54 protein-coding genes (2 of these 54 running past the window's edge) are annotated in these 56,341 nt (G+C 72.4%); 18 read left to right on the plus strand and 36 right to left on the minus strand.

Annotated elements, in window-relative coordinates; translation table 11 throughout:
* The 5 genes from qcrB to ABTZ58_RS14585 form a co-directional block, all read right to left on the minus strand.
* Positions 1-92, minus strand: the 5' end (the start) of a protein-coding gene (gene qcrB / locus ABTZ58_RS14565) for a cytochrome bc1 complex cytochrome b subunit (protein WP_351355301.1). It extends 1,564 nt beyond the left edge of the window; only the first 92 of its 1,656 coding nucleotides appear in the window; it begins with the start codon at positions 90-92; the stop codon falls past the left edge of the window.
* A 101-nt stretch (positions 93-193) separates the two neighbouring features.
* Positions 194-928: a vWA domain-containing protein gene (locus ABTZ58_RS14570; RefSeq protein WP_351355304.1), complete on the minus strand. Its 735-nt coding sequence runs from the start codon at positions 926-928 to the stop codon at positions 194-196.
* Positions 929-1,141: 213 nt separating this feature from the next.
* On the minus strand, positions 1,142-2,605 hold the full coding sequence (locus ABTZ58_RS14575; RefSeq protein ID WP_351355307.1) for a glutamate synthase subunit beta: 1,464 nt from the start codon (positions 2,603-2,605) through the stop codon (positions 1,142-1,144).
* On the minus strand, positions 2,598-7,205 hold the full coding sequence (gltB, locus tag ABTZ58_RS14580) for a glutamate synthase large subunit (RefSeq protein WP_351355310.1): 4,608 nt from the start codon (positions 7,203-7,205) through the stop codon (positions 2,598-2,600). Before gltB ends, ABTZ58_RS14575 begins: the two co-directional genes overlap by 8 nt.
* Positions 7,206-7,586: 381 nt before the next feature.
* Positions 7,587-8,318, minus strand: coding sequence for a VIT1/CCC1 transporter family protein (locus ABTZ58_RS14585; RefSeq protein WP_351355313.1), 732 nt, complete (start codon positions 8,316-8,318; stop codon positions 7,587-7,589).
* A gap of 228 nt (positions 8,319-8,546) precedes the next feature.
* On the opposite strand from ABTZ58_RS14585, the gene ABTZ58_RS14590 reads away from it, so the two are divergent.
* Genes ABTZ58_RS14590 through ABTZ58_RS14615 form a run of 6 tightly spaced genes read left to right on the plus strand, consistent with a single transcriptional unit; the run spans position 8,547 to position 15,431 of the window.
* Positions 8,547-9,608 (plus strand): ADP-ribosylglycohydrolase family protein, encoded by a 1,062-nt coding sequence (locus ABTZ58_RS14590; RefSeq protein WP_351355316.1) that lies wholly within the window; start codon positions 8,547-8,549, stop codon positions 9,606-9,608.
* Positions 9,605-10,897 carry an ADP-ribosylglycohydrolase family protein gene (locus ABTZ58_RS14595; RefSeq protein WP_351355319.1) on the plus strand — a complete coding sequence of 431 codons (1,293 nt, stop codon included), beginning with the start codon at positions 9,605-9,607 and terminating at the stop codon, positions 10,895-10,897. The genes ABTZ58_RS14590 and ABTZ58_RS14595 overlap by 4 nt, the downstream gene beginning before the upstream one ends.
* 7 nt (positions 10,898-10,904) lie before the next feature.
* Positions 10,905-12,074: an ADP-ribosylglycohydrolase family protein gene (locus ABTZ58_RS14600; RefSeq protein WP_351355322.1), complete on the plus strand. Its 1,170-nt coding sequence runs from the start codon at positions 10,905-10,907 to the stop codon at positions 12,072-12,074.
* Positions 12,062-13,423, plus strand: coding sequence for an ADP-ribosylglycohydrolase family protein (locus ABTZ58_RS14605; protein WP_351355325.1), 1,362 nt, complete (start codon positions 12,062-12,064; stop codon positions 13,421-13,423). Before ABTZ58_RS14600 ends, ABTZ58_RS14605 begins: the two co-directional genes overlap by 13 nt.
* Positions 13,420-14,619 carry a CaiB/BaiF CoA transferase family protein gene (locus tag ABTZ58_RS14610; RefSeq protein ID WP_351355327.1) on the plus strand — a complete coding sequence of 400 codons (1,200 nt, stop codon included), beginning with the start codon at positions 13,420-13,422 and terminating at the stop codon, positions 14,617-14,619. Before ABTZ58_RS14605 ends, ABTZ58_RS14610 begins: the two co-directional genes overlap by 4 nt.
* Positions 14,616-15,431: an HpcH/HpaI aldolase/citrate lyase family protein gene (locus tag ABTZ58_RS14615; RefSeq protein ID WP_351355330.1), complete on the plus strand. Its 816-nt coding sequence runs from the start codon at positions 14,616-14,618 to the stop codon at positions 15,429-15,431. Before ABTZ58_RS14610 ends, ABTZ58_RS14615 begins: the two co-directional genes overlap by 4 nt.
* A 61-nt stretch (positions 15,432-15,492) precedes the next feature.
* On the opposite strand, the gene lgt is transcribed toward ABTZ58_RS14615, so the two are convergent.
* From lgt to hisI, 11 genes are all read right to left on the minus strand, one after another.
* Positions 15,493-16,482 carry a prolipoprotein diacylglyceryl transferase gene (gene lgt, locus ABTZ58_RS14620; RefSeq protein WP_351355333.1) on the minus strand — a complete coding sequence of 330 codons (990 nt, stop codon included), beginning with the start codon at positions 16,480-16,482 and terminating at the stop codon, positions 15,493-15,495.
* A gap of 84 nt (positions 16,483-16,566) precedes the next feature.
* Positions 16,567-17,343, minus strand: coding sequence for a DsbA family protein (locus ABTZ58_RS14625; protein ID WP_351355336.1), 777 nt, complete (start codon positions 17,341-17,343; stop codon positions 16,567-16,569).
* A gap of 86 nt (positions 17,344-17,429) precedes the next feature.
* Positions 17,430-18,248: a tryptophan synthase subunit alpha gene (gene trpA / locus ABTZ58_RS14630; RefSeq protein ID WP_351355339.1), complete on the minus strand. Its 819-nt coding sequence runs from the start codon at positions 18,246-18,248 to the stop codon at positions 17,430-17,432.
* On the minus strand, positions 18,245-19,528 hold the full coding sequence (gene trpB / locus ABTZ58_RS14635) for a tryptophan synthase subunit beta (protein WP_351355342.1): 1,284 nt from the start codon (positions 19,526-19,528) through the stop codon (positions 18,245-18,247). The genes trpA and trpB overlap by 4 nt, the downstream gene beginning before the upstream one ends.
* A 135-nt stretch (positions 19,529-19,663) precedes the next feature.
* Positions 19,664-19,831, minus strand: a complete 168-nt coding sequence (trpM, locus tag ABTZ58_RS14640) for a tryptophan biosynthesis modulator TrpM (protein WP_309094002.1) — start codon at positions 19,829-19,831, stop codon at positions 19,664-19,666.
* A 21-nt stretch (positions 19,832-19,852) separates the two neighbouring features.
* Positions 19,853-20,662, minus strand: a complete 810-nt coding sequence (trpC, locus tag ABTZ58_RS14645) for an indole-3-glycerol phosphate synthase TrpC (RefSeq protein ID WP_309094003.1) — start codon at positions 20,660-20,662, stop codon at positions 19,853-19,855.
* A gap of 140 nt (positions 20,663-20,802) precedes the next feature.
* Entirely contained in the window at positions 20,803-21,237 is a 435-nt protein-coding gene (locus ABTZ58_RS14650) for a DUF2752 domain-containing protein (protein WP_351355347.1), read from the minus strand.
* An 84-nt stretch (positions 21,238-21,321) separates the two neighbouring features.
* A complete protein-coding gene (locus ABTZ58_RS14655) occupies positions 21,322-21,573 on the minus strand; it encodes an HGxxPAAW family protein (RefSeq protein ID WP_351355350.1) in 252 nt (83 codons plus the stop codon).
* A gap of 110 nt (positions 21,574-21,683) precedes the next feature.
* On the minus strand, positions 21,684-22,325 hold the full coding sequence (locus ABTZ58_RS14660) for a TIGR02234 family membrane protein (RefSeq protein ID WP_351355353.1): 642 nt from the start codon (positions 22,323-22,325) through the stop codon (positions 21,684-21,686).
* A gap of 41 nt (positions 22,326-22,366) precedes the next feature.
* Complete coding sequence (locus ABTZ58_RS14665) at positions 22,367-23,848, minus strand: anthranilate synthase component I (protein ID WP_351355356.1); 1,482 nt, start codon at positions 23,846-23,848, stop codon at positions 22,367-22,369.
* A gap of 11 nt (positions 23,849-23,859) precedes the next feature.
* The gene (gene hisI, locus ABTZ58_RS14670) at positions 23,860-24,246 is read right to left on the minus strand and encodes a phosphoribosyl-AMP cyclohydrolase (RefSeq protein ID WP_351355359.1); all 387 of its coding nucleotides are present in this window, start codon (positions 24,244-24,246) and stop codon (positions 23,860-23,862) included.
* Positions 24,247-24,329: 83 nt separating this feature from the next.
* Between hisI and ABTZ58_RS14675 the strand changes: the two genes are divergently transcribed.
* Positions 24,330-24,965, plus strand: a complete 636-nt coding sequence (locus tag ABTZ58_RS14675) for a TIGR03085 family metal-binding protein (protein WP_351355362.1) — start codon at positions 24,330-24,332, stop codon at positions 24,963-24,965.
* A gap of 52 nt (positions 24,966-25,017) precedes the next feature.
* Here the strand turns inward: ABTZ58_RS14675 and hisF are convergent, their stop codons facing one another.
* The 8 genes from hisF to hisD are packed head-to-tail and all read right to left on the minus strand — an operon-like array spanning position 25,018 to position 30,748.
* Complete coding sequence (gene hisF / locus ABTZ58_RS14680; RefSeq protein ID WP_351355364.1) at positions 25,018-25,773, minus strand: imidazole glycerol phosphate synthase subunit HisF; 756 nt, start codon at positions 25,771-25,773, stop codon at positions 25,018-25,020.
* Between the two features lie 13 nt (positions 25,774-25,786).
* Positions 25,787-26,194, minus strand: coding sequence for a RidA family protein (locus ABTZ58_RS14685; RefSeq protein ID WP_351355366.1), 408 nt, complete (start codon positions 26,192-26,194; stop codon positions 25,787-25,789).
* Positions 26,191-26,916, minus strand: a complete 726-nt coding sequence (gene priA / locus ABTZ58_RS14690) for a bifunctional 1-(5-phosphoribosyl)-5-((5-phosphoribosylamino)methylideneamino)imidazole-4-carboxamide isomerase/phosphoribosylanthranilate isomerase PriA (protein ID WP_309094012.1) — start codon at positions 26,914-26,916, stop codon at positions 26,191-26,193. The genes ABTZ58_RS14685 and priA overlap by 4 nt, the downstream gene beginning before the upstream one ends.
* Positions 26,913-27,557, minus strand: coding sequence for an imidazole glycerol phosphate synthase subunit HisH (gene hisH, locus ABTZ58_RS14695; protein WP_502996071.1), 645 nt, complete (start codon positions 27,555-27,557; stop codon positions 26,913-26,915). Before hisH ends, priA begins: the two co-directional genes overlap by 4 nt.
* Positions 27,554-27,718 carry a CG2302 family histidine operon protein gene (locus tag ABTZ58_RS14700; RefSeq protein ID WP_351355373.1) on the minus strand — a complete coding sequence of 55 codons (165 nt, stop codon included), beginning with the start codon at positions 27,716-27,718 and terminating at the stop codon, positions 27,554-27,556. The genes hisH and ABTZ58_RS14700 overlap by 4 nt, the downstream gene beginning before the upstream one ends.
* Complete coding sequence (gene hisB / locus ABTZ58_RS14705; protein ID WP_351355376.1) at positions 27,715-28,308, minus strand: imidazoleglycerol-phosphate dehydratase HisB; 594 nt, start codon at positions 28,306-28,308, stop codon at positions 27,715-27,717. Before hisB ends, ABTZ58_RS14700 begins: the two co-directional genes overlap by 4 nt.
* Positions 28,305-29,426, minus strand: a complete 1,122-nt coding sequence (locus ABTZ58_RS14710; RefSeq protein ID WP_351355379.1) for a histidinol-phosphate transaminase — start codon at positions 29,424-29,426, stop codon at positions 28,305-28,307. The genes hisB and ABTZ58_RS14710 overlap by 4 nt, the downstream gene beginning before the upstream one ends.
* Positions 29,423-30,748, minus strand: a complete 1,326-nt coding sequence (hisD, locus tag ABTZ58_RS14715; protein WP_351355382.1) for a histidinol dehydrogenase — start codon at positions 30,746-30,748, stop codon at positions 29,423-29,425. The genes ABTZ58_RS14710 and hisD overlap by 4 nt, the downstream gene beginning before the upstream one ends.
* Before the next feature lie 179 nt (positions 30,749-30,927).
* Between hisD and ABTZ58_RS14720 the strand changes: the two genes are divergently transcribed.
* From ABTZ58_RS14720 to ybaK, 4 genes are all read left to right on the plus strand, one after another.
* Positions 30,928-32,505 (plus strand): oxidoreductase, encoded by a 1,578-nt coding sequence (locus ABTZ58_RS14720; protein WP_351355385.1) that lies wholly within the window; start codon positions 30,928-30,930, stop codon positions 32,503-32,505.
* A gap of 121 nt (positions 32,506-32,626) precedes the next feature.
* Positions 32,627-33,673 (plus strand): hypothetical protein, encoded by a 1,047-nt coding sequence (locus ABTZ58_RS14725; protein WP_351355635.1) that lies wholly within the window; start codon positions 32,627-32,629, stop codon positions 33,671-33,673.
* Between the two features lie 11 nt (positions 33,674-33,684).
* The gene (locus tag ABTZ58_RS14730; protein WP_351355388.1) at positions 33,685-34,425 is read left to right on the plus strand and encodes an LON peptidase substrate-binding domain-containing protein; all 741 of its coding nucleotides are present in this window, start codon (positions 33,685-33,687) and stop codon (positions 34,423-34,425) included.
* 11 nt (positions 34,426-34,436) lie between these two features.
* Positions 34,437-34,937 (plus strand): Cys-tRNA(Pro) deacylase, encoded by a 501-nt coding sequence (gene ybaK, locus ABTZ58_RS14735; RefSeq protein WP_309094018.1) that lies wholly within the window; start codon positions 34,437-34,439, stop codon positions 34,935-34,937.
* An 80-nt stretch (positions 34,938-35,017) separates the two neighbouring features.
* On the opposite strand, the gene ABTZ58_RS14740 is transcribed toward ybaK, so the two are convergent.
* From ABTZ58_RS14740 to ABTZ58_RS14755, 4 genes are all read right to left on the minus strand, one after another.
* Positions 35,018-35,731: an AAA family ATPase gene (locus ABTZ58_RS14740; protein ID WP_351355391.1), complete on the minus strand. Its 714-nt coding sequence runs from the start codon at positions 35,729-35,731 to the stop codon at positions 35,018-35,020.
* 56 nt (positions 35,732-35,787) lie between these two features.
* The gene (locus ABTZ58_RS14745) at positions 35,788-36,609 is read right to left on the minus strand and encodes an ABC transporter permease (RefSeq protein ID WP_351355394.1); all 822 of its coding nucleotides are present in this window, start codon (positions 36,607-36,609) and stop codon (positions 35,788-35,790) included.
* 100 nt (positions 36,610-36,709) lie between these two features.
* The gene (locus ABTZ58_RS14750; RefSeq protein ID WP_351355638.1) at positions 36,710-37,684 is read right to left on the minus strand and encodes an ABC transporter ATP-binding protein; all 975 of its coding nucleotides are present in this window, start codon (positions 37,682-37,684) and stop codon (positions 36,710-36,712) included.
* Between the two features lie 122 nt (positions 37,685-37,806).
* Positions 37,807-39,018, minus strand: coding sequence for an NYN domain-containing protein (locus ABTZ58_RS14755; protein ID WP_351355397.1), 1,212 nt, complete (start codon positions 39,016-39,018; stop codon positions 37,807-37,809).
* Between the two features lie 222 nt (positions 39,019-39,240).
* Here ABTZ58_RS14755 and ABTZ58_RS14760 point away from each other — a divergent pair, with 222 nt between their 5' ends.
* Positions 39,241-39,405: a hypothetical protein gene (locus tag ABTZ58_RS14760; RefSeq protein WP_309094022.1), complete on the plus strand. Its 165-nt coding sequence runs from the start codon at positions 39,241-39,243 to the stop codon at positions 39,403-39,405.
* Between the two features lie 101 nt (positions 39,406-39,506).
* Here ABTZ58_RS14760 and dnaE read toward each other — a convergent pair whose 3' ends face one another.
* The gene (dnaE, locus tag ABTZ58_RS14765) at positions 39,507-43,046 is read right to left on the minus strand and encodes a DNA polymerase III subunit alpha (RefSeq protein ID WP_351355400.1); all 3,540 of its coding nucleotides are present in this window, start codon (positions 43,044-43,046) and stop codon (positions 39,507-39,509) included.
* 217 nt (positions 43,047-43,263) lie between these two features.
* Between dnaE and ABTZ58_RS14770 the strand changes: the two genes are divergently transcribed.
* The 5 genes from ABTZ58_RS14770 to ABTZ58_RS14790 all read left to right on the plus strand — a co-directional run bounded on the left by ABTZ58_RS14770 (position 43,264) and on the right by ABTZ58_RS14790 (position 48,485).
* Positions 43,264-44,592: a DUF2252 domain-containing protein gene (locus ABTZ58_RS14770; RefSeq protein ID WP_351355403.1), complete on the plus strand. Its 1,329-nt coding sequence runs from the start codon at positions 43,264-43,266 to the stop codon at positions 44,590-44,592.
* 69 nt (positions 44,593-44,661) lie between these two features.
* Positions 44,662-45,357 (plus strand): aldehyde dehydrogenase family protein, encoded by a 696-nt coding sequence (locus ABTZ58_RS14775; RefSeq protein WP_351355406.1) that lies wholly within the window; start codon positions 44,662-44,664, stop codon positions 45,355-45,357.
* 95 nt (positions 45,358-45,452) lie between these two features.
* Positions 45,453-46,271, plus strand: a complete 819-nt coding sequence (locus ABTZ58_RS14780; RefSeq protein WP_351355409.1) for a thioredoxin domain-containing protein — start codon at positions 45,453-45,455, stop codon at positions 46,269-46,271.
* Positions 46,272-46,364: 93 nt separating this feature from the next.
* A complete protein-coding gene (locus ABTZ58_RS14785) occupies positions 46,365-48,035 on the plus strand; it encodes an alkaline phosphatase D family protein (protein ID WP_351355412.1) in 1,671 nt (556 codons plus the stop codon).
* Between the two features lie 105 nt (positions 48,036-48,140).
* On the plus strand, positions 48,141-48,485 hold the full coding sequence (locus ABTZ58_RS14790) for a hypothetical protein (RefSeq protein ID WP_351355415.1): 345 nt from the start codon (positions 48,141-48,143) through the stop codon (positions 48,483-48,485).
* A 7-nt stretch (positions 48,486-48,492) separates the two neighbouring features.
* On the opposite strand, the gene ABTZ58_RS14795 is transcribed toward ABTZ58_RS14790, so the two are convergent.
* Positions 48,493-49,062 (minus strand): dienelactone hydrolase family protein, encoded by a 570-nt coding sequence (locus ABTZ58_RS14795; protein WP_351355418.1) that lies wholly within the window; start codon positions 49,060-49,062, stop codon positions 48,493-48,495.
* A gap of 107 nt (positions 49,063-49,169) precedes the next feature.
* Between ABTZ58_RS14795 and ABTZ58_RS14800 the strand changes: the two genes are divergently transcribed.
* A complete protein-coding gene (locus ABTZ58_RS14800) occupies positions 49,170-50,315 on the plus strand; it encodes a mechanosensitive ion channel family protein (RefSeq protein WP_351355421.1) in 1,146 nt (381 codons plus the stop codon).
* 76 nt (positions 50,316-50,391) lie between these two features.
* Here ABTZ58_RS14800 and ABTZ58_RS14805 read toward each other — a convergent pair whose 3' ends face one another.
* The 6 genes from ABTZ58_RS14805 to ABTZ58_RS14830 form a co-directional block, all read right to left on the minus strand.
* The gene (locus ABTZ58_RS14805) at positions 50,392-51,132 is read right to left on the minus strand and encodes an SDR family NAD(P)-dependent oxidoreductase (RefSeq protein ID WP_351355423.1); all 741 of its coding nucleotides are present in this window, start codon (positions 51,130-51,132) and stop codon (positions 50,392-50,394) included.
* A gap of 136 nt (positions 51,133-51,268) precedes the next feature.
* Positions 51,269-52,855 carry a Na+/H+ antiporter gene (locus ABTZ58_RS14810; RefSeq protein WP_351355426.1) on the minus strand — a complete coding sequence of 529 codons (1,587 nt, stop codon included), beginning with the start codon at positions 52,853-52,855 and terminating at the stop codon, positions 51,269-51,271.
* Positions 52,856-52,950: 95 nt separating this feature from the next.
* Positions 52,951-53,421, minus strand: a complete 471-nt coding sequence (locus ABTZ58_RS14815; protein ID WP_351355429.1) for a GNAT family N-acetyltransferase — start codon at positions 53,419-53,421, stop codon at positions 52,951-52,953.
* Positions 53,418-54,362 carry an RluA family pseudouridine synthase gene (locus tag ABTZ58_RS14820; RefSeq protein WP_351355431.1) on the minus strand — a complete coding sequence of 315 codons (945 nt, stop codon included), beginning with the start codon at positions 54,360-54,362 and terminating at the stop codon, positions 53,418-53,420. The genes ABTZ58_RS14815 and ABTZ58_RS14820 overlap by 4 nt, the downstream gene beginning before the upstream one ends.
* Positions 54,363-54,426: 64 nt before the next feature.
* Positions 54,427-55,098: a signal peptidase II gene (lspA, locus tag ABTZ58_RS14825; RefSeq protein ID WP_351355434.1), complete on the minus strand. Its 672-nt coding sequence runs from the start codon at positions 55,096-55,098 to the stop codon at positions 54,427-54,429.
* A gap of 88 nt (positions 55,099-55,186) precedes the next feature.
* Positions 55,187-56,341, minus strand: the 3' portion of a protein-coding gene (locus ABTZ58_RS14830) for a TraR/DksA family transcriptional regulator (RefSeq protein ID WP_351355437.1). 216 nt of this gene lie beyond the right edge of the window; 1,155 of the gene's 1,371 nt are visible here — the last part of the coding sequence; its start codon lies off the right edge, out of view; its stop codon occupies positions 55,187-55,189.

Below are 56,341 nucleotides of genomic sequence, written 5' to 3' on the forward strand. Positions count from 1 at the left end.
GCCCAGTCCGCGAGCTTCTCTCCCTTGCCCGCGGGGGCTTCCCTGCGGGCAGGGGCCGCCCCGTACACCCGTCGTGCGCCGTCGTCGCCCATACGTCGTCGCCTCCCCGTCGGATCCCTCCCAGCGTGGCACGGCTGCCCGGCGGCGCCAACGGGGCGAGGGGGCGGCTACGCCAAGGGGGCGAGCGCGCCGCTCAGCGCCTGCCGGGCTCCCGCACGATGCCCGCGGCCCTGGCGGCCACCAGCCACTTCGGGAACTCCCCCACCAGCCGGTCGTACAGCTCGCCGTCCGGCACCCGGCGGGGGTCCTCGCCCGCGTGGAAGAACCCGGCGTTGTCCACGACCCGCTTGCCGGGCACGGCCAGCTCGTCGAGCTTGCGCAGGAAGTCGAACTGCTTGCTGCGCGGGTCGCCGAAGCCGATGAACTGCCAGAACAGCGGGAGCCTCGCCGCCTTGCACAGATACCGCTCCGCGGCGAGCTTGTTGATCGGCCCGCCGTCGGTCTGGAAGACGACCAGGGCGGGCTCGGCCGTCCCGCTGTCGAGGTAGTGGTCGATCACGGCGTCCATGGCCAGGTGGTAGCTGGTCTTGCCCATGTGCCCGAGCCCGGCCACGATCCGCTCGATCCGCCCCTGGTGACCGGCCAGGGCGATCTCCGTCTCGGCGTCGACGTCGGTGGAGAAGAACACCACGGGCACGGTGCCGTCGTCGTCGAGGTGCGCCGACAGCCCGAGCACCCGGTCGGCCAGCGCCTGCACGCTGCCGTCCCGGTAGTAGGGCCTCATCGAGCCGGAGTAGTCGACCACGAGGTAGACCGCGGCGCGCAGTCCGTCCAGCCCGTGCTTCGTGAGGGAGACCCCGGCGCTCTTGTACAGGTTCACCAGCGCGGGAGCGGTCTCCTGCACCTTGGTCAGACTGATCGCGGTCATGGCTCACTCTCTCACTCCTCGACGGCCATTCCATCGCCCGGCTCCAGCGCCCGGTCGGCGGGACCGAGCCGCCCGGCCGGCTCGTCGGCGAGCAGCGGGGCCGGCCGGTCGAGGACGTGCGACGGCGCCTGCCCGGTCGTCCGGTCGGGGACAGTGGGGCAGGCGCCGTCGGTGTTCCGTACGCCTTTGTACGGGACGTCGTGGGGGCGCGCGTCAGACCATCAGCGCACGGTCCGTCGGGCGGATCGGGGCCGGCAGGTCGCTGGCACCGGTCAGGAAGCGGTCGACGCCCCTCGCGGCCGAGCGGCCCTCCGCGATCGCCCAGACGATGAGCGACTGGCCGCGGCCGGCGTCACCGGCGACGAACACGCCCGGCACGTTGGTCTGCCAGTCGGCGTCGCGGGCGATGTTGCCGCGCTCGTCGAGCTCCAGGCCGAACTGCTCGACCAGGCCGTTCTCCCGGTCGGTGCCCGTGAAGCCCATGGCGAGCGTGACCAGCTGGGCGGGGATCTTGCGCTCGGTGCCCGGCTTCGGCGTCAGCTTGCCGTCGATGAACTCCACCTCGGTGAGGTGCAGCCACTGGACGTTGCCGTCCTCGTCGCCCTCGAAGTGGGTCGTCGAGACCGAGTAGACGCGCTCGCCGCCCTCCTCGTGGGCCGAGGTGACCTTGTACAGCATGGGGAAGGTCGGCCAGGGCTGGTCGACCGGGTGCCGCTCGTCGTTCGGGCGGGGCATGATCTCCAGCTGCGTCACGGAGGCCGCGCCCTGGCGGTGGGCGGTGCCGACGCAGTCCGCGCCGGTGTCGCCGCCACCGATGACCACGACGTGCTTGCCCTCGGCCGAGATCGGGGGCGCCACGAAGTCGCCCTCCTGCACCTTGTTCGCCAGGGGCAGGTACTCCATGGCCTGGTGAATGCCCCTGAGCTCGCGGCCGGGCACCGGCAGGTCACGGGCGGTCGTCGCGCCGACGGCCAGGACCACGGCGTCGTACCGCTTCTTCAGGTCGGTCGCCTTGAGGTCGCGGCCGATCTCGACACCGGTGCGGAAGCGGGTGCCCTCCGCGCGCATCTGCTCGATGCGGCGGTTGATGTGCCGCTTCTCCATCTTGAACTCGGGGATGCCGTAGCGCAGGAGGCCGCCGATGCGGTCCGCGCGCTCGTAGACGGCGACGGTGTGGCCGGCGCGGGTCAGCTGCTGGGCGGCGGCGAGACCGGCCGGGCCCGAGCCGACGACCGCGACGGTCTTGCCCGAGAGGCGCTCCGGGATCTGCGGGGCGACGTCCCCGGTCTCCCACGCCTTGTCGATGATCGAGACCTCGACGTTCTTGATGGTGACCGGCGGCTGGTTGATGCCGAGCACACACGCCGACTCGCAGGGAGCGGGGCACAGGCGGCCCGTGAACTCCGGGAAGTTGTTGGTGGCGTGCAGACGCTCCTGCGCCGCCGACCAGTCCTCGCGGTAGGCGTAGTCGTTCCACTCGGGGATGAGGTTCCCGAGCGGGCAGCCGTTGTGGCAGAACGGGATGCCGCAGTCCATGCACCGGCTGGCCTGCTTGCTGATGATCGGCAGCAGGGAGCCGGGGACGTAGACCTCGTTCCAGTCCTTGACGCGCTCCTGCACGGGGCGGGACTTGGCGACCTCGCGCCCGTGGTTCAGGAAGCCCTTCGGGTCAGCCATTGATCGCCGCCTCCATCATCTTCTCGTGGGTCTCGGTCTCGGAGAGACCGGCTCGCTCGGCGGCGTCCTTGGCGGCGAGCACTGCCTTGTACGTGCTGGGGATGATCTTGCTGAAGCGCTCGACGGCGGTGTCCCAATCGGCCAGGAGCTTCTCGGCGACGGTGGAGCCGGTCTCCTCCTGGTGGCGGCGGACCACGTCGTGCAGCCACTGCCGGTCGGTGTCGTCCAGCGCCTCGATCGCGTCCAGGTTGCCGGCGTTGACGTTGTCCCGGTCGAGGTCGATCACGTAGGCGACACCGCCGGACATGCCGGCCGCGAAGTTGCGGCCCGTCTCGCCGAGCACCACCGCGTGGCCGCCGGTCATGTACTCGCAGCCGTGGTCGCCCACGCCCTCGGAGACGACCGTCGCGCCGGAGTTGCGGACGCAGAACCGCTCACCGGTCTTGCCGCGCAGGAACATCTCGCCGCCGGTGGCGCCGTAGCCGATGGTGTTGCCGGCGATGACGCTGTACTCGGCGAGGTGGTCGGCCGCGCGGTCCGGGCGGACGACGATCCGGCCACCGGACAGGCCCTTGCCGACGTAGTCGTTGGCGTCGCCCTCCAGGCGCAGCGTGACACCGCGCGGCACGAACGCGCCGAAGGACTGGCCCGCGGAGCCGGTGAAGGTGATGTCGATGGTGTCGTCGGGCAGGCCCGCGCCACCGAACTTCTTCGTCACCTCGTGGCCGAGCATGGTGCCGACCGTGCGGTTGATGTTGCGGATCTGCACCTGGGCGCGGACCGGCTGGGCCTCGGTGGCGTCGGAGGCGGCCAGGGCGTCGGCGGCGAGCTTGATCAGCTGGTTGTCGAGCGCCTTCTCCAGGCCGTGGTCCTGCGCGATGAGCTGGTGGCGCACCGCGCCCTCGGGCAGCTCGGGCACGTGGAACAGCGGCTCCAGGTTCAGGCCCTGCGCCTTCCAGTGGTCGACCGCGCGGGTGACGTCGAGGGCCTCGGCGTGGCCGACGGCCTCCTGGATGGAGCGGAAGCCCAGCTCGGCCAGGAGCTCGCGGACCTCCTGGGCGATGTACTGGAAGAAGTTGACGACGTACTCGGCCTTGCCGTTGTACCGCTCGCGCAGCACCGGGTTCTGCGTGGCGATGCCGACCGGGCAGGTGTCCAGGTGGCAGACGCGCATCATGACGCAGCCGGAGACGACGAGCGGCGCGGTCGCGAAACCGAACTCCTCGGCGCCGAGCAGCGCGGCGATGACGACGTCGCGGCCGGTCTTCAGCTGACCGTCGGTCTGCACGACGATGCGGTCGCGCAGGCCGTTGAGCAGCAGCGTCTGCTGGGTCTCGGCCAGGCCCAGCTCCCAGGGGCCGCCGGCGTGCTTCAGCGAGGTGAGCGGGGAGGCACCCGTACCACCGTCGTGACCGGAGATCAGCACCACGTCCGCGTGCGCCTTCGACACACCCGCCGCGACGGTGCCGACGCCGACCTCGGAGACCAGCTTGACGTGGATGCGCGCCTGGGGGTTGGCGTTCTTCAGGTCGTGGATCAGCTGGGCCAGGTCCTCGATGGAGTAGATGTCGTGGTGCGGCGGCGGGGAAATCAGGCCCACGCCGGGCGTCGAGTGCCGCGTCTTGGCGACCCACGGGTAGACCTTGTGGCCGGGCAGCTGGCCGCCCTCGCCGGGCTTGGCGCCCTGGGCCATCTTGATCTGGATGTCGTCGGAGTTGACCAGGTACTCGGAGGTCACGCCGAAGCGGCCGGAGGCGACCTGCTTGATGGAGGACCGGCGGGCCGGGTCGTACAGGCGCTCCGGGTCCTCGCCGCCCTCACCGGTGTTGGACTTGCCGCCCAGCTGGTTCATGGCGATGGCGAGGGTCTCGTGCGCCTCCTGCGAGATGGAGCCGTACGACATGGCGCCCGTGGAGAACCGCTTGACGATCTCGGAGACCGGCTCGACCTCGTCGATCGGGATGGGCTCCCGGTCGGACTTGAAGCCGAACAGGCCGCGCAGCGTCATCAGCCGCTCGGACTGCTCGTTCACGCGCTCGGTGTACTTCTTGAAGATGTCGTAGCGGCCGGAGCGCGTGGAGTGCTGCAGGCGGAAGACCGTCTCCGGGTCGAACAGGTGCGGCTCGCCCTCGCGGCGCCACTGGTACTCGCCGCCTATGTCCAGCGCGCGGTGCGCCGGGGCGATGCCGGAGGCCGGGTAGGCCTTGGCGTGCCGTGCGGCGACCTCCTTGGCGATGACGTCGATGCCGACGCCGCCGATCTTGGTGGCCGTGCCGTTGAAGTACTTGTCGACGAAGGCCTCGTCGAGACCGACGGCCTCGAAGACCTGGGCGCCGCGGTAGGAGGCGACGGTCGAGATGCCCATCTTGGACATGACCTTCAGCACGCCCTTGCCGAGGGCGTAGATCAGGTTGCGGATGGCCTGCTCGGGCTCGATGCCGGGCAGGAAGGTGCCGGCGCGGACCAGGTCCTCGACGGACTCCATCGCCAGGTACGGGTTGACGGCGGCGGCGCCGTAGCCGATGAGCAGGGCGACGTGGTGGACCTCGCGGACGTCGCCGGCCTCGACCAGCAGGCCCACCTGGGTGCGCTGCTTGGTGCGGATGAGGTGGTGGTGGACGGCCGCGGTGAGCAGCAGCGAGGGGATCGGCGCGTGCTCGGCGTCGGAGTGGCGGTCCGACAGGACGATCAGGCGGGCGCCGTTCTCGATGGCGGCGTCGGCCTCGGCGCAGATCTCCTCGATCCGCGCGGCGAGCGCGTCACCGCCGCCGTGCACCCGGTACAGGCCGGACAGGGTCGCGGCCTTGAAGCCGGGCATGTCGCCGTCGGCGTTGATGTGGATGAGCTTGGCCAGCTCGTCGTTGTCGATGACCGGGAAGGGCAGCAGGACGCTGCGACAGGAGGCCGCGTTCGGCTCCAGCAGGTTGCCCTGCGGGCCGAGGGAGCTGCGCAGGGAGGTGACCAGTTCCTCGCGGATGGCGTCCAGCGGCGGGTTGGTGACCTGCGCGAACAGCTGCGTGAAGTAGTCGAAGAGCAGGCGCGGGCGGTCCGACAGCGCGGCGATCGGCGAGTCGGTGCCCATCGAGCCGATCGGCTCGGCACCGGCCTTGGCCATCGGCGCGAGGATGACGCGCAGCTCCTCCTCGGTGTAGCCGAAGGTCTGCTGGCGACGGGTGACCGAGGCGTGGGTGTGGACGATGTGCTCGCGCTCGGGCAGGTCGGACAGCTCGATCTCGCCGGCTTCCACCCACTCCTGGTAGGGGTGCTCGGCGGCGAGCTGGGCCTTGATCTCGTCGTCCTCGATGATGCGGTGCTCGGCGGTGTCGACGAGGAACATGCGGCCGGGCTGCAGGCGGCCCTTGCGGACGACCTTGGCCGGGTCGATGTCCAGGACGCCGACCTCGGAGCCGAGGACGACGAGGCCGTCGTCGGTGACCCAGTAGCGGCCGGGGCGCAGGCCGTTGCGGTCGAGGACCGCGCCGACCTGGGTGCCGTCGGTGAAGGTGACGCAGGCGGGGCCGTCCCAGGGCTCCATCATCGTGGAGTGAAACTGGTAGAAGGCGCGCCGGGCCGGGTCCATGGAGTCGTGGTTCTCCCACGCCTCCGGGATCATCATCAGCACCGAGTGCGGCAGGGAGCGGCCGCCCAGGTGCAGCAGCTCCAGGACCTCGTCGAAGGAGGCGGAGTCGGAGGCGTCGGGCGTACAGATCGGGAAGATCCGCTCGATCGTCCTGTCGTCGGAGCCGAACAGGTCCGAGACGAGCTGCGACTCACGGGCGACCATCCAGTTGCGGTTGCCCTTGACGGTGTTGATCTCACCGTTGTGCGCGACGAAGCGGTACGGGTGTGCGAGCGGCCACGACGGGAAGGTGTTCGTCGAGAACCGGGAGTGCACGAGGGCGATCGCGGAGGCGAAGCGGCGGTCGGACAGGTCCGGGAAGAAGGGCTCCAGCTGGCCGGTGGTCAGCATGCCCTTGTAGACGATCGTGCGGGCCGACAGCGACGGGAAGTAGACACCGGCCTCGCGCTCGGCGCGCTTGCGCAGCACGAAGGCCTTGCGGTCGAGGTCGATGCCCGTGGCGGGCACGGCCGCGCCGTCGGTGACGAAGATCTGGCGGAAGACGGGCATGGTCGACCGGGCGGTGGCGCCGAGCAGCTGGGGAGCGACGGGGACCTCGCGCCAGCCGAGGACGGTCAGGCCCTCGTCGGCGGCGATCGTCTCGATCTGTGAGACGGTCTCGGCGGTGGTGTGCTCCGGCAGGAAGGCGATGCCCACCGCGTAGGCACCGGCCTCGGGGAGTTCGAATCCGGCCACCTCGCGGAAGAAGGCGTCCGGGACCTGCGACAGGATGCCGGCGCCGTCGCCCGAGTCGGGCTCGGAGCCGGTGGCACCGCGGTGTTCGAGGTTGCGCAGGACGGTCAGAGCCTGCTCGACCAGGGTGTGGGACGCCTCGCCGGTGAGGGTGGCGACGAAGCCGACGCCGCAGGCGTCGTGCTCGTTGCGGGGGTCGTACATACCCTGCGCAGCAGGGCGAGCATCCATGAACGACCAGTTCTGGCCATTCGCGGAGTGCTGGGACGGCTGGCGCGGCGTACGCATCGGCTCTCCCGTCGTCGTCATCTGGCATGTGCAAGTGCCGAGGGACGACGTTGGCCCTCTGCGTGATCGCAAAATTTCGTGCAGGTTACATGATGGAGCGGTTCTCGGGAACCGGGATAACCCGTTCCACCATGCGGACACCGCGGGCTCGCGGCGGGGGTTCCGCGCCGACGGTGGAAGCTGTGGGGGCCGCTACGGAACGACCGGGTGAGATCGATGTCCGTCGGGCCCGACGGCGGGACAGGCGTCTTCGCCCGGCCCGCTGAGACGCGCGGTGAGCCTCATTGCCCACAGCGCTTGGGGCTCATGCCCGGTGGTTGCGCGCTCGAAACCAGCGGGTAACGGTTAGTTATGCGGCCCCTCGCATAAGTCCGAGCCGCGCTATCCTACGGCCGTTCCGAACAGAGTGCCCAGGGCGTACGTCACACCGGCCGCCGCGCCACCCAGGAGCAGCTGGCGCAGACCGCTGTACCACCAGGTGCGCGCCGTCACCTTGGCCACCACCGCGCCACAGAGGAAGAGCCCCAGCAGCGCCAGCAGCACGGCCGGCCACATACTGCTCGCCCCCAGCAGATACGGCAGCACGGGCACGAGCGCGCCCAGCGCGAAGGAGCCGAAACTCGACACCGCGGCCACGGTGGGCGAGGGCAGGTCACCCGGGTCGATGCCCAGTTCCTCCCGGGCGTGGATCTCCAGCGCCTGCTCGGGATCCTTCGACAGTTGCCGGGCCACCTCGCGGGCCAGCCGCGGCTCGACCCCCCGCGCCTCGTAGAGGGCGGCCAGCTCGGCCTCCTCGTCCTTGGGGTGCTTGCGCAGCTCGCGCCGCTCCACGTCCAGCTCGGCCTCGACCAGCTCGCGCTGCGAGGCCACGGAGGTGTACTCACCGGCGGCCATGGAGAACGCGCCGGCGGCCAGACCGGCCAGACCGCTGAGGACGACGGTGTGCTGGCTGACCGACCCGCCCGCGACGCCGGTCATCAGGGCCAGGTTGGAGACGAGGCCGTCCATCGCGCCGAACACCGCGGGACGCAGCCAGCCGCCGTTCACGTCCCGGTGCGTGTGGTTGTCCCGGTGCGCCTCGTGCAGCGCCGCCTCGGTCTCGATGATGGCCATGGAAGAACCCCGCTCCCCTGGGTCGAACCAGCTACCTTGGACAAGTTCCAGAGTTTTACAACGCCAAAATTACGCCGCGGATTCCGCCCTCGCCAGCAAGGAAAGGCTGAGCTAACCTGCGGGTTTGCCGTTTTTCGCTCACTTGATCATCACCTCGCCCAGATGTCGACCGGGTGATGCTGGGGCTGGTGAGGCTCGCCGAAGTCGTCCCAGTGGGACACATGCCGTATGGCATCGACCGCCTGCATCCCCTCCGTCCCGGCGCCCGGGGACGCCGCCGGACTCCGCGCTCGGGCCCGCGGCGCGCTGCTGGGCCTGGCCGTCGGTGACGCCCTCGGAGCGCCGGCCGAGAACATGAAGCCGTCCGAGATCCGCGCGCGGTGGGGCCGCATCACGGGCTACGTGGCCGAGCAGCCGTCCGGCACGGACGACACCGAGTACGCGCTCTTCTCGGCCCTGCTGCTGGCCCGGCACGGCTCCGCGCTCACCCCGGCGCACGTCGAGGCGGCCTGGCACGAACTGATCGCCGACCGCGACGAGGGCCCGTTCCGGGGCGCCGGCTTCAGCGAACGCGGCACGCTGGAGAACCTGCGCCGGGGCCTGGCCGCACCCATCTCCGCCCAGCACCGGCACGCCTGGAGCGACGGCCTGGCCATGCGCGCGGCCCCCTTCGGGGTGTTCGCGGCGGGCCGCCCGGCGGAGGCGGCCCGGCTGGTCGCGATCGACGGCTCGGTGAGCCACGACGGCGAGGGCATCTACGGCGGCCAGGCGGTGGCGGCGGGCGTCGCCGCGGCCATGGCCGGCGCCCCGCCGGTCGCGGTGGTGGCCGCGGCCCTCGCGGTCGTGCCCGACGACTCCTGGACGGCCCGGAGCCTGCGCCGCGCGGTGGCGGTCGCCCACCGCGGCGAACGCGCGGTCCGCTCCGCGGTCGTCATCGGCGGCTACCCCTGGACCGACCTGGCCCCCGAGGCGGTCGCCCTCGCCTTCGGCGCGTACGCGGCGGCCGACGGCGACTTCGAGCAGTCCGTCCTGACGGCGGTGAACATGGGCCGCGACGCGGACACGACGGCGGCGGTCGCGGGCGCGCTGGCGGGCGCGACCCGGGGCGTCTCGGCCATCCCGGCGGCCTGGGCGGCGGCCATCACCCCGGCCAGGGGCTCCTGCCTGCCGGCGATGGCGGGCCACCACGTCCTGACCGTGGCGGACCTGCTGACCCCGGCGCCACCCACCGCGAAGCCGAACGCGACGGCCTTCACCCTGGCGCCCGACAGAACGGAGCCCCTCGCATGACGACCCTGGACCCGACGACGGCCCCTGGCCCGACGACGGCCCTGGACGTCGAACCGGCGGCGGACGACGGCGCACCTCCCGCCACACAAGAACCCCCCGCGGCCGCCGACGGCGAAGTCGCCCCACGGGAGACCAGGACCCCTCGGGTGACAGTTACGGGCCGTGCGCGGGTGGGAGACAAAAGGGCCGAAGGCCTCCTGCTCGGACTGGCCGCCGGCGACGCCGCGGGATGGCCCGCCGCCCGCCACAGAGCCGCCCGCATGCCCGACTGGACCCGCCGCCTCACCCGCGAACTGGACACCTTCGCCGAGCACAACGCGACGACGACCCTCCCCGTCCCCATCGCCCTCAACCAGCCCCCGGAACCCCTCCGTCTGGGCCCCTCCGACGACGCGGAATGGGCGGCCTTCGCCGCGGAGGCCCTCCTGCGCGCAGGCGACGACACCGTCCTGAACGACCTGAGCCGAGACCGCCGCACCCGCGCCGCCATCGACCTGACCTGGAACGCCATCGCCTGCGAGGTCGCCGCCGCGGCGGACCGCGCCCCCGAGATCGAGTCCGCCGTCCTCCCCCTGCGCGCCCGCATCTCCGTCCGCGCCGGCCTCGGCAACCTCGCCACCGGCCTGCGCCCGCCCGCCACCGGCCACGACAACCCGCACTACTTCGACGACGCCGCCTGCGTCCGCGCCTGCGTCCTGGCCGTGGCCCACCCCGGCGACCCCCGGTGCGCCGCCGACCTCGCCGAGTTCGACGCCCGTTACACCCAGGACGGCGACGGAGTGCACGGGGCCCGCGCCATGGCGGCGGCCCTAGCCCTCGCCCTGGCCGGCTCCGGCGTCGACGCCTGCGTCACGGCCGCGCTCGCCGAGCTCCCCGAGGAGACGGAGATCGGCCGCAACGCCCGGCACGCCCTGCGGCTCGCCCTCGCGGCGGACGGCGCCTTCGCCCTCGTCCCGCCCCTGGAGCACCAGATCGTCGACCACGTCTACAGCTACGGCATCGCCGCCGCCGAGACCGTCCCGGTCGCCCTGGCCCTGGCCACCGCCGCCCGCGGCCGCATCACCGAGGCGGTCCCGGCGGCGGCCTGCCTGTCCCGGGTGGCGGACTCCGCCCCCGCCCTGGTGGGCGCCCTCACCGGTGCCCCGGGCGGCGGCGCGTCGATCCCGGTCTCCTGGCGGGACGCCTGCCGCACCCTCTCCGGCTGCGTCCTGCCCCGCCTCACCGGCACCGACCTCGTCGAACTCGCCGAGCTCCTGGAAGCCGTACAACCGGCCCAGCCCGATGGATGATGCGGCCATGAAGCCCACATCCCATCAAAACGCCACACTGGACGAGCGGATCACCGGCGCCCTGGTCGGCGCGGCCGTCGGCGACGCCCTCGGCGGCCCCGTCGAGGGCTACTCGCCCGAGCAGATCCTTCAGCGCCACGGCGGCCGCGTCCACGGCATCGTCGGCCCCTGGCACGGCGACGACTGGCGCACGGCCCGCCCTCTCGCCCCGTACCACAAGGGCGACGGCCACGTCACCGACGACACCCTCATGACCCACGCCCTGGTCCGCGTGTACGCCCGGGTCCGCGACCACCTCGACGCCTACGCCGTCGCCGACCACCTGGTCCCCGACCTGATGACCGAGCCCCGCTGGATCCCGGAACTGCAGACCGAGGCACTCCCCCTCCAGCGGATCTTCCTCGCGGAGAAGTGGCTGGTCACGAGGATCCACTACGGCCATGCCGACCCGCGTGAGGCCGGCACCGGCAACATCGTCAACTGCGGTGCGGCGATGTACATGGCCCCGGTCGGCCTGGTCAACGCGGCCGACCCGCGCGCGGCGTACGCCGAGGCCCTGGACGTCGCCGGCGCGCACCAGTCGTCGTACGGCCGTGAGGCGGCGGGCGTCCTGGCGGCGGCGGTGGCCGCGGCCTGCACCCCCGGGGCGACCCCGGACTCGGTCGTCTCGACCTGCCTGGCCCTGGCCAAGGACGGCACACGCACGGCGATCGAACGGGTCTGCGAGGAGGCCTCCCGCCACACGGACTTCGAGTCGGCACTCGGCCCCCTGCGCGACGCGGTCTCCCCCTACGACACGGTCGGCCCCGACTACCGCGCCCCGTCCCTGGGTGCCCGCCGCCCGTCCCGCCTCCACGCGATCGAGGAACTCCCCGTGGCCCTGGGCCTGCTGCTCGTCGCCCGGGGCGACTACCGCCACGCGGTCCTCGGCGCCGTGAACTACGGCCGGGACTGCGACTCCATCGCCACGATGGCGGGCGCCCTGGCGGGAGCCCTGGGCGCGCCGGTCCCGGAGGACTGGGCCAAGACGGTCGCCGAGGCCAGCCGCCTGGACCTGTGGGAACCGGCCGTCACGCTCACCCGGGTGACCCGCGAGATCTTCGCCCGGGACGTCTCCCGCCGCCGCGCTCACGAAGAGGCCTTCGCATCCCTCGGAGGCCGGGAATGCTCCGACTGACCTGGGTCCAGCCGGAGGACCTGCTCGGCCACGAACTCCGCCAGGCGGCCCAGGACGGCCGCGAGCCGAAGGCGATCGCGGCGCGCTGGCGAGCGGCGGGCGGCCCCGAGGCCCCGGCCACCGCGGGCGCCTCCCCCGCCCCCACGTCCCGCTACCTCCGCCAGCTGGCGGAAGACCTCCTGGACGAGCTGGCGGACCTCCCCAGCACGTCGGCCGACGACGAACCGACGGATCTGCGGAAGATCAGGGCCGTCTGCGCCGACTGGCCGGAGCCCCTGCTCACCTCGGCCCCGTCCCACCAGCGCCTCAAAGCCGCCTGGCTCGGCCGGGCCGCCGGCTGCCTGCTGGGCAAACCGGTCGAGAAACTCCCCCTCGAAGGCATCCGCCGCCTGGCCCGGTCCACCGGCAACTGGCCCCTGTCCACCTGGTTCACCGCACGAGGCGTCCCGGACGAGCTGCTCGACGCGCACCCCTGGAACCGCCGCTCGGCGGCCACCTCCCTCGCCGAGAACATCGACGGCATGCCCGAGGACGACGACCTCAACTACCCCCTCCTCGGCCTGATCCTCCTGCAACGCCACGGCAAGGCCTTCACCACCACGGACGTGGCCCGCGTCTGGCTCGACGAACTCCCCGCCGGCCGCACCTTCACCGCCGAACGCGTCGCCTACCGCAACCTCCTCAGCGGCCTGGAGCCCCCGTACACCGCCCGGCACCGCAACCCGTTCCGGGAGTGGATCGGCGCCCTGATCCGCGCCGACGTCCACGGCTGGACCAACCCCGGCGACCCGGCGGCGGCGGCCGGACAGGCCTACCGCGACGCCACCCTCACCCACACGGCCAACGGCGTCTACGCGGCGATGTTCGCGGCGGCCACCATCGCGACGGCCGCGACCGGCACCGCCGACGTCCACACCTGCCTGCGCACCGGCCTCACGGTCGTGCCGCCCCGCTCCCGCCTCGCCCGAGCGGTCCGCCAGGGCATCGAACTGGCCCGCGAGCACGCCGACTTCGACACGGTCGTCGACGAACTCCACGCCACCTACGCCGCCACCCACCACTGGGTGCACGCCGTTCCCAACACCGCGCTGATCGCCGCCGCCCTCACCCACGCCGACGGCGACTTCACCGGCTCCGTCTGCCGCGCGGTGAGCGGCGGTTGGGACACCGACTCCAACGGCGCCACGGCGGGCGGCATCGCCGGCCTGCTGGCCGGGCACCCCGCGGCGATCCCCGACCGCTGGACGGCCCCGCTGAAGAACCGTCTGTCCACCTCCGTCGGCGACTTCAACGGCATCGGCTTCGACACCCTCGCCCACCTCACCCACCGGGAGACCCACCGCTCATGACCGCTCCCCAGCCCGCGCCCCTCACCGGCCTGCGCGTCCTCGACCTCGCCACCCTCTTCGCCGGGCCGATGGCCGCCACCCTGCTCGGTGACTTCGGCGCGGAGGTCGTCAAGATCGAGCACCCGAGGAAGCCGGACCCCTCCCGCGGTCACGGCCCTTCGAAGGACGGCGTCGGCCTGTGGTGGAAGACGCTCGGCCGCAACAAGCGGACCGTCACGCTCGACCTGTCCAGGCCCGGCGGCCGCGCCACCCTGCTGCGCCTCGCCGCCACCGCCGACGTGATCGTCGAGAACTTCCGCCCCGGCACCCTGGAGAAGTGGGACCTCGGCTGGCCGGAACTGTCGGCCGTCAACCCTCGCCTGGTCCTGGCCCGCGTCACCGGCTTCGGCCAGTTCGGTCCCTCCGCGCACCGCCCCGGCTTCGGCACCCTCGCCGAGGCGATGAGCGGCTTCGCCGCGATCACCGGCGAACCGGACGCGCCCCCGACCCTCCCGCCGTTCGGCCTGGCCGACGCCATCGCCGGCCTGACGACGGCCTACGCGGTGATGACGGCGCTCGCCGCCCGGGACCGGACGGGCGAGGGCCAGGTCGTCGACCTGGCCCTGATCGAGCCGATCCTGGCCGTCCTCGGCCCCCAGCCCCTCTGGTACGACCAGCTCGGCCACGTCCAGCCCCGCACCGGCAACCGCTCCCCGAACAACGCCCCGCGCGGCGTCTACCGCACCGCGGACGGCACCTGGGTCGCCGTCTCCACCTCCGCCCAGTCGGTCGCGGAACGCGTGATGCGCCTGGTCGGACGCCCCGAACTGATCGACGAGCCGTGGTTCGCCACCGGCGCCGACCGCGCCCGCCACGCCGACGTCCTGGACGAGGCCGTCGGCTCCTGGATCGCCGAGCGCACCCGCACCGACGTCCTGGCGGCCTTCGAGAAGGCGGAGGCGGCGGTGGCCCCGGTCCAGGACGTCCGGGACGTGATGGCGGACCCGCAGTACCAGGCCCTGAACACCATCACCACCGTCGACGACCCGGAACTGGGCCCGCTGCGCATGCAGAACGTCCTCTTCCGCCTGTCCGCCACGCCCGGCGCGATCCGCTGGGCGGGCCGCCCGCACGGCGCGGACACCGACGAGGTCCTGACCGAACTCGGCCTGACCGGCACCGACCTCGACGAGCTGCGCGCGGAGGGCGTCGTATGACGCCGGCCCCGCCGCTCACCTGGCTCTACGCCCCGGGCGACCGCCCGCACGTGGTGGCGAAGGCCCTCACCTGCGGCGCCGACGTCGTCATCGTCGACCTGGAGGACGCGGTCGCCCCCGACCGCAAGGCCTACGCCCGCGACGCCACCGCCGACCTGCTCGGCCGGACGCCACCGGTCCCGGTCCACGTCCGCGTCAACGCCCTGGACAGCCCCTGGGCCGAACAGGACATCGGCACGCTCGCCGAGGCCCCGGGCCTGTCCGGCCTGCGCCTGCCCAAGGTGACCTCGGCCGCCGGGATCACCCACATCGCCCACCGCACGCCGGCCGCTCTGTACGCCCTGCTGGAGTCGGCCCTCGCCGTGGAACAGGCCTATGCCGTCGCCATGGCGCACCCGAACCTGCGGGGCATCGCGCTCGGCGAGGCCGACCTCCGCGCCGACCTGGGGGTCCGGGACGACACCGGCCTGGACTGGGCTCGCTCCCGGGTGGTCGTGGCCGCCCGGGCGGCTGGGCTGCCCCCGCCGGCGCAGTCGGTCCACGCCGACATCCGCGACCTGGAGGGACTGGCCGCCTCCTGTGCCCGGGGCCGCGCACTGGGTTTCCTCGGCCGCGCGGCGATCCATCCGCGCCAGCTCCCGGTCATCGAGCGGGCCTATCTGCCCAGCGGCGAGGAGATCGAGCAGGCCGAGACGGTCCTCAAGGCGGCGGCGACGCAGCAGGGCGCCCAGGCCCTGCCCGACGGCCGTTTCGTCGACGCGGCGGTGGTGACGGCGGCCCGGCGCACCCTGTCCCTGGCGGGCCGCCGCTGACACGCCGAGGGCGCCCGGTCTGCCCGGGCGCCCTCGGATGCGTCGCTACGACAGCAGGCCGTCAGGCCTTCTTCCCCGACCCGGCCTCGTTCCTGGCGCCGTCGGCCTCGGCCTCGCCTTCGTCCGCGGCCTCGCCCCTGCCGTCCTCGGTCTCCTCACGGCCCTTGCCGTCCTTGCCGTCCTTGTCCAGGTCGACGGCCTTCTCGTCACTGCCGGCGTCACCGCCGGAGGACGCCGCACCCGGCTCCACGACCTCTTCGCGTCCCGGCCGCTTCCTCGCCGACAGCACGAAGTAGGTCACCGCGAGCAGGAACACCAGGATCGCGGTCCAGACGTTCAGCCTCAGGCCCAGGATGTGGTGGGCGTCGTCGACCCGCATGTACTCGATCCACGCCCGGCCCGCGCAGTACGCGGCGACGTACAGCGCGAAGGCCCGGCCGTGCCCGAGGCGGAAGCGGCGGTCGGCCCAGATGACCAGGACCGCGACGCCGATGCACCACAGCGACTCGTACAGGAACGTCGGGTGGTACGTGCCCGGTACCCGCCCGTCCGCCGAGGACGTGATCTCCAGGGCCCACGGCAGATCGGTGGGCTTGCCGTAGAGCTCCTGGTTGAACCAGTTGCCCCAGCGGCCGATGGCCTGCGCGAAGGCGATGCCCGGCGCGACGGCGTCCGCGTACGCGGGCAGCGGGATGCCCCGGCGGCGGCAGCCGATCCAGGCGCCCAGCGCACCGAGCGCGATCGCGCCCCAGATGCCGAGGCCGCCCTCCCAGATCTTGAAGGCGTCCACCCAGTCACGGCCCTCGCTGAAGTACAGCTCGTAGTCCGTGATCACGTGGTAGAGGCGGCCGCCGACCAGGCCGAAGGGGACCGCCCAGACAGCGATGTCGGCCACCGTGCCGGCCCGCCCGCCCCGGGCGATCCAGCGCTTGTTGCCGAGCCAGACCGCGACGAAGACGCCGATGATGATGCAGAACGCGTAGCCGCGCAGCGGAATGGGGCCGAGGTACAGCACCCCGCGCGACGGGCTGGGAATGAAGGCAAGTTCCATGGCAGGGTCGACGCTACCGTGCCGGACCGGGCCCGGGGCAGGCGGCCCGGCTACGGGTCCATAACAGGGACGGGCGCATGCCCCTCACCCCTGGTTCGCCTGCTGCACCATCTGCTTCAGCTTCGCCGGGGTCATCGTCCGGTCCTCGTAGATGTTCTTGCCGTCGAACAGCACGGTCGGCGTGCCCGAGAAGTCGCCCTTGCCGAAGGCCTGGTGGGACCTGGCGACCCACGCGTTGTGCGTGCCGTCCTCGACGCAGGTGCGGAAGGCCGGGGTGTCCAGGCCGTCGACCTTGCCGGCGAGCTCGATCAGCTTGTCGTTGTCCGCGTAGGCGTCGTCGGTCTCCGCGGGCTGGTTGTCGAAGAGCACGTCGTGGTACGCGGGGAACTTGCCGGCGTCCTGGGCGCAGGCGGCGGCGTTGGCCGCGTTGCGCGAGCCCGTGCCGCCCATGTTGCCGTCGATGAGCGTGACCAGGTGGTACTCGGTCTTCAGCCGGCCGGCTTCGGTCAGCTCGTGGATCACCGGCCGGTACGCCGTCTCGAAGGACTTGCAGGCCGGGCAGCGGAAGTCCTCCCACACCGTGAGCGTGGACCTGGCGCTGTCCTTGCCGACCGGGATCGCCAGGCCGTCCTTGCCCTGCGCGCCCGAGGGGGCCACGACCGGGCCCGAGGCCTCGCCGCCGTCGTCCTTGCCGGCGTTGGCCGCGACGACGCCGATCACCGCCGCGAGTCCCAGGACGGCGACGACCGCGCCGCCCACCAGCAGCGCGCGCCGGCGCTTCTCGGCGGACTTGTGCTTCTCACGCTCGACCGCCAGCTTCTCCCGGGCGGTGCGCTTTCCCTCACGGTTCTTCTCGCTCACACCCCGGAAACGAACCGGGGAGGCGCACCGCGCCTCCCCGGCCCCAGGTCCACCCGTACGAGGGACCTGTATGACTTCCGGCTCTCCTACGCCTGTCCGCGCACGCCCTTGGCGAGGTCACCGGCGAGCGCGCGCACGGCCTCGACGCCGGCCGCGTCGTCCGGGGCGTCGAGCATGGCCTTGACGAAGGCCGAGCCGACGATCACGCCGTCGGCGAAGCGGGAGACCTCGGCGGCCTGGGTGGCGTTGGAGACGCCGAGCCCGACGCAGACCGGCAGGCCGGTGCCGGTGGCCCGGGTGCGTTCCACCAGGTCCTGGGCCTGCGAGCTGACGGTGGCGCGGGTGCCGGTGACGCCCATGAGGGAGGCGGCGTAGACGAAGCCGCTGCCCGCCGCGGTGATCCGCGCGAGCCGTTCGTCCTTGCTGCTGGGGGCGACGACGAAGACGGTCGCGAGGCCGTGCTTGTCGGCGTGCTCCCGCCACAGCGCCGACTCCTGCACGGGCAGGTCGGGCAGGATGCAGCCCGCGCCGCCCGCCTCGGCCAGCTCGGCTGTGAACCGCTCGACGCCGTAGCGGTCGATGGGGTTCCAGTACGTCATGACGAGGATGGGCTTGCCGGTGGTGGCGTGCGCCTCGCGGACGGTGCGCATCACGTCGGCGATCTTCACGCCGCCGCGCAGGGCGATGTCGTCGGCGGTCTGGATGACGGGGCCGTCGAGGACGGGGTCGCTGTGCGGCAGGCCCACCTCGACGACGTCGGCGCCGCCGTCGATGACGGCTTTGACCGCCTCGATGCCGCCGTCCACGGTCGGGAAGCCGGCCGGCAGGTAGGCGATGAGGGCCGAGCGCCCCTCGGCCTTGGCCGCGGCGAGGGTGTCGCTCAACAGCTGCAGGTTGCCGCTCACTTGGCGTCCCCCTCGATCTCGGCGGTGCCGGAGGCGTCCTCGGCGACCTCGGCGTCGGTGTCGTACAGGCCGAAGTAGCGGGCGGCGGTGTCCATGTCCTTGTCGCCGCGGCCGGAGAGGTTGACCACGATCAGCCCGTCCTTGCCCAGCTCCTTGCCGACCTCCAGGGCACCGGCCAGCGCGTGGGCGCTCTCGATGGCCGGGATGATGCCCTCGGTGCGCGACAGCAGGCGCAGGGCCTGCATGGCCGCGTCGTCGGTGACCGCGCGGTACTCGCCGCGGCCGGAGTCCTTCAGGTAGGAGTGCTCCGGGCCGATGCCCGGGTAGTCCAGGCCGGCCGAGATGGAGTACGGCTCGGTGATCTGGCCCTCCTCGTCCTGCAGGACGTAGGAGCGGGAGCCGTGCAGGATGCCGGGCTCGCCCGCGGTCAGGGTCGCGGCGTGCTCGCCGGTGTCGACGCCGTGGCCGGCGGGCTCGCAGCCGATGAGGCGGACGTCCTCGTCGGGGATGAAGGCGTGGAAGAGGCCGATGGCGTTGGAGCCGCCGCCGACGCAGGCGATCGCGGCGTCGGGCAGCCGGCCGGCGCGCTCCAGGAGCTGGCGGCGGGCCTCGACGCCGATGACCCGGTGGAAGTCGCGGACCATGGCCGGGAAGGGGTGGGGTCCGGCGACCGTGCCGAAGAGGTAGTGCGTGTGGTCGACGTTGGCGACCCAGTCGCGGAACGCCTCGTTGATGGCGTCCTTCAGGGTGCGGCTGCCGGACTTCACGGCGATGACCTCGGCGCCGAGCATGCGCATGCGGGCCACGTTGAGCGCCTGGCGCTGCGTGTCGATCTCGCCCATGTAGATGGTGCAGTCGAGGCCGAACAGGGCGCAGGCGGTGGCCGTGGCGACGCCGTGCTGGCCGGCGCCGGTCTCGGCGATGACCCGGGTCTTGCCCATGCGCCTGGTGAGCAGGGCCTGACCGAGGACGTTGTTGATCTTGTGGGAGCCGGTGTGGTTGAGGTCTTCCCGCTTCAGGAAGACGCGGGCGCCGCCGGCGTGTTCGGCGAACCGGGGCACCTCGGTCAGCGCCGAGGGACGGCCGGTGTAGTGGGCCAGGAGGTCGTCGAGTTCCTTCGCGAACTCCGGGTCGTGCTTGGCCTTGTCGTACTCGACGGCGACCTCGTCGACGGCGGCGACGAGGGCCTCGGGGATGAACTTGCCGCCGAAGGCCCCGAAGTAGCCTTCGGGGTTCGGCGTCTGTTCCTCGGGGTCGGGGATGAAGAACTGGCTGGGCATGCGGAAACCTTCACGGTGAGTGTGTGGAGATGCACTGATCGCCGTGGGGGCAGGGTTTTGCTGTCGACCGCGGGCCGTGTGTGGCTTGTCGCGCCCGCGCGGCGGCAGCCGCACATCAGATGATGCCCCGCGCCCCTAACGGGCGCGCTGCCATCGCATGCCGTTGACCTGGCCCGGCTCGTCACCGATGACGTACCGGACGCGGCGGCCGTGGACGCGGCGCGCGGGCGCACGGCAGCCGCGGGGGCGGCAGCCGCGCGCGAGGCGGGCGTACCGGTCCACGGTCGTCATGGTGGGATTCATCGGGCCAAGCCTAGCGGGTGGTCAGCCCCGGCCGTGCCGGAGGGCGGGGTGCTCGCCCGCCGCCACCAGGTCGGAGACCGCGGTCCTCGGGTCCTTGCCGGTGACGAGGGACTCGCCGACCAGGACCGCGTCCGCGCCGGCGTTGGCGTAGGCGATGAGGTCGTGCGGGCCGCGGACGCCGGACTCGGCGATCTTGATGATGTGGTCGGGGATCTCCGGGGCCACCCGCTCGAAGGTGTTGCGGTCGACTTCGAGGGTCTTGAGGTTGCGGGCGTTGACGCCGATCACACGGGCGCCGGCGTCGACCGCGCGCTCGACCTCGTCCTCGTCGTGCACCTCGACCAGCGGCGTGAGCCCGATGGACTCGGCCCGCTCGATGAGGGACTCCAGGGCGGGCTGGTCGAGGGCGGCGACGATCAGCAGGGCGACGTCGGCGCCGTAGGCGCGGGCCTCCCACAGCTGGTACGACGTGACGATGAAGTCCTTGCGCAGGACCGGGATGTCCACCCGGGCGCGGACCGCCTCCAGGTCGGCCAGCGAGCCGCCGAAGCGCCGCTGCTCGGTGAGGACGGAGATGACGGCCGCGCCGCCCGCCTCGTAGTCGGCGGCGAGTCCGGCCGGGTCGGCGATGGCGGCCAGCGCGCCCTTGGAGGGGCTGGAGCGCTTGACCTCGCAGATGACCTTGACGCCGTCGCCGCGCAGGGCGGCCGCGCCGTCCTTGGCCGCGGGAGCCTTCGCCGCGCGCTCCTTGAGCTCGTCGAGGCTGACGCGCGCCTGCCGCTCCGCGAGGTCGGCTCGAACTCCGTCGATGATCTCGTCGAGCACACTCACGCGAGCGGCCCCCTTCCAGACTCTTGACAGTTCCGGCGACCAGCCGGAAACCCGATGGTCACTGCGATGGTATCCGCAGCGGGGCGTAGGCCTCGCATCCGGTTGACGCCGGTCCCAGTACCTGGACATTCGCCAGATGATCAAGGGTGCAGCCAGCCACCGAAGGGCAGGTTCCGGACAACGGTGAAGACCAGCAGCAACGCGCCGAGGCTCCACACCAGGCCGGGGCGGGGGTCGATCCGCAGCGGGCGTCCGCGTACGGCGTGGACCACCCATACGGTCCACAGCACGGCGCAGGCCAGATAGCCGAGCACGGCGAGCGCGTTGGCGTGCAGGGCGGCCGGCAGGTCGCCGTGGACGAACGCGTGGGCGCTGCGCAGTCCGCCGCAGCCGGGGCAGTACAGGCCGGTGTGGCGCAGCAGCGGGCAGACGGGGTAGTGGCCGGGTTCGCCCGGGTCCACCGCGCCCACGTAGGCGAAGGCGGCGGCGGCGCCCGCCAGGAGCGCGGCGGGGACGGCCAGGCGTCCCGGGAGCCCTTGCGTCACCCTTCGGCTGTCGGCGTTCACGGTACGCATTGTGCCCCGCTGCGCGCGTGAGGGGCGGTCCCGGCACCCGTGTGCCGGCCGCCCCTCACCCGAGAACGCGTGTTCCGCCGGGGATCAGCCCTCGGCGCGCGCCGGCTCGCGGTCGCCCGTCATCTGGTGCGGCTGGTGCAGATCCTTGGGCTGGCCCAGGCCCATCATCCGCATGATGCCGCCGACGACACCGCCGAGCAGCACGACCACCATGCCGGCCCAGAAACCCACCGGCTGGTCCATCACCATGAAGGCGCCCGCGACGCAGAAACCGATGAAGGCGATGATGACACCGGTCCAGGCGGCCGGGGTGTGACCGTGGCTGCTGCCCGCCATTGCTTGCTCCTCGTTGCTGTGTGCGTGTCTGAGCAGGACGCTCGGGGCCATTGTCCCGCACGCGCGCGTGGACGGTGACCGGGGGTGCTCCCCGGGCTCACCCGGGCGGCTCAGGCCCCGGTCGGGTCCTCGCCCCGGTCGAGCGCCTTCCACAGGTCCTCGGGCCGGTCGGGGTCGGCGGCGGGCGCCCGGCGGCGCGGCTGGGGCGTGCCGCCTCGCTCGTAGCGCCCGGACATCGCGGGCCACAGCCGTCCGTAGCGCAGCGCGAGCAGTCCGGCCAGCAGGAGCAGGACACCGCCGGCGGCCGCGACGTACGGCCAGGCGGTGTGGCTGAGGGCGGCGACGGAGGCGGAGGTGTCGCCGGAGGCCCGGGCGGCCTTCTCGTCCAGCGCGGAGCTGTCGGAGGCGCCGAGCAGGGCGGCGGCGACGGTGCCCGCGCCGGAGAGCGCCAGCAGCCCGGCCACGACGACGCGGCCGGCGCGGCGGACGGCGAACACGGCGACGAGCGCGGCGAGGCCCACTATGGCGAGCGCCGCGGGGACGCCCGTGACGTCGCTGCCGCTGGCGGTCAGCGGGAAGGCGCCGCCGGCCACCGTCGCGGTGCCCTCCGCCCACTGCTGCCGGGTGGCGAGGAGCGCCAGGGCCGCGCCGAGCGCGCCGCACAGCAGCGCGACGGCGAGGCTCAGGCGGCCGGCCCGGGCGGATCCGGCGGCTTGGGAACGGGGGTGAGGTACAGCAGTCACGTACCCCACTATCGCCTGAACCCCGGGCGAACCGTCACCCGGGGGTCATCTCAGGCCTTTCCCAGCCGGTTGGCCGAGTGCACCGCCCGCAGGACGGCGGCCGCCTTGTTGCGGCACTCGGTGTCCTCGGCGACCGCGTCGGAGTCGGCGACGATCCCCGCTCCGGCCTGCACGTACGCCGTTCCGTCGCGCAGCAGGGCGGTGCGGATGGCGATGGCGGTGTCGGAGTCGCCGGCGAAGTCGAGGTAGCCGACGCAGCCGCCGTACAGGCCGCGCCGGGACGGTTCGAGTTCGTCGATGATCTGCAGGGCGCGGGGCTTCGGGGCCCCGGAGAGGGTGCCGGCCGGGAAGCAGGCGGTGAGGACGTCGAAGGCCGTGCGCCCGGCGGCCACGCGGCCGGTCACCGTCGAGACGATGTGCATCACGTGCGAGTAGCGCTCGATGGACATGAAGTCCACGACCTCGACGGAACCGGGTTCGCAGACCCGCCCCAGGTCGTTGCGGCCGAGGTCGACGAGCATGAGGTGCTCGGCGCGTTCCTTGGGGTCGGCGAGGAGTTCGTCGGCGAGGGCCTGGTCCTCCTGCGGGGTGGCGCCGCGCCAGCGGGTGCCGGCGATGGGGTGCACCATGGCCCGGCCGTCCTCGACCTTGACCAGGGCCTCCGGGGAGGAGCCGACGACGTCGAAGCCGTCGAAGCGGAACAGGTACATGTACGGCGACGGGTTGGTCGTGCGCAGGACCCGGTAGACGTCCAGCGCGCTCGCCGTGCACGGCGTCTCGAAGCGCTGGGAGGGAACCACCTGGAAGGCCTCGCCGGCCCGGATGCGCTCCTTGATGTCCTCCACGGCCTCCTGGAAGTCGGGGCCGCCCCACAGCGCGGTGTACTCGGGCAGTTCGGAGGGCGGGAGCACGGCCGGGGGCTGGGCGACCGGGCGGGTCAGGTCGGCCTGCATGGCGTCGAGGCGGGCCACTGCGTCGGCGTAGGCCTCGTCGACGCCGGTCTCCAGGTCGTTGTGGTTGATCGCGTTGGCGATCAGCAGGACCGAGCCCTCCCAGTGGTCCATGACGGCGAGGTCGCTGGTGAGGAGCATGGTCAGCTCGGGCAGCCGCAGGTCGTCGCGCTCGCCGGGACCGATCTTCTCCAGGCGGCGGACGATGTCGTAGCCGAGGTAGCCGACCATGCCGCCGGTGAAGGGCGGCAGGCCTTCCTGGTGGGGGGTGTGCAGGGCCTCGATGGTGGCGCGCAGCGCGGCGAGCGGGTCGCCGTCCGTGGGGACGCCGACGGGCGGGACGCCGAGCCAGTGGGCCTGGCCGTCGCGCTCGGTCAGGGTGGCCGCCGAGCGCACGCCCACGAAGGAGTACCGGGACCAGGAGCGGCCGTTCTCGGCGGACTCCAGCAGGAAGGTGCCGGTGCGCTCGCCGGCGAGCTTGCGGTAGAGCGCGACTGGGGTGTCGCCGTCGGCGAGGAGCTTGCGGGTGACCGGGATGACCCGCCGGTCGGTGGCGAGCTTGCGGAACGTCTCGAGGTCCATGGCGGCCGACCTTACTGATCCGCGGCGAGGGCGGCGGAACCGGCGTCCTCGATGAGCACGTCCTCGTCGAAGCAGGTGCGGGCGCCGGTGTGGCAGGCGGCGCCGACCTGGTCGACCTTGACGAGCACGGTGTCGGCGTCGCAGTCCAGCGCCACGGACTTCACCCACTGGACGTGGCCGGAGGTGTCGCCCTTGACCCAGTACTCCCGGCGGCTGCGGGACCAGTACGTGCACCGGCCGGTGGTGAGGGTGCGATGCAGCGCCTCGTCGTCCATCCAGCCGAGCATGAGCACCTCACCGGTGTCGTACTGCTGGGCGATGGCGGGCAGGAGACCGTCGGCGCTGCGCTTGAGGCGGGCGGCGATCTCCGGATCGAGGCGGCTGGGCTTGCTGGTCATGGCGACCATTGTGCCGCGCGCCGGCGGCGGCGCAGCTGGAGTGTCCACTGGGCGGACCCGGCGGGCGGCCGTAGGCTGGCGGCATGTCGACCCATGCCAAGCGTGAACGACTTCTCCTCGCCGACCTGTTGGAGACCGCGGGCCCGGACGCGCCCACTCTGTGCGAGGGCTGGACCACCCGGGACCTCGCCGCGCACGTGGTGGTGCGCGAGCGCCGCCCGGACGCGGCCGGCGGGATACTGATCAAACAGCTCGCCTCGCGCCTGGACCGGGTGATGGCGGAGTACACGGACAAGCCGTACGAGGAGCTGATCCAGCTGATCCGCACCGGCCCGCCGCGGTTCTCGCCCTTCTCGCTCAAGCCGGTCGACGAGGCGTCGAACATCGTCGAGTTCTACGTCCACGCCGAGGACGTGCGCCGCGCCCAGCCCGACTGGTCCCCGCGCGAGCTCGACCCGGTCTTCCAGGACGCCCTGTGGTCCCGTCTGGAGCGCACGGCCCGCCTGATGGGCCGCGGCGTGCCGACGGGCCTGGTCCTGCGCCGCCCCGACGGCCAGACGGCGGTCGCCCACCGCGGCACCCCGGTCGTGACGGTGACGGGCGAGCCGTCGGAACTGGTGTTGTTCTGCTACGGCCGGCAGAGCGCGGCCAAGGTCGACCTGGACGGCGACGAGAACGCGATCGCGAAGCTGCACGAGACCAAGCAGCTCGGCATCTGAGCGGGCGCGAGCCCCGGACGCGCGGGGCGGCCGGGGCTGTGCGCGTCGGGCGTCACCGCACCGGGTGGCCCGCCTCCCGCAGGGTCTGCTTCACCTCGCCGATGCGCAGGTCGCCGAAGTGGAACACCGAGGCGGCCAGGACCGCGTCCGCGCCCGCCTCGACGGCCGGCGGGAAGTGGGCCAGCGTGCCCGCGCCGCCCGAGGCGATGACCGGGACGGTGACGTGCTTGCGCACGGCGCGGATCATCTCCAGGTCGTAACCGTCCTTGGTGCCGTCGGCGTCCATGGAGTTGAGCAGGATCTCGCCGGCGCCCAGCTCGGCGGCCCGGTGGGCCCACTCGACGGCGTCGATGCCGGTGCCGCGACGGCCGCCGTGGGTGGTCACCTCGAAGGAGCCGGCCTCGGTGCGGCGGGCGTCCACGGACAGGACCAGGACCTGGCGGCCGAAGCGCTCGGCGATCTCGCGGATCAGCTCGGGGCGGGCGATGGCGGCCGTGTTGACGCCGACCTTGTCCGCGCCCGCCCGCAGCAGCTTGTCGACGTCCTCGGCGGTGCGCACGCCGCCGCCGACGGTGAGCGGGATGAACACCTGCTCGGCCGTGCGGCGCACCACGTCGTAGGTCGTCTCACGGTTGCCCGACGAGGCGGTGATGTCCAGGAACGTCAGCTCGTCGGCGCCCTCGGCGTCGTACACCTTGGCCATCTCGACGGGGTCGCCCGCGTCGCGCAGGTTCTGGAAGTTGACGCCCTTGACGACCCGGCCGTTGTCCACGTCCAGGCAGGGGATGACTCGGACCGCCAGGGTCATGAATCGTGCTCCTCTAGTGTTCCTGTGAGGGGGTGCCTCTGAATGCTTCCACTTCCACCGACACCAGGACCCGGGAGTCGATGAAGCCCTGCACGACCAGCAGGGTCGTGACCGGGCGTACGGCGTCGAACATCTCCTGGTGGGCCCGTCCCACCGCGTCCACGTCCCGGGCGTGGGCCAGGTACACCCGGGTGCGGACCACGGAGTCGATGGAGAGCCCGAACTCGCCGATCGCCTCCAGGGCGGTGGTGAAAGCCACCTTGGCCTGCTCGTACGGGTCGCCCTCGCCGTAGAGCACATCTCCCTTGAAGGCGGTCGTGCCCGCGACGAGCACGCGGTCGCCCGCCGCCACGGCGCGTGCAAAACCGAAGGACTCTTCCCAGGGGCTTCCGCTCTGCACCCGCCGTACGGCACCGCTCATGACGACACAGCCTCCAAGGCCTCTTCCAGGGTGAACGCCTTTGCGTACAGCGCCTTCCCTACGATCGCGCCCTCGACACCGAGCGGGACCAGCTCGGCGATCGCGCGGAGGTCGTCGAGCGAGGAGACGCCGCCGGAGGCCACGACCGGGCGGTCGGTGGCCGCGCAGACGTTCTTCAGCAGCTCCAGGTTGGGGCCCTGGAGCGTGCCGTCCTTGGCGATGTCGGTGACGACGTAGCGGGCGCAGCCCTCCTTGTTCAGGCGCTCCAGCGTCTCGTAGAGGTCGCCGCCGTCGCGGGTCCAGCCGCGGCCGCGCAGGGTGGTGCCCCGCACGTCCAGGCCGACGGCGATCTTGTCGCCGTGCTCGGCGATGACCCTGGCGACCCACTCGGGGGTCTCCAGGGCGGCCGTGCCCAGGTTCACGCGGGTGCAGCCGGTGGCGAGGGCGGCGGCGAGGGTGTCGTCGTCGCGGATGCCGCCGGACAGTTCGACCTTGATGTCCATCGCCCCCGCGACCTCGGCGATCAGCTCACGGTTGTCGCCGGTGCCGAACGCGGCGTCCAGGTCGACCAGGTGCAGCCACTCGGCGCCGGAGCGCTGCCAGGCCAGGGCGGCCTCCAGCGGGGAGCCGTAGGAGGTCTCCGTGCCGGACTCGCCGTGCACCAGGCGCACCGCCTGGCCGTCGCGGACGTCGACGGCGGGGAGGAGTTCGAGCTTGCTCACAGGGTTCCGATCCAGTTGGTGAGGAGCTGGGCTCCGGCGTCGCCGGACTTCTCGGGGTGGAACTGGGTGGCCCACAGGGCGCCGTTCTCGACGGCCGCGACGAACGGCTTGCCGTGGGTGGACCAGGTGACCTTCGGTGCCTCGATGGCCGGGTTGTGCGTCTCCAGCGACCAGTCGTGGACGGCGTAGGAGTGCACGAAGTAGAAGCGCGCGTCGGGGTCGAGACCGGCGAAGAGCCGCGAGCCGGGCGCCGCGTCCACGGTGTTCCAGCCCATGTGGGGCACGACCTCGGCCTGCAGGGGCTCGACCGAGCCGGGCCACTCGTCGAGGCCCTCGCTCTCCACGCCGTGCTCGATGCCTCGCGCGAAGAGGATCTGCATGCCGACGCAGATGCCCATCACGGGGCGGCCGCCGGACAGCCGGCGGTCGACGATCCAGTCGCCGCGCGCCTCGCGCAGGCCCGTCATGCAGGCGGCGAAGGCGCCGACGCCGGGCACGAGCAGGCCGTCGGCGTTCAGGGCCTTGTCGTAGTCACGCGTGATCTCGACGTCGGCCCCGGCGCGGGCGAGGGCGCGCTCGGCGGAGCGGACGTTGCCGAAGCCGTAGTCGAAGACGACCACGTTCTTGCGGGGGGCGCTCAATTCCACACCTCCAGCCTGACGACACCGGCCACCAGGCACATGGCCGCGCCGATCGACAACAGGGCGATCAGGCCCTTGGGCATCTTCTGCTTGACGAAGGAGTAGATGCCGCCGACGAGGAACAGGCCGACGACGATCAGCAGGGTCGAGATGCCGTTCACAGGGCGCCCTTCGTGGAGGGGAGGATGCCGGCCGCGCGCGGGTCGCGCTCGGAGGCGTAGCGCAGGGCCCGGGCGAGCGCCTTGAACTGGCACTCCACGATGTGGTGCGCGTTGCGCCCGTAGGGCACGTGCACGTGCAGGGCGATCTGCGCCTGGGCCACGAAGGACTCCAGGATGTGCCGGGTCATGGTGGTGTCGTACTCGCCGATCATCGGCGCCATGTTCTCGGGCTCGGTGTGCACCAGGTACGGGCGGCCCGACAGGTCGACGGTGACCTGGGCGAGCGACTCGTCCAGCGGGACCGTGCAGTTGCCGAAGCGGTAGATGCCGACCTTGTCGCCGAGGGCCTGCTTGAAGGCGGCACCCAGGGCGAGGGCGGTGTCCTCGATGGTGTGGTGCGAGTCGATGTGCAGATCGCCCTCGGTCTTCACGGTGAGGTCGAACAGACCGTGCCGGCCGAGCTGGTCGAGCATGTGGTCGTAGAAGCCGACGCCTGTCGACACGTCGACCTTTCCGGCCCCGTCGAGGTCTATCTCGACGAGCACCGACGTCTCCTTGGTGACTCGCTCCACGCGTCCCACGCGGCTCATGTGCTCTGCTCCTTCTTCAGTTCACGGACCGCGTCGAGGAACGCGTCGTTCTCTTCGGGGGTTCCGGCGGACACTCGCAGCCATCCGGGGATGCCGTTGTCCCGGACCAGGACACCCCGGTCGAGGATCTTCCGCCAGGCCGCCTGCGCGCCGCCCTCGCCGTCGAACCGCCCGAACTGCACGAAGTTGGCGTCGGACTGGACGACCTCGTAGCCGGTCGCGCGCAGCTCGGCGACCAGGCGGTCGCGCTCGGCCTTGAGCTGCTCGACGTAGCCGAGCAGCGTGTCGGTGTGCTCCAGGGCGGCCAGGGCGGTCGCCTGGGTGACGGCCGACAGGTGGTACGGCAGCCGCACGAGCTGCACGGCGTCGACGACGGCCGGGTGTGCGGCGAGGTAGCCCAGGCGCAGGCCCGCCGCGCCGAACGCCTTCGACATCGTGCGGGAGATGACGAGGTGGGGGCGCCCGTCGAGCAGCGGCAGCAGCGAGTCGCCGTGACTGAACTCGATGTACGCCTCGTCCACGACCACCATCGACGGCTTCGCCGCCTGCGCGGCCTCGTACAGCGCGAGGACCGTCTCGCGCGGGACCGCGTTGCCCGTGGGGTTGTTGGGGGTGGTGATGAAGACGACGTCCGGCTCGTGCTCGGCGATCGCCTTCTCGGCGGCGGCGAGGTCGATCGTGAAGTCCTCGCCGCGCGGCCCGGAGATCCAGCCCGTGCCCGTGCCGCGCGCGATGAGCGCGTGCATCGAGTACGACGGCTCGAAGCCGATCGCGGTGCGGCCCGGCCCGCCGAAGGTCTGCAGCAGCTGCTGGATGACCTCGTTGGAGCCGTTGGCCGCCCAGACGTTGGCCACCCCGACCTCGTGGCCGGAGGTGTCCGTGAGGTACTGCGCCAGCTGCGTGCGCAGTTCGACCGCGTCCCGGTCCGGGTAGCGGTTGAGGTCGCGGGCCACGTCACGGACCCGCTCGGCGATCCGCTCGACGAGCGGCTCGGGCAGCGGGTAGGGGTTCTCGTTGGTGTTCAGCCGTACGGGCACGTCCAGCTGGGGCGCGCCGTAGGGGGACTCGCCGCGCAGCTCGTCCCGTACGGGGAGGTCGTCGATGCGTACGTCGCTCACTTGCCCTGCGGAACCTTCCAGTCGAACCTCGCCTTGATCGCCGCGCCGTGGGCCGGCAGGTCCTCCGCCTCGGCCAGCGTGACCACGTGGTGCGCGACGTCGGCCAGCGCCTCGCGCGTGTAGTCCACGATGTGGATGCCGCGCAGGAAGGACTGGACCGACAGGCCCGAGGAGTGGCAGGCGCAGCCGCCGGTGGGCAGGACGTGGTTGGACCCGGCCGCGTAGTCGCCCAGCGACACGGGCGCCCAGGGTCCGATGAAGACCGCCCCGGCGTTCCTGACCCGGTCGGCCACCGCGGCGGCGTCGGCGGTCTGGATCTCCAGGTGCTCGGCGCCGTAGGCGTCGACCACCCTCAGGCCCTCGTCGATGCCGTCGACCAGGACGATCGCGGACTGCCTGCCCTTGAGGGCGGGCACGATCCGGTCCTCGACGTGCCGGGTCGCGGCGACCTGCGGCTCCAGCTCCTTCTCGACGGCGTCGGCGAGGTCGACGGAGTCGGTGACCAGGACGGCGGCGGCCAGCGGATCGTGCTCGGCCTGGCTGATCAGGTCGGAGGCGACGTGCACCGGGTCGGCCGTGTCGTCGGCGAGGACCGCGATCTCGGTCGGGCCGGCCTCGGCGTCGATGCCGATCTTGCCGGTGAAGTAGCGCTTGGCGGCGGCCACCCAGATGTTGCCGGGGCCGGTGACCATGTTCGCGGGCGCGCAGGACTCGGTGCCGTAGGCGAACATCGCGACGGCCGTGGCGCCGCCGGCCGCGTAGACCTCGTCGACGCCGAGCAGGGCGCAGGCGGCCAGGATGGTCGGGTGCGGCAGGCCCCCGAAGTCGGCCTGCGCGGGCGAGGCGAGCGCGATGGACTCGACACCGGCCTCCTGCGCGGGCACCACGTTCATGATCACGGACGACGGGTACACGGACCGGCCGCCGGGCGCGTACAGCCCGACGCGCTCGACCGGAACCCACTTCTCGGTCACCGTGCCGCCGGGCACGACCTGGGTGGTGTGGGTGCTGCGGCGCTGCGCGCGGTGGACGGTGCGGGCGCGGCGGACGGACTCCTCCAGGGCCGCGCGCACGGCCGGGTCCAGCTCCTCCAGCGCGCGCGTGAGCGCGGCGGCCGGGACCCGCACCTGGTCGAGCCTGACCCCGTCGAACCGCTCGGCGGCGTCGATCAGCGCCGCGTCGCCCCGATGATGCACGTCCTCGCAGATGGGACGCACCTTCTCCAGGGCGGCCTGTACGTCGAAGTCGGCTCGGGGCAGCAGGTCACGCAGGGCGGGGCCCTCGGGCAGGGCGTCGCCGCGCAGATCGATTCGGGAGATCACGTGCTCAATTCTCTCAGACCCGGGTGAGGCGCCGTCCGCGCGTATCAGTGGCTGATACGGAACGTCGCAGGAAGACGGAAGATCTCCGTCACTGAGTGCTTTCGGCGTGTCACGCAGCGGGCATGAACAGTTGTACGAAGAACCCAACCGGCGAGTACCCGGGGAGGAAGGGAAGCACTGTGACCGACGGGGCCGGCCCGCGCGCCGGAGAGCTGCCCGACGACCTGACCGCGGCCGAGGCCGGCATGTGGCAGGCCTTCCGCAACGGCAGCGTGTACGACCTGAGCAGCGGCGACACCGTGGTCGACGACCCGCACGGCGGCCACCCGTGGGGCGAGGAGCGGACCGTGCGGGCCCGGATCGTGTGCTGGCTGCTGCTCGACGGACCGCCCGCCCTGGCCGGCCGCGTGGCCTCGCTGAAGCTGGCCGGCGTGCACATCAGCGGCTCCCTGGACCTCGCGGGCGGCACGGTGACGCCGTACGTCGAGATGCGCCGGTGCCGGTTCGAGCAGGACGTGCTGCTGCCGGAGGCCCGCTTCACGACCGTGCGGCTGGTGGACTGCTCGGTGCCCCGGCTGGAGGCCGCCCGGGTGCAGACCGAGGGCGACATGCACCTGCCGCGCTGCCGCTTCCACCGCGGCATCCGGCTGACCGACGCGCAGATCGGCACGGACCTGATGCTCAACCAGGCGATCGTGCACCGGGACCGCAGCGGCCGGTCGGTCGCCGCGGACGGCCTGACCGTCGGCCAGGACTTACAGGCCGAGCTGCTGGAGTCGCACGGCGAGCTGAGTCTGCGCGCCGCCACCATCGGCGTGTCGCTGAGCCTGCGCGGCGCGCACCTGGCCAACCCGTACGCGCGGCTCGCGCTGAACGCCCCGCAGCTGACCGTCGAGCGCAGCCTGTACCTGACCCCCGCGGGTGTCGGCGCGCAGGCGATGAGCGGGATGACCCCGGCCCAGGGCACGCGGATCCAGCGGTTCGCGTGCGAGGGCGGGATCCGGCTGGACGACGGGCGGTTCGGTGACGCCGTCGACTTCGAGCAGGCCAGGTTCACCCTCGGCGACGACCAGGAGCTGTCGCTGCGCCGGGTGCAGACACCGGAGCTGCGGTTCCTCGGGGAGCAGCCGGCGCGCGGCCGGGTGGTGCTCTCCGGGGCGAGGATCGTCAACCTGATGGACCGGGCCGACGCCTGGCCCGGCCCGGGACGACTGCACATGGGCGGCTTCACCTACGAGAACCTCGTGCCGCGCGGGCCGTTCCCGCTGGCCGAGCGGCTGGACTGGGTGGCGGCGGCGACCGCCGAGTACAACCCGGAGCCGTACGAGCGGCTCGCCGCCGTGCTGCGGGCCGGCGGGGAGGACGAGGACGCCCGGGAGGTGCTGCTCGCCAAGCAGCGCCGGCACCGCGAGAGCCTGCCGCTCGCCGCCAAGCTGTGGGGGTACGCGCAGGACTGGACGGTGGCCTACGGGTACCGGCCGGGCCGGGCCGCGGTGTGGATGGGGGTGCTGTGGGCGGCGGGCTCGTTCGCCTTCTCCCGAGCGGGTCATCCGCCCATGAAGCGCGGCGAGCACCCCGAGTGGGACCCCGTCCTGTTCAGCCTCGATCTGCTGCTGCCGGTCATCGACCTGGGCCAGGTGGGCTTCTGGCAGTTGCGCGGGGGCTGGCAGTGGCTGGCGACGGCGATGATCCTGCTGGGCTGGGTCCTGGCGACGACGGTCGCGGCGGGGGCGACCCGGCTGCTGCGGCGCAACTGATGGTGCGGATGTGACCGGCGTTGCCGCACTGCCACGCCTTTACCTTCTCTTTACCCGGCGTCGTACAACTTTCCGCGACTTCCCGGAACGATCTGGCGCCGTCATGACCAGCGGACTTTCAATGGTCGGCACCATGGCCATGCAGCTGCCGTTCATCCGCCCGAGCCGGATGACAAGGACCGCCCCCCACCCCGTCGGCGGACTCGGCCCCGACGACGAGGTGCTGCTCGACGCGCCCGACGCCCGGCTGAGCCCGGCGCTGGTCGCCGCCGCCCGTGGCGATCACGGGCCCGCCGCCGGCCTGCTCCTGGCCACGCGCGTGGTCGCCGAGTGGGAGCGGCGCGACCGGTACGTGACCCGCCTGGCCGCCTTCGCGCGCTCGCGCCCCGAGTGGCTGGACGCCTGGCTCGCCACCGCCCCGCAGGACCCGGACGCGCTGCTGGTCGGGGCCCAGCTGGCGGTGGACCGGGCCTGGCGGTCACCGGCCCGGGCCGAACTGCTGCGCGAGGTGAGCCCGCTGATCACGGCCGCGGCGCGGGGCGACCAGCGGGACCCGGTGCCGTGGCGGCTCGCGCTCGACCACGCGCGGGGCGCCCAGGCCGGGCACAAGTACTTCGAGGAGCTGTGGGCGGCGGCCGTCCGGCGCGCCCCGCACCACCACGGCTGCCACGTGGCGGCCCTGCGCTACCTGGCCACCTCCTGGCACGGCTCCCACCGCGAGTGCTTCGACTTCGCCGACCGGGCCGCGCAGGACGCCCCCGCCGACGCGCTCGTCCAGGCGCTCCCGCTGCGGGCGGCCTTCGGCTACCTCACCGACGACTGCGGACCCGGCGACTGCGGGCCCGAGGTGCCGCGCGAGCGACTGGACGCGGCCGCCGACCGGGCGATCGCGCTGTCCCCGCTGCTCCCGGCGGCCGACCCCTGGCCCGCCCGGATGCGGAACCTGCTTATCTACGTCCTGGTGCGCCTGGAGCGCTGGCCGGACGCGGCCGAGCAGCTGCGCCTGAACGGCCCGTACGCCACCTCGTTCCCCTGGGACCGGGGGTCGGACGACCCGCTCGGGCACTTCCTGGCGGTGCGGGACGAGATCCGGTCCGCGGCGGCCGGGCAGCCGTCCGGGCATCCACGGAGTGAACGCGGCGGACGAGACCGCACCGGCGACCATTAGGCTCTTGCGTCGTGACCACCGTCCGGCTCCCCCTCTTCCCCCTGAACTCGGTGCTGTTCCCGGGGCTCGTGCTCCCGCTCAGCGTCTTCGAGGAGCGGTACCGCGCCATGATGCGCGAGTTGCTGAAGACCCCGGAGGACGAGCCGCGCCGGTTCGCCGTCGTGGCGATCCGCGACGGCCACGAGGTGGCCCCGAGCGCGCCCGGCATGCCCGACCCGACGGCCCTGCCCGAGCGGGGACCCGGGGCCGGCTTCGGCACGGACCCGGCCAATGCCTTCCACAAGGTGGGCTGCATCGCGGACGCGGCGACGATCCGGGAGCGCACCGACGGCTCCTTCGAGGTGCTGGCGACGGGCACGACCCGGGTGAAGCTGCTGTCGGTCGAGGCGTCCGGCCCGTTCCTGACGGCCGAGCTGGAGACGCTCACGGAGCAGCCCGGCGACGAGGCGGCCCCCCTGGCGGAGGGGGTGCTGCGGTCCTTCCGGCAGTACCAGAAGCGACTGGCCGGAGCGCGGGAACGCTCCCTGACGACCGGCGCCGACCTGCCCGACGAGCCGGGCGTGGTGTCGTACCTGGTGGCGGCGGCGATGATGCTGGACACCCCGACCAAGCAGCGCCTGCTCCAGGCCCCCGACACGGCCTCCCGGCTGCGCGACGAGCTGAAACTCCTTCGCTCCGAGACGGCGATCATCCGTAGTCTGCCGTCGTTGCCCGCGTCGGACCTGACGCGGAGCCCGACGAGTCTCAACTGAAGCGGACCGGGATGGCGAAGAAGTCGAAGAAGCAGCAGTCCGGCGGCACCCCCGCGACGGTGGCCCTCACGGCGGCGGGAGCGGAGTACACGGTCCACTCCTACGACCACGACCCCGCGCACCCCTCCTACGGCGAGGAGGCGGCCGAGGCGATGGGCGTCTCCCCCGACCGCGTCTTCAAGACCCTGGTCGCGGACGTCGACGGCGCCCTGACGGTCGCCGTGGTGCCGGTGGCGGGCCAGCTGGACCTGAAGGCCCTGGCGGCGGCGGTCGGCGGCAAACGCGCGACGATGGCCGACCCGACCCTGGCGGAACGCACGACGGGCTACGTCCGGGGCGGCATCTCACCGCTGGGCCAGCGCAAGAAGCTCCCGACGGTCCTGGACGCGTCGGCGTCGGCCCACGCCACCATCTGCGTGTCGGCGGGCAGGAGAGGCCTAGAGGTGGAACTGGCCCCGCAGACCCTGGCGAAACTGACGGGGGCGGTGCTGGCGCCGATCGGCCGCGTGTAGCCCGCGGGCAGTCCGGGCGCAGGAGGCACCCCCCTACGCCGGGCTCGGCAACGCCCCCGAGCTCGGCACCACGCCGAGCACTAGCCTGCCGGCTGCGGCGGATAAGCCCCGTGCTCGAACTCCGGCTCGGGGTCCCGGGGCCCGAACAACGCCGTGAGCCCCAGATGCACGACCAGCGCGGCGAGCGGCCACGCCAGCAGCGCCCCCTTCGCCCCCAGCTTCAGCGGCGCGGAGAACGTCACGCCCCGCCCCACCTCACGGGCGTGCGCGACGACGTCCTCCGCGGGCCCGAGCCACACCCCGACCCGCCAGGCCAGCAGCGACCCGAGCAGCCCGCCGACGGCCAGGCCCACCACCAGCGGCACACCCCCGCGCCGCCGCAGCAGGAACACCGCCAGCGCGCTCACGAGGCCGAAGCCCAGCCCGAGCAGGGTGAACGTCCCGTCCACCCCGACGGCCTGCTCCCCTTCGGTGTCCTTGAGGTAGACGACCCAGGTCCCGTCCGTCACGTCCCCGACCAGCGGCACGTGCGGCGCGAGCCACCACCACAGCACGCCCAGCAGCACCCCGCCGAGCGCCACGGCCAGGGCGACCAGCCCGGCCTCGCGCACTTCGGTCCTCATCCCGGGGCCGTCCTGTCCGTACCAGCCGTGCCCGGTGTACTCGGCGTACTCGGCTTGCTGAGAGCCGGGAGCCGGAGCTCCGGACGCCCCGGGCGCCCCGGCCGGCGGCTGCCACGGTCCCTGAGCGGAACGGTCGTGCGGTGGCGGTGGCGGAGTCAGTGGTGCGGTCACCCTGCCATCGTGCCAGGCCCGCCTGTGCGCCGCGTCACCGGACGACCCCTCCCCGCTCACCGGACGGCCGCCCGCCGGTACGCCCAGGTCGCCACGGCCAGCGAGAAGACACCCACCCCACCGCAGACGGCGAGATCACCGAGCACGAACGCCCAGTCGGGGTCCGCCCCGAACGTGCGCGCGAACGCCTCCACGCCGTACGTCGACGGCAGCAGGTCCCGCGCGAAGCGCACGGCCTCCGGCATCCGGTCCGCCGGCAGCACGCCCAGCAGCAGCGCCGCCGACATGCCCAGCTGCCCGAGCAGCGTGGCCAGCTCCGGCCGCGGCGCGAGCAGCCCCAGCGCGGCCCCGAGGCCGGCGAGCGCGGCGCCCGCCAGCGGGATCACGGCCATGAGGATCCACAGATGGGCCAGCGGCAGCCCGAACAGCACACAGCCGAACACCGCCGTCACGACCGTCCCGGGCACGGTGAAGGACGCGTACGCGCCCGCCGCGCCGAGCACCACCGCCGCGGGCGGCACCGGCAGGGTCGCGTAGTGGTCGAGCCCGCCGCTGGCGCGCAGCTGCCCGAAGTACTGCGCCAGCAGGTTCAGCGCGACGAAGGCGACCACGAGGACCGACGAGCCGGCGACGACCGCCTGCGCCTCGGCCGCGTCGTCCACGACCCCGCGCATCAAGATCATGATGCCGATCGACTGGAAGGTCGCCACGAACAGCAGCGGGATCCGCGCGACCCGCGCCCGGGAGAGCTGCGCCCGGTACACGGCCGCCAGCGACGGCCACAGCCGCGCCCGGGGCCCGAGCTCGGCCGCGCCCGCGGCGGGCTCCTCCACGGCCAGGGCACTGCCCGGCAGGACATCGGCGGGTACGACACTCACGTCGCGCTGCTCCCCTTCGTCGGGTCCACTGCGGCAGTCGCCCTGTTCGGTACGTACGCGGCGGCCCACGCACTCAAGGCCTCGGTGTTCCTCACGTCCCTCACGCCTTCACCAGCCCCTGCTGCGCGGCACCGCCCAGCGCCAGGTAGACGTCCTCCAGGCTCGGCGTGGCCAGCGTGAAGTCGTCCAGGGCGGCGAAGGCGGCGCCTCCGGTGACGGTCGCGACGACCGTCCGGGCCTCCTCGGGTCCGAGCCGGAGCGTCCAGCGGCGGCCCGACTCCACGGCCCGGTCCCGCAGCGCGGCCACCTCGGGCACGTGCAGCGGAGCCGTGTCCCGCCACACCAGGTCCACCCGCACCTCACCGGCGACCTGTTCCTTGAGCCCGGCGGGCGTGTCGCAGGCGATCACCCGCCCCCGGTCCAGGACGGCCACCCGGTCCAGCACGGTCTCGGCCTCGATGACGTTGTGGGTGACGAGCAGCACGGTCGTGCCGTGCTCGGCCCGCCGCCGGTCGACCGCGGACCACACGGCCCGCCGCGCCACCGGGTCCATGCCGGTGGTCGGCTCGTCGAGCACGAGCAGCGGCCGCTCCCCCACCAGCGCGGCGGCGAAGCACGCCAGCCGCCGCTGGCCGCCGGAGAGCTTCTTCAGCGGGCGTCCCGCGAGGGGTGTGAGGCCGAGTTCGTCGAGGACGGCGTCCCGCTCGGCCCGCGCCCGCCGGACGTCCAGGCCGCGCAGCCGCCCGGTGGTCTCGGCGGCGAGCGACACGGTCAGTTCGTCGAGGGCGGTCGACTCCTGGCCGAGGTAGGCGAGGATGCGCGCGGCCCGCTCCGGGTGGCGCACGATGTCGTGCCCGAGGATCTCCACACTGCCGGTGTCGGGCCGCATCAGCCCGGTGAGCTGCCGTACGAGGGTGGACTTGCCGGCGCCGTTCGGGCCGAGCAGGCCGAAGATCTCGCCGCGGCGGATCTCCAGCCGTACGTCGTCCGTGGCCCGGACCTCGGGGGTTGCGGGCGCGCCGCGCCGGCCCCGGACCGCCGGATAGGTCTTGGTCAGCCCGCGCACCGCGCACACGATGTCGCCATCGTGCCGAAATGCCTGTGCCGCGCGCTTACTCACAAGGGACGAGACTACGGGGTCGGCGGCCCCGGTCCGCTCTCGGGTCGGCCCGCGGCGGGAAATCCGCCGGCAGAGCCTCAGTCGCCGACCGGGGCGTGCTCCACACCCGTGCGCACGCCGATCTCCTTCCAGAAGCCGGCCCGGATGGCGTAACGGTCGCGTTCGTCGATCTGGTCGTCCTTGTGGGCGAGCAGGCCGAACCGGGCGGCGTAGCGCAGCAGCTCGCCGTCGACCCGGTGCGGGATGCGCGGGTACATCCCGGACAGTTTCTGCAGGTGGCTCTGGTCGCCGAGGCGTTCCACCCAGCGCCGGGCGAAGACCTGGCCCACCTCGAAGGGGTCGCCGCCGACCGTGGTGATGTCCTCCTCACGGTCGGCCCAGCGCTGCTCGGCGGTGGTCAGCTGGGCGAGCGTCGGCATCGAGGCGGCCTCGGGGGGCTCGGCCGCGGGCCGGTCGACCCAGCCTTTGTCGGAGGACCAGCGCAGGGTGGCGGAGGCGGGGGGCTGGGCGGGCTGGGTGCCGGGGGCGCGCAGGGCGGCCAGGTCTTTGGGCGTGGGGACCCCTTTGGCGGCGGGCACCCGTTCCTCGCCGCCGTTCTGGCCGGGCCCGGGCACCGGGTGCGGGGGCTGCGGGGCGGACCGCTCGGCCGGGGCGGCGAGGGCGGAGTCGGGCAGCGGCGCGGAGAGGATCGCGGCGATCTCGGGCCGGGGCGCGGGCTGCGGGGCGCACACCCCCGAGTAGTCCTTGGCGCGGACGGCCTTGGTGATCCACGTGCGGTCCAGGACGCGGCGCTCGTCGGCCTCGGCGACCAGGTCCTCGGACTGGTTGTAGTCGCCGTCGGCGGCCTGGACGGCCCACAGGTGGACGGCGACGCCGTGTTCCTTGGCGGCCATCATGCCCGGCAGCAGGTCACCGTCGCCGGTGACCAGGACGACGTCGGAGCAGGCGCGGTTGCGGGCCAGTTCGGTCAGCTCGGCGTGCATGGCGGCGTCCACGCCCTTCTGCGCCCAGCGGCCGTCGCTGCGGGTCAGGGCGCCGAGCCGGACGGTGACCCGGGGCATCACGCGCAGCCTGCGGTGTTCGGGCTGCGGGACGCGGTCGGGGGCGCCGTCGAACCAGTAGATGCGCAGCAACGGCTGCTGTGTGTCGGATTCGGCACGCTCACGCAGCCCCTGGATGAGGGCTGTGTGGTCGACCGTGATGCGGGACCGCGAGGGCTCCCCGGCGAGGAGACTCGCCGCGGCTCCCAGCAGATACCCGGCGTCCACCAGGACGATGCAGCGGTCCACGCGACTCACCCTCTTCCCGGGAGGTTTGTTTCGGGCTTCCTTCGAGTCTGCCCGACGGCGCGGAGGTTAACGGCCGGAACTCGATCTTCGGCGTGGCGTTTCGCCGCGCCCCGCTCCGACTCCCCCTGTCACGCAGGGTAATTGTCCGACATGCGATCGTTGTCGGCCTGTGTGAATCTGGTCCCGGCCCTGGCCCCTAGATCCCCCACAGGAGGCATCACCATGGCCAAGAACAAGAACCGTGACCGTAAGCAGCAGCGTCCGACCGAGCGCGGGCAGCGGGCGGACCGCAGCCCCGCGGCTCAGGCGGAGCCCCAGACCGAGGTCGAGCTGACCCCCGGCGACGTGGCCTCCCGCAAGCGGAAGCGCAGCTTCGGCCACAACTGACATCTGTGTGACGGGTTTTGGACCCACGCGCATGCGTGAGGGGCGTACCAGGTACCGGGTACGCCCCTCACGCGCGTCAAGAGCCGCCCGCGGCGCCTCGGTCAGCCCGCCAGGCAGGACGGGCCGAGCAGCACCTTCAGGTCGCCGAAGAGCGCCGGGTCGGGCTTGACCCGGTGCCGGTCCAGGCGCAGCACGGTCGTCTTGGTCGGCCCCTGGAGCCTGATCCGGACCTCGCTGTCGCCCTTGTGGTGGCTGAGCACCTCGCCGAGCCGGCTGACCAGCGGCGGGGTGACCCGGGTGGCCGGGATCGTGAGGACCACGGGCGCGTTGGTGCCGGCGTTGGACAGGTCCGGGACCATCAGCTCCATCGCGACCAGCCGCGGCACGTCCTCGCGCTTGTCCAGGCGGCCCTTGACGAACACCACGGCGTCCTCGACGAGTTGAGTCGAGACGAGCTGGTAGGTCGCGGGGAAGAACATGCACTCGATGGAGCCGGCGAGGTCCTCCACGGTGGCGATCGCCCAGGCGTTGCCCTGCTTGGTCATCTTGCGCTGCAGGCCGGAGATGATGCCGCCGATGGTGACGACCGCCCCGTCCGCGTGCTCACCGCCGGTCAGCTGGGAGATGCCCGCGTCGGCCTTGTCGGACAGGATGTGCTCCAGGCCGAACAACGGGTGGTCGGAGACGTACAGACCGAGCATCTCCCGCTCCTGGGCGAGCAGATAGGTCTTGTCCCACTCGTCGGTGGAGAACTCCACGTCGAGCCCGAAGCCCGGCTCGCTGGTCTCGGCCTCGCCCATGCCGCCGAAGAGGTCGAACTGCCCCTCGGCCTCCTTGCGCTTGACCGCGACCACGTTGTCGATCATCGGCTCGTACTGGGCGGTGAGGCCCTTGCGGGTGTGGCCCAGGGAGTCGAAGGCGCCGGCCTTGATCAGCGATTCGGTGGTGCGCTTGTTGCAGACCACCGCCTCCACCTTGTCGAGGTAGTCCGGGAAGGACGTGTACTTCCCCTTGGCCTTGCGGCAGCGGATGATCGACTCGACCACGTTCGTGCCGACGTTGCGGACGGCGGACAGGCCGAAGAGGATCACGTCGTCGCCCTGGGCCGCGAAGTTGGACATCGACTCGTTGACGTTCGGCGGGAGCACCCGGATGCCCATGCGGCGGCACTCGTTGAGGTAGACGGCCGACTTGTCCTTGTCGTCCTTCACGGACGTCAGGAGCGCGGCCATGTACTCGGCGGGGTGGTTCGCCTTGAGGTAGGCCGTCCAGTACGAGACGAGTCCGTACGCGGCGGAGTGCGCCTTGTTGAAGGCGTAGCCGGCGAAGGGGACCAGCACGTCCCACAGGGCCTGGATGGCTTCGTCGCTGTAGCCCTTCTTGCGGGCGCCCTCCTGGAAGAGGACGAAGTTCTTCGCCAGTTCCTCGGGCTTCTTCTTGCCCATCACGCGGCGGAGGATGTCGGCCTCGCCGAGCGAGTAGCCGGCGATGATCTGGGCCGCCTTCTGCACCTGCTCCTGGTAGACGATCAGGCCGTAGGTGACGTCGAGGACCTCCCTGAGCGGCTCCTCCAGCTCGGGGTGGATGGGCGTGATCTCCTGCTGGCCGTTCTTGCGCAGCGCGTAGTTCGTGTGGGAGTTCATGCCCATCGGGCCCGGGCGGTACAGGGCCGACACGGCGGAGATGTCTTCGAAGTTGTCCGGCTTCATCAGCCGGAGCAGGGAGCGCATGGGCCCGCCGTCGAACTGGAAGACGCCGAGGGTGTCTCCGCGCTGGAGCAGTTCGAAGGTCGTCGGGTCGTCGAGCGGGAGGCTCAGGAGATCGATGTCGATCCCCTTGTTGGACTTCACCATCTTGACGGCGTCGTCCATGATCGTCAGGTTGCGCAGGCCCAGGAAGTCCATCTTCAGCAGGCCGAGCGACTCACAGCTCGGGTAGTCCCACTGCGTGATGGTCACGCCGTCGGTGTGCCGGACCCAGACGGGCACGTGGTCGGTGATGGTCTCGCTGGACATGATCACGCCGGCGGCGTGCACGCCCATCTGCCGCACCAGGCCCTCGACGCCCTTGGCGGTGTCGATGACCTTCTTCACGTCCGGTTCGTTCTCGTACATCGCCCGGACCTCGCCCGCCTCCGAGTAGCGGGGGTGGTTCGGGTCGGTGATGCCGTCCAGGTTGATGCCCTTGCCGAGGACGTCGGCGGGCATGGCCTTGGTGATGCGGTCGCCCATCGCGTACGGGTAGCCCAGCACGCGCGCGGAGTCCTTGATCGCGTTCTTGGCCTTGATGGTGCCGTACGTGCCGATCATGGCGACCTTGTCGGCGCCGTACTTCTCCGTCACGTACCGGATCACCTCGACGCGCCGGCGCTCGTCGAAGTCGATGTCGACATCGGGCATGGAGATGCGCTCGGGGTTGAGGAACCGCTCGAAGATCAGGCCGTGCGGGATGGGGTCGAGGTCGGTGATGCCGAGGGCGTAGGCGACGATCGAGCCGGCCGCGGAGCCGCGGCCGGGGCCGACGGCGATGCCCTGCTTCTTGGCCCACATGATGAAGTCGGCGACCACGAGGAAGTAGCCCGGGAAGCCCATCGAGATGATGGTGTCCATCTCGTACTCGACCTGCTTCATGCGGTCGTCCGGGATGCCGTCCGGGAAGCGGCGGTGCATGCCGCGCATGGTTTCCTCGCGGAACCAGCTGACCTCCGTGTACCCCTCGGGGATGTCGAACTTGGGCATGAGGTCGCGCTTTTGGAACATGCCCGTGGTGTCGACCATCTCGGCGATCAGCCGGGTGTTGGCGCAGCCCTCCTGCCAGGCGTCCGAGGAGTCGATGGCGTACATCTCGTCCGTGGACTTCAGGTAGTAGCCGGTGCCGTCGAACTTGAAGCGGTCCGGGTCGGAGAGGTTCTTGCCGGTCTGGATGCACAGCAGCGCGTCGTGGGCGGTCGCCTCGTGCGCGTAGGTGTAGTGCGAGTCGTTGGTCACCAGCGGGGGGATGCCGAGCTTCCTGCCGATCTCCAGCAGGCCGTCGCGGACCCGGTGCTCGATCTCGATGCCGTGGTCCATCAGCTCCAGGAAGTAGCGGTCCTTGCCGAAGATGTCCTGGTAGTCGGCGGCGGCCTTGAGGGCCTCGTCGAAGTGACCGAGGCGCAGCCGGGTCTGGACCTCGCCGGAGGGGCAGCCGGTGGAGGCGACGATGCCCTCGGACCACTGGGCGATGGTCTCCTTGTCCATCCGGGGCCACTTCTGCAGCCAGCCCTCGGCGTAGGCGTCGGAGGACAGCCGGAAGAGGTTGTGCAGACCGGTCTTGTTCACGGCCCACATCGTCTTGTGGGTGTAACCACCGGAACCGGAGACGTCGTCCCGCTTCTGGTGCGGCTGGCCCCACTGGATCTTGCGCTTGTTGCGGCGGGACTCGGGCGCGACATAGGCCTCGATCCCGATGATCGGGGTGATCCCGGCCTTCTGCGCGGAGTGGTAGAAGTCGTACGCCCCGTGGAGGTTGCCGTGGTCGGACATGGCGATGTGCGTCATGCCCATCTCGTTGCACGCGTCGAACATGTCCTTCAGCCGCGCGGCACCGTCCAGCAGCGAGTACTGGGTGTGGACGTGCAGGTGCGTGAACGGCGGCTTTGACACGGCTGCGGCCTCCAGGAAGAACACGGGTCGAATGGGGTCCGACAGGCTGCGGACAGTCTGGGGGACAGCGTCGAAGTCTATGCCTCGGCAGTGACACGCGGGGGGCCCGACCCGCGTACCTTCGTGCGGGGGCCGTGGGCACTCGCGCGTACCCCCGCACGTTAGGCAGAGGGCGGACCTGCCGCCCTGAGACGCATGCACCAGGAGGCACCCAGCGATGTCGTTCCCGCAGCTCGACGGCGAGCACCGCGGCGAGGAGATCCTCGCCGTCTTCGACACCGCCTTCGGCGAGCTCCTGGCCGCCGACCCGGCCGCGTTCCGCGTGAAGTTCCGGAAGATGGCGGCCTCGGCCTTCGCCTTCTACCGGGGCACGGCGTGCCTCTTCTACCACGACCTCGACCGCGAGGGCCTCCTGAGCGGCCCGTACCTGGACGAGCGCACCTCGCGCGTGTGGATCCACGGCGACCTGCACGCGGAGAACTTCGGCACGTACATGGACGCGAACGGTCGCCTGATCTTCAACGTCAACGACTTCGACGAGGCCTACGTGGGCCCCTTCACATGGGACCTGGCGCGCCTGGCCGCGTCCATCGCGCTGATCGGGTACGCCAAGGCGCTCAGCGACGAGCAGATCACCGAGCTGGTGCGGGTGTACGCGGGCGCGTACCGGGAGCGGATCCACGCCCTGGCCACGGGGGCGAAGAGCGACGAGGTGCCGCCGTTCACGCTGGACACCGCGCAGGGGCCGCTGCTCGACGCGCTGCGCGACGCCCGCTCGCTGACCCGCTTCGGGCTGCTGGAGTCGATGACGGAGATCCGCGACTTCGAGCGCCGCTTCGCGCCGGGCGGCGGCTCGGTCGAGCTGGACGCGGCCACGCGCTACAAGGTCCTCGCCGCCTTCGACGGCTATCTGGAGACGCTCCCGGACAGCTCCCTGGCCCGCCCCGACTCCTACCGCGTGAAGGACGTCGTCGGCCGCCGCGGCATCGGGATCGGCTCGGCGGGGCTGCCGTCGTACAACATCCTCCTGGAGGGCCACAGCGACGCCCTGGAGAACGATGTCGTGATCTACATCAAGCAGGCCCAGACCCCGGCTGTCTCCCGGCACGTCACGGACCGGGCGATCCGCGACTACTTCCAGCACGAGGGGCACCGCACGGTCATCTCCCAGCGCGCCCTCCAGGCGCACGCCGACCCGTGGCTGGGCTGGACCGAGCTGGACGGCGCGGGCCATCTGGTCGCCGAGGTCTCGCCGTACGCGGTGGACCTCGACTGGGGCGACATCGACGACCCGGAGGAGATCGCCCAGGTGATGGCGGACCTCGGCCGGGCGACGGCCGCGATGCACGCGGCGGCGGACGACCAGTCCGGCGAGTCCCTGGTGCCGTTCTCCACCGAGCGGGCCATCGACGCGGCTATCGCGGCCGACGAGGAGGGCTTCGCGCCCCTGCTGGTCGACTTCGCGCACGGCTACGGCGCACGCGCGCGTGCCGACCACCAGACCTTCGTGGACCTCTTCCGCAACGGCCGGATCCCGGGTCTGTGACGGAAGAAGCTCACACAGGCATCCTTTAGGGGTCCCTTACGGGTCCCCGTGACAGACTCTTCTCTCGCTATGGACATATCCGGGACCCCGCTCAGAGCCGTGCGCGCGGCGCTGTTCACGGCCGTGGTCGTGACGCTCAGCACCGCGTCGCACGTGCTGCTGTCCCGGGCCCCGCTGCCGGTGGGCACGGTGGCGGCGGTCGCCGCCGCCGTGTTCGTCCTCGCCTACGCGCTGGCGGGCCGTGAGCGCTCCTTCGGGCGGATCGCGGCCCTGCTGATCCCGCTGGAGCTGGCCGCCGACACGGTGTTCACCACGGGGCAGCACGCCTGCTACGGCCGCGCGGGCGGCCCGGTCGCGGGCCCGCTGCGCTCGGTCGGCCTGGACGTGCTGTGCGGCGGCGGCGAGGTCGGCACACCGCTGGCCCGGATGGCCGGCGCCACCGGCACGGAACGGCTGGCGGCCGTGGTCGCCCACGCCGACCCGGCCACGGCCTGGCTGCTGCTCGGCGCGCACCTCGGCGTCGGCCTCACCGCCGCCGTCTGGCTGCGCCGCGGCGAGCGGGCCCTGGCCCAGCTGCTGCGGGCGGTGACGGCGACGACGTTCCGGCCGTTGCTGCTGGCGGTCGCCGCGGTGACGGTACGGCGGCGGCCGGCCGGCCGCCGGCTGCCCTCGCGCCCCGCCGGCCGCACGTCCACCGCCCGCGACCTGGTTCTGGCGTACTCCCTGGGACGGCGTGGACCGCCGTGCTCGCCCGCCCTCGTCTGAGGCACCCGCCGTCGCGCACGGCGCTTTCGAGCACGAGCAGTCCCCTTACGTATCCCGCACACGACGTGTGCGCGTCCCCCACGGAGAACATCACCATGAGCAAGCGGAACAGCCAGGCGGCGAAGATGGCGGCCCGCGAGCGGCTGCGCGTCGAGCGCGAGCGCGAGGCCAAGCGGGCGAAGGCCAGGCGGCAGATCATCGTCGCCTGCTCCGTCGTCGGCGTCCTCGCGATAGCCGGCGGCATCGGCTACGCGGTCGTCCAGGCCAACAAGCCCAGCTACTGGGAGGCCCAGAAGGACGCCAAGGTCGTCGCCCCGGCCAACACCACGGGCACCGACGGCACCACGGTCGTCATCGGCAAGGACTCGGCGAAGAAGACCCTGAAGGTCTACGAGGACCCGCGCTGCCCGGTGTGCGCCCAGTTCGAGCAGGTCGTCGGCCCGACCGTGAAGAAGGACATCGACGACGGCAAGTACAAGATGCAGTTCATCGGCGCCACCTTCATCGACGACAAGGACAACGGCGAGGGCTCCAAGAACGCGCTGAGCGCCCTGGGCGCCGCGCTGAACGTCAGCGACCAGGCGTTCCTCGACTACAAGGCCGCCCTGTACTCCGCGAAGTTCCACCCGGAGGAGACGACCGACGAGTTCAAGAAGGACAGCTACCTGATCAAGGTCGCGAACAGCGTCCCGGAGCTGAAGGGCAACAAGAAGTTCCAGGACGCCGTCGAGAAGGGCACCTACGACGCCTGGGCGATGGCCATGTCGAAGACCTTCGACGACAACAAGGACGGCGTCACCGGCACGCCGGGCTTCGTGATGGACGGCAAGCAGCTCACCGCCGACAGCCAGGGCACGCCGCTGATGACGGTGGCCGACTTCAACCGGGTCGTGGGCGAGGCCCTGAAGAAGTGACGGCGGGCCGCGGACCGGCCGGCATGTGAAGAGCGGGCGAACTTCCGGAAGTTCGCCCGCTCCGGCGCATACCGACCAGTAACCTGATCGCTCGTGACCAGTCGCTACAGATCATCGAACACGTCCGAGGGCCTCAACTCCCTCACCCCGCGCCGCCGTACGGTCGTCAAGGCCGCGGCGGCGACTGCTGTCCTGGCCGGGCCGCTGGCGGCAACCCTGCCCGCGCGCGCCGTCGACCAGGCTCCGGCCTTCCTGCACGGCGTGGCCTCCGGCGACCCACTGCCGGACGGCGTCCTGCTGTGGACCCGTGTCACGCCCGTTCCCGAGGCGATACCCGGATCCGGGATCGGCCCGGACACCGAGGTCGCCTGGACGGTCGCCCGGGACAAGGCGTTCACGAACGTCGTCGCCAAGGGCTCCACGACCGCCACCGCCGCCTCCGACCACACCGTGAAGGCCGACATCCGCGGCCTGGAGCCGGGCACGGACTACTGGTTCCGCTTCTCCGCCGGCGGCACCGACTCCCCCGCCGCCCGCACCCGCACCGCTCCCGCGCCCGACGCGGCCGTCACGGGCCTGCGCTTCGGCGTGGTCTCCTGCGCCAACTGGGAGGCCGGGTACTTCGCCCCGTACCGCCACCTCGCGGCCCGCGGCGACCTGGACGCCTGGCTGCACCTGGGCGACTACATCTACGAGTACGGCACCGGCGAGTACGGCACCCGCGGCAAGGTCGTCCGCCCGCACGTCCCGGCCCACGAGATCGTCACGCTCGCCGACTACCGCGCCCGGCACGCCCGTTACAAGACGGACCCGGACCTCCAGGCGCTGCACGCGGCAGCCCCGGTCGTGGCGATCTGGGACGACCACGAGCTGGCCAACGACGCCTGGTCGGGCGGCGCCGAGAACCACACGGAGGGCGCCGAGGGCACCTGGCCCGCCCGCCAGGCCGCCGCCAAGCAGGCCTACTTCGAGTGGATGCCGGTGCGGCCCGCCATCGCCGGCACCACCTACCGCCGGCTGCGCTTCGGCAAGCTGGCCGACCTCTCGCTGCTTGACCTGCGTTCCTTCCGTTCCCAGCAGGTCAAGGCCGGCAACGGCGAGGTCGACGACCCGGACCGCACCCTCACCGGCCGCGCCCAGCTCGACTGGCTCAAGGCGGGCCTGAAGGCGTCCGACACCACCTGGCGGCTGGTCGGCAACTCCGTGATGATCTCGCCGTTCGCCATCGGCTCGCTCTCCGCCGACCTGCTGGGGCCGCTGGCCGAGCTGCTGGGCCTGCCGCAGGAGGGCCTCGCCCTCAACACCGACCAGTGGGACGGCTACACCGACGACCGCCGCGAGATCCTGGCCCACCTGCGCGCCAACGCGATCCGCAACACGGTCTTCCTCACCGGCGACATCCACATGGCCTGGGCCAACGACGTCCCGGTGGACGCGGGCACGTACCCGCTCTCCCCGTCGGCCGCCACGGAGTTCGTCGTCACCTCGGTCACCTCGGACAACCTCGACGACATCGTCAAGGTCCCGGAGGGCACCGTCTCCGCGGTCGCCGCGCCGGTGATCCGCGCGGCCAACCGGCACGTCCACTGGGTCGACACCGACCGTCACGGCTTCGGCGTCCTGGACATCACCGCCGAGCGCGCGCAGATGGACTACTACGTGATCTCCGACCGCGCGAAGCGTGACGCGACGGCCAGGTGGTCCCGCTCCTACCGCACACGCAGCGGCACGCAGAAGATGGAGCGCGTGTACGACCCGGTGTAACCGGAGTCACGTCGGGGCCGGGCCGACGACGGGCAACCTCCTGCCCGAAGTCCTCATCTCCTCTTGCGTTGACGGATCGTCAACGCAAGAGGAGACAGGAGTCACATGGCCACCCCCCGAGGTGTCGTGAAGAAGTCCGCCGTGCTGGTCGCCGCCCTGGCCCTGGCCGGCGGCACCGCCACCGCCGCCGAGGCGAAGCAGTCCCGCCCGGCCGCGCCGGCCTACGTCAGCCTGACCGTGCTGAGCGCCAAGGCGCCCGTCTACGCCAAGCCCACGTCCTCGTCGACGCGGTACCGCACGGAGCCGCGGGGGACGACCCTGCGGATCGCGTGCTCCACCACCGCCACCCCGTCGGGCAACATGTGGTTCCGGATCTATGACTCGCAGCCGGTGGGCTGGGTCTGGTCCGGGCACTTCGCGTCGCTGGTGAACCCGCCCAAGAAGTGCTGACCGCCCGCTAGAGCGAGTCGAGGAAGCCGAGGGCCACCCGCCAGGTGGCCTCGGCCGCCTCGGCGTCGTAGTCGGGCAGGCCGGGGTCGGTGTAGAGGTGGCCCGCCCCGGCGTAGCGGTACACCTCCACGTCGGCGCCCGTGCGGCCCATCTGCAGGTACCAGGCGCTCAGCCAGTCGTCCGTCTCGAACGGGTCCGGCTCCGCCACGTGCAGCTGGACCGGCAGCCCGTCCACCGTGACGCCCGGCGCGATGTCCGACGTGCCGTGCAGGAGCAGCAGGCCGCGGGCCTTGTCGTCGCCGAGGGCGAGGGTCTGGGCGATGGAGGCGCCGAGCGAGAATCCGGCGTACACGAGCCCGCGCTCCGAGTAGGGCGCGGCGGCCAGCACGGCCCGCTTCAGCAGCTCCTCCTTGCCGGTCTTCTCGTTGTGCTCCATGCCCTCCTCGACGGTCTCGAACGTACGCCCCTCGAAGAGGTCGGGCGTCCACACCTCGTGACCGGCCGAGCGCAGCCGGTCAGCGGCCTGGTGCACCGCGGGCCGCAGTCCGTAGGTCGAGTGAAAGAGCATGATGTTCATGAGGCCATGGTGCCAGCCGGGTGTGACGGGCCCGGATCGCGGCAGTACCCAGGACGCCGCCGAAGTCACATGTTCATGCCCCCGGCGAGCCGGTTAGGTTCGGGGGCATGGAGAACCTGCTACGACCGCTGATCGTGGTCGGTGGCTCGGTCGTGCTCACGCTGGTGATCGGCTGGGCCACCGACTTCCTGCTGCGCAAGGCCGACGAACGGCACCACGACACCCCGCTGTGGGGTCTGCTCCGCCGTGCCCGCATCCCCTACCAGCTCGTGCTGTGCGCCGCCCTGCTGAGAGGGTCCTACGACGAGGCGGACCTGCTGCAGAGCCGCCAGGAGGCCGTCGGCCGGGTCCTGACCCTGGTGCTGATCGGATCGAGCGCCTGGCTGGTGATCCGCATCGCGGCGGCGATCGTCGAGACGTCGTACAGCCGGTACGCCCATGGCCGGGCGCACCGCGACCCGGCCCGGGTCCGCCGGGTGCGCACCCAGGTCACGCTGATCATGCGGGTGGTGTCCGCGATCGTCGGCGTGGTGGCCGCGGCGAGCATGCTGCTGACCTTCCCGGCGTTCAAGGCGGCCGGCGCCTCGCTGCTGGCCTCGGCCGGCATCCTCGGCATCGTCGCCGGTGTCGCCGCCCAGTCCACGCTGAGCAACATGTTCGCCGGGTTCCAGATCGCCTTCGGCGACATGGTGCGCATCGGGGACACCGTGGTCGTGGACGGCGAGTGGGGCACGGTCGAGGAGATCACGCTGACCTTCCTGGCCGTGCGCACCTGGGACGAACGGCGGATCACCATGCCCGTGTCGTACTTCACGTCCAAGCCGTTCGAGAACTGGTCGCGGGGCACGCCGCAGATGACCGGCATCGTCTTCTGGCACCTGGACCACACCGCCCCCGTGGAGGCGATGCGCGACAAGCTCCGCGACATCCTGCGCGAGTGCCCGGCCTGGGACGGCCGTGCCTACGACCTGTCCGTCACGGACACCACCCCGAACACCATGCAGGTACGCGCCCTGGTGACCGCCAAGGACGCCGACGACATCTGGACGGTGCGGGTCGCGGTCCGCGAGCGGATGATCCGCTGGCTGGCCGACGAGCACCCGTACGCCCTGCCCCGGGTCAACACGGCGGACGCGGTGCTGCCACCGCCCCGGAACGGCCACCACCCGTCGCGCAACGGAGACCGGCCGTCCGCGTCGGACGGCGTCCCGGTCCAGCGCCGCTACCACGGCTCGCCCCGCACGGAGCGCTGAGGACGCCCGGCCAGGGCCGCACACCGGGGAGGACGGCCGCCCGCACCGGCGCGCGGCCGTCCTCCTCTGCCGGGCTTCAGTGCCCGCGCTCGGCGCCGCCGTTGACCTGGATGATCTGCGACGTGATGTGCCCGGCGGCCGGCGAGGCGAGCCAGTGCAGCGTCCCGGCGACGTCCCCGGGCGTTCCGGCCCGCCCGTTGGAGGTCTCGCCGACCAGCCGGGCCCGCCGCTCCTCGCCCATCGCGCCCCCGAAGAACCCGGTGTCCTCGATGTAGCCGGGCGCGACCACGTTCACCGTGATGCCGCGCGGCCCCAGAGCGCGGGCCAGGTCATGGGCGTACGGGTGCAGGCCCGCCTTGGCCGCCGCGTACGCCCCGCTCCCCGACCCGCGGTAGGCGGCGATGGAGCCCAGGAACAGCACCCGCCCGCCGGGCTCGGCGAGGCGCGGCTTCAGCGCCTCGGTGAGCAGGACCGCGGTCAGGGTGTTGAGCCTGAAGTTCACGGTCCAGGCGTGCGCGACGGCGTCGAGCGGATCGTCACCGGGGGTGTCCGGTTCGAGCAGCCCGCTGCCCCCGGCGCTGTGCACGAGCACGTCCACGGCGCCGAACTCCCGCTCCACGAACCGGGCGACACCGCGCACGTCCGCAGGCTCGGCGAGGTCGGCGGCGTACGTCAGCGCGCCGGGCACCCCGGCCTTCTCCAGCACCTCGGCCCGCCGCCCGAGCAACAGCACCCGGTCCCCGTCGGCGGCGAACACCCGAGCCGCCGCCAGTCCGATTCCCGTACCTCCACCACTGATCACGACATTCCGCGCCATGGCCGACGACCCTACGCCGCCCGGGCCGTCCGCCGTCAAACCCCAAGCACGGCCGCGGGGACCACCCGCCGCCGACGGCGGGCATGCCCCGCGGGGAGCCGGGAGCGGCAGTCACGGGCGGCGGTGGGCGGGTGACTCACCGCAGGCTCCGCACGTCGAGATGGCGCAGCACCCGGTCCACCACCTCCGGATCGGCTCCCGGTTCACTCCGCGCCGCCAGCACCTCGTGCCGCGCGGCGCTCAGCATCTCCTGCTGGATCCGCCGCATCCGCTTCAGCTGCCGCGCCCGCTCGCGATGCGCCTCACGCCGCTCGTCCTCGGCCACTTCCGGGCTGATCCGCACCCCGATGTCGAACGCGCGCCGCAGCATTTGCTCGGACAGCTCCTCCGGCAGCTCCTCGGACTCCTCGATCTCCCGCAGCCGCCGCTTGGCCGCCTTCGCCGCCCGGACCGCCAGGGTCTTCGCGAAGTCCTTCTCCACGTCCGTGTCGGCCTTCACCCCGAGCCGCCGCACCAGCCACGGCAACGTCAGCCCCTGCACGACCAGCGTCACCATGATCACCCCGAACGCGATGAAGATGATCTCGTCCCGGTTGGGGAACGGCGCCCCGGAGTCCGTCTCCAGCGGAATGGCCAGCACCAGCGCGACCGAGGCCACCCCCCGCATCCCCGACCACCACATCACCACGGTCTCGCGCCAGCTCACGGGGATGTCCTCGTCGTAGTCCCGCCGCGCGTGCAGCCGTTTGGTCAGCCAGGTCGCCGGCAGCAGCCACAACAGCCGTACGAGGACGACCACGCCGACCACCAGCGCCGCCCACCCGAGCAGCCGGCCCCACCGGCCGGCCGCGGTGTGGATGGCGTTGTGCAGTTCCAGCCCGACCAGCCCGAAGGCGACGCCGGTGACGAGCGTGTCCACGATGTTCCAGAACGTGTGCCCGGCCAGCCGCGTCATGACGTCGTCGGCGTCGGAGCCGTACTCCGCCAGGAACAGGGCGGTGGTGAGCACGGCGAGCACTCCGGAGCCGTGCATCTCCTCGGCCATCACGTAGGAGGCGTACGGCACCAGCAGGGTCAGCGAGATCTGCAGGGTGGCGTCGTCGAGCAGTTCCATCAGCTTGTTGGTGCCCCAGCCGAGCGCGAGGCCGACGGCCACCGCCACCACCGCCGACAGCACCAGGTCGAGCCCGGCCTTCCAGGGCGAGAACGTCCCGCTCACGGCGGCGGCGATCGCCACGTGGTAGAGGACGATGGCCGTCACGTCGTTGAAGAGCCCCTCGCCCTCCAGGATCGACACCAGCCGGCGCGGCAGCCCCAGCTGCCCGGCGACGGCGGTCGCCGCGACGGGGTCCGGCGGCGCCACCAGCGCACCGAGCGCGAACGCCGCGGCGAGCGGCAGGCCTGGCACGATCGCGTTGGCCGCGGCGGCCACACAGGCCATGGTGACGAACACCAGCGCCACGGCCAGCAGGAAGATGGGTCTTCTGTTCGCCGCGAACTGCCGCCACGAGGTGCGCCGCACGGCGGCGTACAGCAGGGGCGGCAGCAGCAGCGGCAGGATCAGGTCCGGCGGGATGTCGACGTTCGGGACGAACTCGAGCAGCGCGAGGACTATGCCGAGCAGGGTCATCAGCACCGGCGCGGGCACCCCGAGCCGATCCCCGACCGGGACGCTGATCACGGCCCCGAGCAGCAGCACGAACAACAGGGCCAACTGATCCACGGTCAGCGCTCCGGGAGGTCAGACGGTCACACGACTGATCTCAAGCGTGCCACGCAACGCTCGCGACAAACCGTTTCTGCACCCGCCACGACGGGCTAGAGCGCACGCCGCATCCCCTGATGGGGAATCCCGGCCTCCAGATACTCCGGCCCGTGGGACACATAGCCCAGCCGCTCGTAGAAGCCGAGCGCGTGCGTCTGGGCGTGCAGGTCGACGGCCGCGAGACCGCGTGCGCGTGCCGCGTCCTCGATGGCCCGCACCAGGGCGAGACCGACACCGAGCCCGCGCGCGTGAGCGGCCACGGCGAGGCGCCCGAGGGAGCCCACGGACGGGTCGGCCCCGGTCTGCGCCACGGCCGCCTCCCCGACCAGCAGCCGCCCGGTCCCGAGCGGCACACCGTCCTCCCGGACCGCCAGCACATGAACGGCCCCGGCGTCGTACGCGTCGTACTCCAGGTCCTCCGGCACGCCCTGCTCGCCGACGAAGACCTCCTTGCGCACCGCGAAGCACGCCTCGCGGTCGGCCGGGTCCTCGGCGACCCGCACCGCGTATCCCGGCTCGCTCACGCGTACGTCTCCTCCCGCACCTGATCCAGGGCGCTGCGCAGGTCCTCCGGGTAGTCGCAGGAGAACTCCACCCACTGCCCGTCCCCGGGGTGCTCGAAGCCGAGCCGCACCGCGTGCAGCCACTGGCGGGTCAGGCGCAGCCGCTTGGCGAGCGTCGGGTCGGCGCCGTACGTCAGGTCGCCGACGCAGGGGTGCCGGTGCGCGGCCATGTGGACGCGGATCTGGTGAGTGCGGCCGGTCTCCAGCTTCACGTCGAGCAGGGACGCGGCCCGGAACGCCTCGATGAGGTCGTAGTGCGTCACCGACGGCTTGCCCTCGGCGGTGACGGCCCACTTGTAGTCGTGCTGCGGGTGCCGTCCGATGGGCGCGTCGATGGTGCCACTGGTCGGGTCCGGGTGGCCCTGGACGAGCGTGTGGTACCGCTTGTCGACCGAGCGCTCCTTGAACTGGCGCTTCAGCGACGTGTACGCGTACTCCGACTTGGCCACGACCATCAGCCCCGACGTGCCCACGTCGAGCCGGTGGACGATGCCCTGGCGCTCGGCGGCGCCGGACGTGGAGATCCGGTACCCGGCGGCGGCGAGGCCTCCGATGACGGTCGGACCGGTCCAGCCCGGCGACGGGTGCGCGGCCACGCCGACCGGCTTGACGATGACGACCACGTCGTCGTCGTCGTGCACGATCTCCATGCCCTCGACCGGCTCGGCCACCACCTGCACCGGCGCGGGCGCCTGCGGCATCTCGACCTCCAGCCAGGCCCCGCCGTGCACCCGCTCCGACTTGCCGACCACCGACCCGTCGACCGTGACCTTCCCCGCCCCGGCCAGCTCGGCCGCCTTGGTACGGGAGAAGCCGAACATGCGGGAGATGGCGGCGTCGACGCGCTCGCCCTCCAGGCCGTCGGGCACGGGCAGGGTACGGATCTCGGGAAGCGTGCTCACCCGTCGAGTATGCCGGACGACTGCGGCACGCCCGTACGAGCCTGTGGAAAACCCGGGCCGCCGCTCAGTCCTTGTGGACGGTGCCGTCCGGGTCCAGCCCCTTGAACGACAGCAGCACGATCAGGATGCCGCCGCACACGATCGCCGAGTCGGCCAGGTTGAACACGGCGAAGTGCTTGGGCGCGATGAAGTCCACGACCGCGCCCTCGAAGACGCCCGGCGCGCGGAAGATCCGGTCGGTGAGGTTGCCCAGCGCCCCGCCGAGCAGCAGGCCGAGCGCGATCGCCCAGGGCAGGCTGTAGAGCTTGCGGGCGAGACGGGCGATCACCACGATCACCGCCGCCGCGATCATCGTGAAGATCACGGTGAAGGCCTCGCCGAAGCCGAAGGCCGCGCCCGCGTTGCGGATCGCCTCGAACCTCAGCCAGTCCCCGATGATCTCGATCGGCGGGTGGTGCTCCAGCTTGGCCACCACGATCAGCTTGCTGATCAGGTCGAGGGCGTAGGCGAACAGGGCCACCGCGAAGAGCACCGCGATCCGGCGCCTGCCCCGGGGTGCGGGCCCGGCCGCGGCCTCCGGCTCGCCGGTGCCGGACGCCCCGGCGGCCGGACCCGTCGGTTCGGAGCCGGACTCGCCGGCCCGCGCGCCGGTGTCCCCGGAACCGGGCCGCTCCCGTCCGTCCCCGGCCGCGTCCGGTGTGTCCGGCGTACCGATGATGCGCTCCGCCTCTGCCACGTGAGTCCCTCAACCTAGGTGCCTGACTGAGCACGAGGGTACGTCACGGCTCGCGCGACGCACGTGCTCAGGAGGCATTCGGCGGGGGTCAGTACCGGCGCTCCTGCTTCTGCTTGCACTCCACGCACAGGGTGGCCCTCGGAAAGGCCTGCATCCTGGCCTTGCCGATGGGGTCGCCGCAGTTCTCGCACAGGCCGTAGGTGCCGGAGTCGAGGCGGTCCAGGGCGCGCTCGGTCTGGTCGAGCATCTCGCGCGCGTTGGCGGCCAGGGCCAGCTCGTGTTCGCGCGTGATGTTCTTGCTGCCGGTGTCCGCCTCGTCGTGGCCCGCGCCGTCCCCGGAGTCCCGCATCAGGCCGGCGAGCGACCGCTCCGACGAGGTGATCTCCTCCCGCAGCCGCGCCTCCTCGGACAGCAGCTCGGACCTGGCCTCCTCGACCTCCTCCGCCGTCCAGGGGTCCTCCCCCGGGCGTACCGCCAGCTCACCGGGCTCCACCAGGCCCGCCCGTGCCTTCGGAACGCCGGTCTTCGCCGCCGTGGCCGTGCCAGGGGTCTTCTTCGCACCCACCGTCGTCGCTCCCGTCTGCGGCGCGGTCCCGCCCGCGCCCGCCTTCTTGGCCGTGCTGCTCCCGGCCGTGTCCTGTGTGACCGCGCCGGTCCGGGCGGTGCCCGCGCCGGCCGCGCTCTTCGTGGTGGTGCTCCCGCCTCCGGCGCCCTGCGCGGCCACGCCTTCGGCACCCTTCTTCACGGCCCCGCCCCCGCCGGCCCTCCCTCTGCCGCCGACGCCCTTCCTGGCCGGAGCCTTCCCCGCCACGGCCTTCTTGGCGCCTGCTTTCCCGCCGGGCGCCTCAGCGCCCTTCTCCGAGGCAGCCTTCTTCACCGGCGCCTTCCCGGCCGCCGCCTTCGCCGTCACCCTCCCGGCCTCCGCCACCTTCTTCGAGACCGCCTCCTCGACCCCGGCCTTCTTCGCGGGGGCTCGCTCGGCCGGGGTCTTCTTGGCTGCGGCCTTCTTGCCCGGAGCCTTCTTGGCTGCGGCTTTCTTGGCTGCGGCCTTCTTGGCCGGAGCCTTCTTGGCCGGAGCCTTCTGGGCTGCGGCCTTCTTGGCCGGAGCCTTCTTGGCCGGAGCCGTGCCGGCCGGAGCCGCAGCGGCCGATGCCCGCCTGGTCGGCGCCTGCCCGGCCGGCCCCTTCCCCGCCGCCGCTTTCCCGGCTCCCGTCTCCCGGCCCGCCGCCCCCTCGGCCGTCTC

The sequence above is a fragment of the Streptomyces sp. NPDC094143 genome, assembly GCF_040303825.1.
Lineage (GTDB): Bacteria > Actinomycetota > Actinomycetes > Streptomycetales > Streptomycetaceae > Streptomyces.

What these genes read in the sequence shown, in the direction of transcription:
- ABTZ58_RS14675 (WP_351355362.1), top strand. Translation starts at nt 24,330, where the DNA reads ATGTCGACCCATGCCAAGCGTGAACGACTTCTCCTCGCCGACCTGTTG.
- ABTZ58_RS14600 (WP_351355322.1), top strand. Translation starts at nt 10,905, where the DNA reads ATGAAGCCCACATCCCATCAAAACGCCACACTGGACGAGCGGATCACC.
- ABTZ58_RS14800 (WP_351355421.1), top strand. Translation starts at nt 49,170, where the DNA reads ATGGAGAACCTGCTACGACCGCTGATCGTGGTCGGTGGCTCGGTCGTG.
- ABTZ58_RS14610 (WP_351355327.1), top strand. Translation starts at nt 13,420, where the DNA reads ATGACCGCTCCCCAGCCCGCGCCCCTCACCGGCCTGCGCGTCCTCGAC.
- hisF (WP_351355364.1), bottom strand. Translation starts at nt 25,773, where the DNA reads ATGACCCTGGCGGTCCGAGTCATCCCCTGCCTGGACGTGGACAACGGC.
- trpM (WP_309094002.1), bottom strand. Translation starts at nt 19,831, where the DNA reads ATGAATCCCACCATGACGACCGTGGACCGGTACGCCCGCCTCGCGCGC.
- hisI (WP_351355359.1), bottom strand. Translation starts at nt 24,246, where the DNA reads ATGACCAGCAAGCCCAGCCGCCTCGATCCGGAGATCGCCGCCCGCCTC.
- lgt (WP_351355333.1), bottom strand. Translation starts at nt 16,482, where the DNA reads ATGGAACTTGCCTTCATTCCCAGCCCGTCGCGCGGGGTGCTGTACCTC.
- ABTZ58_RS14615 (WP_351355330.1), top strand. Translation starts at nt 14,616, where the DNA reads ATGACGCCGGCCCCGCCGCTCACCTGGCTCTACGCCCCGGGCGACCGC.
- ABTZ58_RS14770 (WP_351355403.1), top strand. Translation starts at nt 43,264, where the DNA reads ATGTCGTTCCCGCAGCTCGACGGCGAGCACCGCGGCGAGGAGATCCTC.
- trpB (WP_351355342.1), bottom strand. Translation starts at nt 19,528, where the DNA reads ATGCCCAGCCAGTTCTTCATCCCCGACCCCGAGGAACAGACGCCGAAC.
- ABTZ58_RS14725 (WP_351355635.1), top strand. Translation starts at nt 32,627, where the DNA reads ATGGTCGGCACCATGGCCATGCAGCTGCCGTTCATCCGCCCGAGCCGG.
- ABTZ58_RS14575 (WP_351355307.1), bottom strand. Translation starts at nt 2,605, where the DNA reads ATGGCTGACCCGAAGGGCTTCCTGAACCACGGGCGCGAGGTCGCCAAG.
- ABTZ58_RS14665 (WP_351355356.1), bottom strand. Translation starts at nt 23,848, where the DNA reads ATGGACCTCGAGACGTTCCGCAAGCTCGCCACCGACCGGCGGGTCATC.
- ABTZ58_RS14805 (WP_351355423.1), bottom strand. Translation starts at nt 51,132, where the DNA reads ATGGCGCGGAATGTCGTGATCAGTGGTGGAGGTACGGGAATCGGACTG.
- ABTZ58_RS14790 (WP_351355415.1), top strand. Translation starts at nt 48,141, where the DNA reads ATGGCCACCCCCCGAGGTGTCGTGAAGAAGTCCGCCGTGCTGGTCGCC.
- ABTZ58_RS14605 (WP_351355325.1), top strand. Translation starts at nt 12,062, where the DNA reads ATGCTCCGACTGACCTGGGTCCAGCCGGAGGACCTGCTCGGCCACGAA.
- ABTZ58_RS14650 (WP_351355347.1), bottom strand. Translation starts at nt 21,237, where the DNA reads ATGCGTACCGTGAACGCCGACAGCCGAAGGGTGACGCAAGGGCTCCCG.
- ybaK (WP_309094018.1), top strand. Translation starts at nt 34,437, where the DNA reads ATGGCGAAGAAGTCGAAGAAGCAGCAGTCCGGCGGCACCCCCGCGACG.
- ABTZ58_RS14685 (WP_351355366.1), bottom strand. Translation starts at nt 26,194, where the DNA reads ATGAGCGGTGCCGTACGGCGGGTGCAGAGCGGAAGCCCCTGGGAAGAG.
- ABTZ58_RS14570 (WP_351355304.1), bottom strand. Translation starts at nt 928, where the DNA reads ATGACCGCGATCAGTCTGACCAAGGTGCAGGAGACCGCTCCCGCGCTG.
- ABTZ58_RS14795 (WP_351355418.1), bottom strand. Translation starts at nt 49,062, where the DNA reads ATGAACATCATGCTCTTTCACTCGACCTACGGACTGCGGCCCGCGGTG.
- hisB (WP_351355376.1), bottom strand. Translation starts at nt 28,308, where the DNA reads ATGAGCCGCGTGGGACGCGTGGAGCGAGTCACCAAGGAGACGTCGGTG.
- gltB (WP_351355310.1), bottom strand. Translation starts at nt 7,205, where the DNA reads ATGCGTACGCCGCGCCAGCCGTCCCAGCACTCCGCGAATGGCCAGAAC.
- ABTZ58_RS14590 (WP_351355316.1), top strand. Translation starts at nt 8,547, where the DNA reads ATGGCATCGACCGCCTGCATCCCCTCCGTCCCGGCGCCCGGGGACGCC.
- ABTZ58_RS14780 (WP_351355409.1), top strand. Translation starts at nt 45,453, where the DNA reads ATGAGCAAGCGGAACAGCCAGGCGGCGAAGATGGCGGCCCGCGAGCGG.
- ABTZ58_RS14775 (WP_351355406.1), top strand. Translation starts at nt 44,662, where the DNA reads ATGGACATATCCGGGACCCCGCTCAGAGCCGTGCGCGCGGCGCTGTTC.
- ABTZ58_RS14585 (WP_351355313.1), bottom strand. Translation starts at nt 8,318, where the DNA reads ATGGCCATCATCGAGACCGAGGCGGCGCTGCACGAGGCGCACCGGGAC.
- ABTZ58_RS14655 (WP_351355350.1), bottom strand. Translation starts at nt 21,573, where the DNA reads ATGGCGGGCAGCAGCCACGGTCACACCCCGGCCGCCTGGACCGGTGTC.
- ABTZ58_RS14595 (WP_351355319.1), top strand. Translation starts at nt 9,605, where the DNA reads ATGACGACCCTGGACCCGACGACGGCCCCTGGCCCGACGACGGCCCTG.
- ABTZ58_RS14760 (WP_309094022.1), top strand. Translation starts at nt 39,241, where the DNA reads ATGGCCAAGAACAAGAACCGTGACCGTAAGCAGCAGCGTCCGACCGAG.